Source organism: Alteromonas sp. S167 (assembly GCF_036864375.1).
Taxonomy (GTDB): Bacteria; Pseudomonadota; Gammaproteobacteria; order Enterobacterales; family Alteromonadaceae; genus Alteromonas.
In genome coordinates this window covers 1-57671 of sequence record NZ_JAZETR010000012.1, presented here as the reverse complement: position 1 = coordinate 57671, position 57671 = coordinate 1, and the positions used below count along the sequence as shown (strand labels likewise).

Annotated in this window: 52 protein-coding genes and 2 pseudogenes (1 of these 54 running past the window's edge); 27 read left to right on the top strand and 27 right to left on the bottom strand. The window is 41.7% G+C overall.

The annotated features are described in order from the left end of the window. The 4 genes from V7R35_RS16345 to V7R35_RS16330 form a co-directional block, all read left to right on the top strand. Positions 1-1437 carry the 3' portion of an SDR family NAD(P)-dependent oxidoreductase gene (locus V7R35_RS16345; RefSeq protein ID WP_334015969.1) on the top strand. 681 nt of this gene lie to the left of the window's left edge, so 1437 of the gene's 2118 nt are visible here — the last part of the coding sequence; its start codon lies off the left edge, out of view; its stop codon occupies positions 1435-1437. Positions 1438-1536: 99 nt separating this feature from the next. Further along, on the top strand, positions 1537-1848 hold the full coding sequence (locus tag V7R35_RS16340) for a hypothetical protein (RefSeq protein ID WP_012516843.1): 312 nt from the start codon (positions 1537-1539) through the stop codon (positions 1846-1848). 9 nt (positions 1849-1857) lie between these two features. After that, a complete protein-coding gene (locus tag V7R35_RS16335) occupies positions 1858-2292 on the top strand; it encodes a hypothetical protein (RefSeq protein WP_231513152.1) in 435 nt (144 codons plus the stop codon). Positions 2293-2351: 59 nt separating this feature from the next. Next, positions 2352-2612, top strand: a complete 261-nt coding sequence (locus V7R35_RS16330; protein WP_231513151.1) for a hypothetical protein — start codon at positions 2352-2354, stop codon at positions 2610-2612. A gap of 496 nt (positions 2613-3108) precedes the next feature. Here the strand turns inward: V7R35_RS16330 and V7R35_RS16325 are convergent, their stop codons facing one another. From V7R35_RS16325 to V7R35_RS16285, 9 genes are all read right to left on the bottom strand, one after another. Further along, complete coding sequence (locus V7R35_RS16325) at positions 3109-3807, bottom strand: heparan-alpha-glucosaminide N-acetyltransferase (protein ID WP_014996994.1); 699 nt, start codon at positions 3805-3807, stop codon at positions 3109-3111. Between the two features lie 14 nt (positions 3808-3821). After that, entirely contained in the window at positions 3822-4304 is a 483-nt protein-coding gene (locus tag V7R35_RS16320; protein WP_012516840.1) for a YybH family protein, read from the bottom strand. A gap of 34 nt (positions 4305-4338) precedes the next feature. After that, entirely contained in the window at positions 4339-4800 is a 462-nt protein-coding gene (locus V7R35_RS16315) for a YybH family protein (RefSeq protein ID WP_232376031.1), read from the bottom strand. Positions 4801-4829: 29 nt separating this feature from the next. Continuing rightward, complete coding sequence (locus V7R35_RS16310; protein ID WP_049587497.1) at positions 4830-5744, bottom strand: copper resistance D family protein; 915 nt, start codon at positions 5742-5744, stop codon at positions 4830-4832. 8 nt (positions 5745-5752) lie between these two features. Then, on the bottom strand, positions 5753-6145 hold the full coding sequence (locus V7R35_RS16305; RefSeq protein ID WP_012516837.1) for a copper resistance CopC family protein: 393 nt from the start codon (positions 6143-6145) through the stop codon (positions 5753-5755). A 257-nt stretch (positions 6146-6402) separates the two neighbouring features. Then, entirely contained in the window at positions 6403-9540 is a 3138-nt protein-coding gene (locus V7R35_RS16300) for an efflux RND transporter permease subunit (RefSeq protein WP_334015968.1), read from the bottom strand. Beyond that, a complete protein-coding gene (locus tag V7R35_RS16295) occupies positions 9537-11555 on the bottom strand; it encodes an efflux RND transporter periplasmic adaptor subunit (protein ID WP_334015966.1) in 2019 nt (672 codons plus the stop codon). The genes V7R35_RS16300 and V7R35_RS16295 overlap by 4 nt, the downstream gene beginning before the upstream one ends. Continuing rightward, a complete protein-coding gene (locus V7R35_RS16290) occupies positions 11552-12916 on the bottom strand; it encodes a TolC family protein (RefSeq protein WP_014996986.1) in 1365 nt (454 codons plus the stop codon). The genes V7R35_RS16295 and V7R35_RS16290 overlap by 4 nt, the downstream gene beginning before the upstream one ends. Next, a complete protein-coding gene (locus tag V7R35_RS16285) occupies positions 12916-13425 on the bottom strand; it encodes a DUF411 domain-containing protein (RefSeq protein ID WP_049587499.1) in 510 nt (169 codons plus the stop codon). The genes V7R35_RS16290 and V7R35_RS16285 overlap by 1 nt, the downstream gene beginning before the upstream one ends. 747 nt (positions 13426-14172) lie before the next feature. On the opposite strand from V7R35_RS16285, the gene V7R35_RS16280 reads away from it, so the two are divergent. The 3 genes from V7R35_RS16280 to V7R35_RS16270 all read left to right on the top strand — a co-directional run bounded on the left by V7R35_RS16280 (position 14173) and on the right by V7R35_RS16270 (position 18323). After that, positions 14173-14856, top strand: a complete 684-nt coding sequence (locus V7R35_RS16280; protein ID WP_020742690.1) for a heavy metal response regulator transcription factor — start codon at positions 14173-14175, stop codon at positions 14854-14856. Then, a complete protein-coding gene (locus V7R35_RS16275; protein WP_334015965.1) occupies positions 14840-16246 on the top strand; it encodes a heavy metal sensor histidine kinase in 1407 nt (468 codons plus the stop codon). The genes V7R35_RS16280 and V7R35_RS16275 overlap by 17 nt, the downstream gene beginning before the upstream one ends. A gap of 1438 nt (positions 16247-17684) precedes the next feature. Next, positions 17685-18323: a hypothetical protein gene (locus tag V7R35_RS16270; protein WP_061487040.1), complete on the top strand. Its 639-nt coding sequence runs from the start codon at positions 17685-17687 to the stop codon at positions 18321-18323. Between the two features lie 58 nt (positions 18324-18381). Here V7R35_RS16270 and V7R35_RS16265 read toward each other — a convergent pair whose 3' ends face one another. Beyond that, entirely contained in the window at positions 18382-19335 is a 954-nt protein-coding gene (locus V7R35_RS16265) for a DNA replication terminus site-binding protein (protein ID WP_156087389.1), read from the bottom strand. A gap of 509 nt (positions 19336-19844) precedes the next feature. Between V7R35_RS16265 and V7R35_RS16260 the strand changes: the two genes are divergently transcribed. Next, the gene (locus tag V7R35_RS16260; RefSeq protein ID WP_061487042.1) at positions 19845-20312 is read left to right on the top strand and encodes a hypothetical protein; all 468 of its coding nucleotides are present in this window, start codon (positions 19845-19847) and stop codon (positions 20310-20312) included. Positions 20313-20482: 170 nt separating this feature from the next. Here V7R35_RS16260 and V7R35_RS16255 read toward each other — a convergent pair whose 3' ends face one another. Beyond that, a complete protein-coding gene (locus V7R35_RS16255) occupies positions 20483-21163 on the bottom strand; it encodes a PEP-CTERM sorting domain-containing protein (protein ID WP_061487043.1) in 681 nt (226 codons plus the stop codon). Positions 21164-21494: 331 nt separating this feature from the next. On the opposite strand from V7R35_RS16255, the gene V7R35_RS16250 reads away from it, so the two are divergent. The 3 genes from V7R35_RS16250 to V7R35_RS16240 all read left to right on the top strand — a co-directional run bounded on the left by V7R35_RS16250 (position 21495) and on the right by V7R35_RS16240 (position 24174). Then, complete coding sequence (locus tag V7R35_RS16250) at positions 21495-21845, top strand: hypothetical protein (protein WP_156079156.1); 351 nt, start codon at positions 21495-21497, stop codon at positions 21843-21845. A gap of 109 nt (positions 21846-21954) precedes the next feature. Beyond that, positions 21955-22614 carry a hypothetical protein gene (locus V7R35_RS16245; protein WP_061487045.1) on the top strand — a complete coding sequence of 220 codons (660 nt, stop codon included), beginning with the start codon at positions 21955-21957 and terminating at the stop codon, positions 22612-22614. Positions 22615-23457: 843 nt separating this feature from the next. Further along, on the top strand, positions 23458-24174 hold the full coding sequence (locus V7R35_RS16240) for a hypothetical protein (RefSeq protein ID WP_156087388.1): 717 nt from the start codon (positions 23458-23460) through the stop codon (positions 24172-24174). Between the two features lie 337 nt (positions 24175-24511). On the opposite strand, the gene V7R35_RS16235 is transcribed toward V7R35_RS16240, so the two are convergent. After that, positions 24512-25639, bottom strand: coding sequence for a ParB/RepB/Spo0J family partition protein (locus V7R35_RS16235; protein WP_061487048.1), 1128 nt, complete (start codon positions 25637-25639; stop codon positions 24512-24514). Further along, the gene (locus tag V7R35_RS16230; RefSeq protein WP_156079154.1) at positions 25639-26562 is read right to left on the bottom strand and encodes a ParA family protein; all 924 of its coding nucleotides are present in this window, start codon (positions 26560-26562) and stop codon (positions 25639-25641) included. The genes V7R35_RS16235 and V7R35_RS16230 overlap by 1 nt, the downstream gene beginning before the upstream one ends. 535 nt (positions 26563-27097) lie before the next feature. On the opposite strand from V7R35_RS16230, the gene V7R35_RS16225 reads away from it, so the two are divergent. Next, on the top strand, positions 27098-28564 hold the full coding sequence (locus V7R35_RS16225) for a helix-turn-helix domain-containing protein (RefSeq protein WP_156087450.1): 1467 nt from the start codon (positions 27098-27100) through the stop codon (positions 28562-28564). Between the two features lie 385 nt (positions 28565-28949). Beyond that, positions 28950-29831 (top strand): hypothetical protein, encoded by an 882-nt coding sequence (locus V7R35_RS16220; RefSeq protein WP_145912157.1) that lies wholly within the window; start codon positions 28950-28952, stop codon positions 29829-29831. Between the two features lie 370 nt (positions 29832-30201). Here V7R35_RS16220 and V7R35_RS16215 read toward each other — a convergent pair. Beyond that, positions 30202-30503 (bottom strand): annotated as a pseudogene (locus V7R35_RS16215) (integrase core domain-containing protein); the annotation flags it as partial. A 56-nt stretch (positions 30504-30559) separates the two neighbouring features. Between V7R35_RS16215 and V7R35_RS16210 the strand changes: the two are divergent. Beyond that, positions 30560-31717, top strand: a pseudogene (locus V7R35_RS16210) (IS3 family transposase). A 9-nt stretch (positions 31718-31726) separates the two neighbouring features. After that, on the top strand, positions 31727-32116 hold the full coding sequence (locus V7R35_RS16205; protein ID WP_061487056.1) for a hypothetical protein: 390 nt from the start codon (positions 31727-31729) through the stop codon (positions 32114-32116). Positions 32117-32215: 99 nt separating this feature from the next. On the opposite strand, the gene V7R35_RS16200 is transcribed toward V7R35_RS16205, so the two are convergent. The 3 genes from V7R35_RS16200 to V7R35_RS16190 all read right to left on the bottom strand — a co-directional run bounded on the left by V7R35_RS16200 (position 32216) and on the right by V7R35_RS16190 (position 33146). After that, complete coding sequence (locus V7R35_RS16200) at positions 32216-32455, bottom strand: hypothetical protein (RefSeq protein ID WP_039227502.1); 240 nt, start codon at positions 32453-32455, stop codon at positions 32216-32218. Further along, the gene (locus V7R35_RS16195; RefSeq protein WP_081106152.1) at positions 32442-32744 is read right to left on the bottom strand and encodes a hypothetical protein; all 303 of its coding nucleotides are present in this window, start codon (positions 32742-32744) and stop codon (positions 32442-32444) included. The genes V7R35_RS16200 and V7R35_RS16195 overlap by 14 nt, the downstream gene beginning before the upstream one ends. A 129-nt stretch (positions 32745-32873) precedes the next feature. Beyond that, positions 32874-33146: a hypothetical protein gene (locus tag V7R35_RS16190; protein ID WP_231506616.1), complete on the bottom strand. Its 273-nt coding sequence runs from the start codon at positions 33144-33146 to the stop codon at positions 32874-32876. Positions 33147-33969: 823 nt separating this feature from the next. Between V7R35_RS16190 and V7R35_RS16185 the strand changes: the two genes are divergently transcribed. Then, entirely contained in the window at positions 33970-34101 is a 132-nt protein-coding gene (locus V7R35_RS16185; protein ID WP_262385800.1) for a hypothetical protein, read from the top strand. Between the two features lie 39 nt (positions 34102-34140). On the opposite strand, the gene V7R35_RS16180 is transcribed toward V7R35_RS16185, so the two are convergent. From V7R35_RS16180 to V7R35_RS16170, 3 genes are all read right to left on the bottom strand, one after another. After that, the gene (locus V7R35_RS16180; RefSeq protein WP_156079193.1) at positions 34141-35424 is read right to left on the bottom strand and encodes a type II toxin-antitoxin system HipA family toxin; all 1284 of its coding nucleotides are present in this window, start codon (positions 35422-35424) and stop codon (positions 34141-34143) included. Between the two features lie 2 nt (positions 35425-35426). Continuing rightward, positions 35427-35801: a helix-turn-helix domain-containing protein gene (locus V7R35_RS16175; RefSeq protein WP_081106153.1), complete on the bottom strand. Its 375-nt coding sequence runs from the start codon at positions 35799-35801 to the stop codon at positions 35427-35429. 253 nt (positions 35802-36054) lie between these two features. Further along, positions 36055-36291 (bottom strand): hypothetical protein, encoded by a 237-nt coding sequence (locus tag V7R35_RS16170; RefSeq protein WP_156079192.1) that lies wholly within the window; start codon positions 36289-36291, stop codon positions 36055-36057. A gap of 2238 nt (positions 36292-38529) precedes the next feature. Between V7R35_RS16170 and V7R35_RS16165 the strand changes: the two genes are divergently transcribed. Then, positions 38530-38658, top strand: a complete 129-nt coding sequence (locus V7R35_RS16165) for a hypothetical protein (protein WP_263615099.1) — start codon at positions 38530-38532, stop codon at positions 38656-38658. Here V7R35_RS16165 and V7R35_RS16160 read toward each other — a convergent pair. After that, positions 38601-39363, bottom strand: a protein-coding gene (locus V7R35_RS16160) for an IS5 family transposase (RefSeq protein WP_156079191.1) whose coding sequence is annotated in 2 segments (ribosomal slippage) — positions 38601-38723 and positions 38725-39363 — 762 coding nt in all. Because the reading frame shifts where the segments join, the coding sequence is not laid out codon by codon here. The two genes, V7R35_RS16165 and V7R35_RS16160, sit on opposite strands and share 58 nt — an antisense overlap. Positions 39364-39877: 514 nt before the next feature. On the opposite strand from V7R35_RS16160, the gene V7R35_RS16155 reads away from it, so the two are divergent. After that, positions 39878-40621, top strand: a complete 744-nt coding sequence (locus V7R35_RS16155) for a DNA replication terminus site-binding protein (RefSeq protein ID WP_156079190.1) — start codon at positions 39878-39880, stop codon at positions 40619-40621. Between the two features lie 392 nt (positions 40622-41013). On the opposite strand, the gene V7R35_RS16150 is transcribed toward V7R35_RS16155, so the two are convergent. Next, entirely contained in the window at positions 41014-42054 is a 1041-nt protein-coding gene (locus V7R35_RS16150; protein ID WP_061487076.1) for an IS630 family transposase, read from the bottom strand. Positions 42055-42855: 801 nt separating this feature from the next. On the opposite strand from V7R35_RS16150, the gene V7R35_RS16145 reads away from it, so the two are divergent. Further along, complete coding sequence (locus V7R35_RS16145) at positions 42856-43770, top strand: hypothetical protein (RefSeq protein WP_156079189.1); 915 nt, start codon at positions 42856-42858, stop codon at positions 43768-43770. A 260-nt stretch (positions 43771-44030) separates the two neighbouring features. Here V7R35_RS16145 and V7R35_RS16140 read toward each other — a convergent pair whose 3' ends face one another. After that, positions 44031-44432 carry a hypothetical protein gene (locus V7R35_RS16140; RefSeq protein WP_061487078.1) on the bottom strand — a complete coding sequence of 134 codons (402 nt, stop codon included), beginning with the start codon at positions 44430-44432 and terminating at the stop codon, positions 44031-44033. Between the two features lie 828 nt (positions 44433-45260). On the opposite strand from V7R35_RS16140, the gene V7R35_RS16135 reads away from it, so the two are divergent. After that, positions 45261-45683 (top strand): hypothetical protein, encoded by a 423-nt coding sequence (locus V7R35_RS16135; RefSeq protein ID WP_061487080.1) that lies wholly within the window; start codon positions 45261-45263, stop codon positions 45681-45683. Between the two features lie 184 nt (positions 45684-45867). Here the strand turns inward: V7R35_RS16135 and V7R35_RS16130 are convergent, their stop codons facing one another. After that, a complete protein-coding gene (locus tag V7R35_RS16130) occupies positions 45868-46761 on the bottom strand; it encodes a LysR family transcriptional regulator (protein WP_014976573.1) in 894 nt (297 codons plus the stop codon). A gap of 159 nt (positions 46762-46920) precedes the next feature. Between V7R35_RS16130 and V7R35_RS16125 the strand changes: the two genes are divergently transcribed. The 4 genes from V7R35_RS16125 (at position 46921) to V7R35_RS16110 (ending at position 50530) form a co-directional block, all read left to right on the top strand. Continuing rightward, positions 46921-47679, top strand: a complete 759-nt coding sequence (locus V7R35_RS16125) for an SDR family oxidoreductase (RefSeq protein ID WP_014976572.1) — start codon at positions 46921-46923, stop codon at positions 47677-47679. Positions 47680-47753: 74 nt separating this feature from the next. After that, complete coding sequence (locus tag V7R35_RS16120) at positions 47754-48761, top strand: zinc-dependent alcohol dehydrogenase family protein (protein ID WP_014976571.1); 1008 nt, start codon at positions 47754-47756, stop codon at positions 48759-48761. Positions 48762-48783: 22 nt separating this feature from the next. Beyond that, complete coding sequence (locus tag V7R35_RS16115) at positions 48784-49791, top strand: zinc-dependent alcohol dehydrogenase family protein (protein WP_014976570.1); 1008 nt, start codon at positions 48784-48786, stop codon at positions 49789-49791. 283 nt (positions 49792-50074) lie between these two features. Continuing rightward, entirely contained in the window at positions 50075-50530 is a 456-nt protein-coding gene (locus tag V7R35_RS16110) for a PaaI family thioesterase (RefSeq protein WP_014976569.1), read from the top strand. Between the two features lie 398 nt (positions 50531-50928). On the opposite strand, the gene V7R35_RS16105 is transcribed toward V7R35_RS16110, so the two are convergent. Next, a complete protein-coding gene (locus V7R35_RS16105) occupies positions 50929-52095 on the bottom strand; it encodes a hypothetical protein (protein ID WP_202285656.1) in 1167 nt (388 codons plus the stop codon). 216 nt (positions 52096-52311) lie between these two features. Between V7R35_RS16105 and V7R35_RS16100 the strand changes: the two genes are divergently transcribed. Further along, positions 52312-52470: a hypothetical protein gene (locus tag V7R35_RS16100; RefSeq protein ID WP_156079180.1), complete on the top strand. Its 159-nt coding sequence runs from the start codon at positions 52312-52314 to the stop codon at positions 52468-52470. A 1078-nt stretch (positions 52471-53548) separates the two neighbouring features. On the opposite strand, the gene V7R35_RS16095 is transcribed toward V7R35_RS16100, so the two are convergent. Next, positions 53549-54406: a hypothetical protein gene (locus V7R35_RS16095; protein ID WP_061487032.1), complete on the bottom strand. Its 858-nt coding sequence runs from the start codon at positions 54404-54406 to the stop codon at positions 53549-53551. Between the two features lie 221 nt (positions 54407-54627). On the opposite strand from V7R35_RS16095, the gene V7R35_RS16090 reads away from it, so the two are divergent. Then, positions 54628-55602: a tyrosine-type recombinase/integrase gene (locus V7R35_RS16090; RefSeq protein ID WP_061487031.1), complete on the top strand. Its 975-nt coding sequence runs from the start codon at positions 54628-54630 to the stop codon at positions 55600-55602. A 442-nt stretch (positions 55603-56044) separates the two neighbouring features. After that, a complete protein-coding gene (locus V7R35_RS16085; RefSeq protein WP_334015956.1) occupies positions 56045-57007 on the top strand; it encodes a hypothetical protein in 963 nt (320 codons plus the stop codon). A gap of 286 nt (positions 57008-57293) precedes the next feature. Here the strand turns inward: V7R35_RS16085 and V7R35_RS16080 are convergent. Continuing rightward, on the bottom strand, positions 57294-57671 hold a 378-nt coding region (locus V7R35_RS16080; RefSeq protein ID WP_334015954.1), incomplete at its 5' end, for a hypothetical protein.

Genomic DNA, 57671 nt, shown 5'->3' with positions numbered 1-57671 from the left:
AGCGATGTCACGCCAAACACTTTTGGAAGTCGTAGTTGGAATTTACTAGAGAGTATTGTTGAAGTTTCACCTGCAAAACAGACAAAAACTGATTCAATTGACACGCGTGCTACTGAAACAAGCCTGGTAGAACTGGCAAGTCTTGTTGGCGGCGCATTCTGGTCACCGGGTAGTGCAGAATATGAAGAAAACAGGAAAGTATTCAATCAAGGTGTTTCGCGTTTTCCGTTAGTAATTATTCAACCTAAGACAAAGACCGATATTATACACATTGTCAAATGTGCAAAGCAGTTGCGCTTATCCATTACAATTAAGGGTCAAGGGCATGGTGTAAGTGGCATGTCGGTCCTTAACAATGCAATTGTAATTGATATGTCGATGTTTAAAACAACTGTACTGAATGTTGATAAGAGCTCAGTAAACGTCGGCGCAGGCGTCAAAAATAGTGAATTGGACCATTTTCTAGCGCAACACAACAAAGTAGTTCCTTTGGGTACCTGTCCCGATGTTGGTGTTGTCGGCGCAACATTGGGAGGGGGGATCGGTTTTTTGTCCAGAAAGCTTGGTTTGAGTTGCGACAATGTGCTCGCGTTTGGATTGATAACTGCTGACGGTAAAGTAAGACAAGTGACCGAATCCCAACATGCGGAGTTATTTTGGGCATTAAAAGGGTGTGGCCATGGTCAATTTGGCGTTGTGACCGATATCACGTTTAAATTACACGATGCCCCCAAAAATATTGATGGCCGAATACTCGAGTGGCCGTTATGTCACGCACGATCTATTCTTAGGCAATATAGCGAAACAGTGCTCAGTGATAACAGATCGGTTTTTCTATATGCATATCTCTCGCGATCTACACACGATAAAGCACGAATTTCGATAATGGGGTTTAGTGAGGACTCGGTGCACGGTTTGGATTCTGTAGCCAAATGGCAAGACGGTGCCGAATTGTTAAGTAGGCGTTCGCAATACGTTGAATGCCAATCCAATGACTACGATAGTGATCTGAGTTTGTATTGGCGAAATGGCATAATTGAAGGCGAGCTATCAGAAGAATTCATTGAAACACTTTTATCGTGTTACCGAGCTTGTCCGGGAAATTCAGGTGGATTTATGCTAGACCCGCTTTGTGGCGCTATTCAGGATGTAAACGCTGACGATTCGGCATTTATTCACCGCAACGCTTCTTTCGTCTGTAGTATCACAGGGATCACTCAAGCTGAATGTGACGATACTGAAGTTATCGATTGGGTGAATAAATCTTTCGATTTGCTATTACCGTTTTTTAATGGTCATTCTTACCAAAATTATGACATGGGGAATGGGTCGCCACTTGCTCTTTACTACGGCCAACACACAGCTCGTTTGAAATTATTAAAACAACAATACGATCCTACTGGTCTGTTTATGAGCTCTCTTCTGCGCCCTGACTAAAAAACTTTTAGTCATTGCTGTGACGATTTCGATATTGTGAACGTATGTTCTACCCATATTGAATTGGCATTGTGGTTACTTGTAACAAGGAAATAGTTTATGAAAAGATGGATATGTTTGTTTCTTGTGATGTCATCATCGCTCGCACATCCAAATGATCGTGAGCATGGCGATTTTTACAGAGGATTAACTGGTCTTAAAGCACAAATTGATGAAATTAATCGTGACTTGATTTTGCTGGAAAATGCCACCCTTTCGAGTTCAGAAGTCAACAGGCGACTGGCTCGGATTGAGCAACAAATTGATGACGCAAATAAGAAAATTTCAGAGGCTTCTGACGCAGAGTTACGTGAGTTGAGTGCTCAAGAGTTAGAGCAGGTAAAGCGGTCTTTGCAGGTTCTCAACATGTAAGACATTCGAATGCAATTGCAACCCCATTTAAATCAACTGCATAAATCGACTAAATCTGAAACACTACTCGCTTCTTGGATGAACCATGTTCAAAGTTCGCGAACGAAGGCAGTTAAAGATGAAGCTGAAAGCGACTTAGTTGCCTTGAGAGAAGCAACGGATCGTGAACTGATAGAACTACAAATGAACACGCAGCGGCAAATTAATTCACTGACTGAGAGGCACGAAAACGATATTGTTCGCCTCACTCAAGACCATAAGGAAGAAGTAAGGCGTCTTGAGCAATTAAATTTAGACAAGGTTCAATATGCAGAGACAGCATTTGAAAATCTAATGGGAGAAACAGAAACACAAAATGGGCTGATATTTAAAAACCTCGCGGTCTCCATATATCTTCGCCGGTTCTTAGTGGAAGATGGTTACGATGGTTTTTTAACGACTTAACGCTTACTTCAATTGATGAAACAGCAACGGTTCGGTGTGATCCAAGCATATTAAGAGAAGTGATTTCAATTCAAGAGCACGCAATTTTACGGTTTGAAAAAGTCAAAAACAAGCTAGAAGATGCTAAAATGCTGTATTACGAAGCATTACTAGATCTTGCATTTTATGAGGCTGAAATGTCGCGGTTTGGTATATTGAATGTCGATGCGACGCAACGGATCAATGAAAACCTTGTTGCTTTTGAGCAGAATTTACTCTTTTGGTTAAACGAAGCGAATACAAAACACCAGAGCGGTTACCGCGTTTCATTTTTCGCGTAATCTGCATGGTAGACAGCTTGGTTTTTATCAGGGGATGTTTGAGACTTCATGAAATTTTTGAATAACAACCCGCTAAAGCCGAAATGTTATCACAAGTGTCTGCATTGCTGGTAGAAAACGATATGGCTACTGTAAGACAAATAACTGACGTAATAGAGTCAAGAGAATGCAACTCTTTGTGGTCAAAATACACCAACTTCAAAGAAGAACGACCAAAACTGTTTGAGTATTAACGGTAGTCTGGGTTTGTTGGCACTAAAAGCACAATCTTCTCCGAATTAATCTTGCGTTGCTGTAAACACATTAGCGTTGATATCGAGAGTGTATCGACACACGCATTTGCGCGCAAGCGCATATGCGTTTATCAAGCATTACTCTGCTGCCTTGACTCTACCTTCCCTCATAATGTGCATATCTCATCGTAATTTTATGTCTGCGGCAGCATAGCGGATATTAATTACTGAAGGTGATTTATGGCAAAGTAAAAGGTGCATAGTTACACCGATGAGCTAAACCAATAGATAGTACCAAACAGCGCAAAAAAGATAGGTTGATGCAATATGTAAACCGCTAAACTATGCCGTCCGAGAAGAGTCAAGTTATTCGGGATATTCCATTTTGCAAACGGATCAAATCCGCTTTTCAAAACGTGCCCTATCGCAATACCAAACAATACAACACCTATCCATGGAAAAATCGCAACGTAATCGTTTGGAGAATGAGGTAGTGACAAACTGATCAGATTAAATGGCCATTTACTGGATACTAGGCCAATGTTAAACAACGTGACCGCAACAAAACCCAACAACAGCGACAATATGGGTTTTCTAATCAACGGAACACACAAAACACTCGCTACAGCAATAAAATGCAATACGCCAAAGAATATCCAGTTTGCATTAAAAAAATAATACGTAAAAAGCGATATTACCGCGGCCCAGAACGCTATGGAAAACAGCCGCAGTAAAAACATTTTTAGACTAAATTTTCGATAATTCCCGAGCACGAGCGACGCGCCTACACTCACGAAGAAGAGCGTCAATATTACATACCGAAACTCCCTCCACCCTTTTCCATTGGGGACATTCCAATCAACCCAACCAAAGAAACGAAGGTCGTAAGCAAAATGGAACACAACCATCAACACAATGGCTAACGTTCGTATTGCATCCAATGTGATATTGCGATTTTGCACGGAATTCAACGTTGTTAACGGTGCTTATGTGGCTTATTATCACGGGTAGATGAATGCGAATGAATGACCTTCCATCCTTCATCAGTTCGGCGAAACAAATAGGTTTGAAATCCTTTTTTATCAAAAACTGCGCCGGTTTTGCGTACTTCTCCTGAAACATTTACTGTCGTAACTGCCCAAGCGAAGTCTCCTTCAACGTTTGTTTCGATATCTAGAATATCAATGGTCAATCGTTTCAATACCTCTTTTTCCGGCTCTACATGATTTTTGACCAAATCCTCTAACCCTTTATTCTGACCGCCTGACTCAATGTAACGCGCACCTACCTGGCCAAGATAATGTTGATAGAACGGCATACCGTTACCAGACTCCCACCCCTTTTCAATATCTTGGATCATTTCTAGTATCTCGGTTTCGTCGTTCGTTTGCTCAGACGCATAAATGTATGGTGATGTGGCTAAAAAAATAACAACGCAGCTTGCATAGAAAAGTTTCATCGTTTTGACCTTTTTATTTTAATTTGGTGGGGAGTTAGTGAGACCAATGAATATGACTGATTTTCCACTGTCCATTGATCAGCGTTAAAAAGAGCGTTTCATTGCCTGTCCTATCAATATCTCGACCTTTATAGTTTCCAGAAGTGTGACTTCTTGAAATGGAGACAGCTGTATTACCATGCACACGAACATGATGCTCAATCGTCTTCGTGGTTACGGCAGATGAAAATTGCATGTCTGCTTGCAAATGATGTGCACGATATTCGTCGGCACTGCGCTCAATTCTGCCACCTTCCAAAATAAGGACATTATCGGCAAGTAAGCTCATGACTGTCTCTGCATTAGCGTCGGAGAGTGCTTTGTGGAATTGTTTTGCTATTATTCCTGCGTCGGAGTCTAGCCCTGAGAACATAGGACTATTGCTGGTGTCGTTATGCGATTTATCATGAGCATTAACACTGTTAGTTAATAGCAAAGGAACGAGTATGATTGACAACAAGTAGATTTTTTTCATTTTGTGTTTCTTCAATAATTGGGGCCTACGGCGGTACTTAACACCACCGTCACCATTAAAATAGATATCCCTATACAAAGTTCGATTTGGATTGATTTTTGAAGCGTTCGAGGACTGGTTATGCCGGTTAAAAGCTGAGGAGCCAATCGCAGTTTGTGTAACAACGCGATCAGAAAGATGGCACCAACAAACAACAGCTTAACAAGCAATACAAAGCCGTAGTTTGTGTCAAGCAAACTGCTAACAGAACGCACAAGTTGCCAAGCCAGTAGTAAACCAGCAATAATTAACCCCCCAATGGGGTATACAGCCGATTTCCCAAATTTTGTCATGACGAGGTGCAAATTGGGGTTAGAAAGCGCTACGCACGTCCTTGAAAGAGGCCAGAGTGAACCCACCCACGCGAGCGCAATAACGGCATGAGCAGCCAGGATAAACTTGAAACTAGGTTGTAACTGTTGAGTATGCCCAGTTAATGTAAATGTATACCCAAATCCTGCCAACGCAATAACAATGAAAATTCCAAGAGAGCGATTTGAAATAAAAGCATTTTTTCTAATTGAATGACCTAAGTAGGTTAAATATAGTAGCGCACTTGCGAACAGCACTAGTCGACTTTTTGCAACATCTCCGAGCGTTGAATGCGCGACCATCTCTCGCATAACGGGGTCAAACATACCAGCGTATCCAGATTGAGCGAGCTGCCCAACCTGAAACAAAAAGTCAAAAGCACTAAAAATGATGCCAATGACCGCAAACAAACGCATGTGCCTTGTTACCGTTGTTTGTAAGCTTGCGGGTAGAGTAAATTTGGTGTCAGTATCAGTATTGGTAATGCACAAAATCCAACCACCACCAAGCAGCGCTGATACGCCGAGATAAACACCAAACTTTGAAATCAACAACCCCAACTGCCAAATGTCCATAGCGTCCTCTAATGGTTGCCGTGCGTGCTGTCGTGCTTTTTATCGTTATGTTTCATCATTGAAGCATGCACCATAAAACTAAAAGCCCCTTCCATTTTGTGACCGTCCTGACCTAGCAACATCCAATTGACAGTGTATGTATCTACTGGTAATCCGGGTAATTCGTAACTAAAGGCACTAGCGAGTTCCGTACTTGGCTTAAACTCAAACGGAATGGTTTCCCCACTTTTTGATTGCAACGTTACTCTAGCCAACCTTACAGGCTTGGTAAAAACCAATGATAGTTCAGGTGGAGATGACATCAACATCGCATTATCCTTAGGTGTAGATGTCTTAAGTGTTGTGTGAGCAAAAGTAGAAAAACTTAAGGCTACCATGAGCATTGAAAAGATTAGTTTCATTTGAAGTCTCCTTAGACTTGATGGGTTATAGATGACACAAATGCTTCAATATTGATGGCATTTGGGTCAATGGTATTGTCGATCAGCAAGCCTGTGACGTCTTTCATCATCGCGCTGGGCCCAGGTAAAAAAATGTTCACCCTGAATGTAGTAGATATCAAACCAGACCATGTAAAGGCCGCTTAACGACCAAAACAACACCTGCCCGCCGACTAGCAGCATAAGCCAACGATGTAGACGGCGAACAGGTCCTTTCATTACGCAACGACAGCCAAGTATTTAAGCTGTTGTTTGCGCCATATTAAATAAATGGCAGGCAGTATGAGTAGTGTCAGAATAATCGCACTAACCATTCCTCCCACCATCGGCGCGGCAATCCGACTCATGACTTCGGACCCCGTACCAGAGCCATATAAAACCGGCAGCAATCCAAAGATGATAGTGGCCGTTGTCATCATGACGGGACGAACACGCAATCCTGCACCGTGCAGTACTGCCTCGGTCAACATCTCGGCGCTCGGTAAGGTACCCCCTTCTTTGCATCTATCCATCAGTGCCTGATATTCATGATTGAGATATACAAGCATAATGACTCCGATTTCTACAGCGACACCGGCCAGAGCAATGAAACCTACGCCCACGGCCACGGAGAAATTAAAGCCTTCGATGTACATAAGCCATATGCTACCAACCATCGACAATGGCAACGTTCCCATAATAATGGCTACTTCAATGAAGTTTCGGAAGTTGAGGTACAATAGAATAACGATGATAGCGAGCGTCAAAGGCACAACGTATGTGAGCTTCTCCTTTGCCCTTAACATATACTCGTATTGGCCAGACCAATTAATTGAATAGCCGGCGGGTAAAACGAGTTGTTCAGCAACAACTTGCTGCGCGTTAGCCACATACGTGCCTATGTCTACACCATCGATGTCAACATACACCCATCCATTGAGCCGCGCGTTTTCACTCTTGATACCCGGTGGTCCGTCTTCGATGTAGACGTCAGCAACATCAGCTAAGGCTATACGTTTTCCTTGTGGTGTCACTACAGGTAACAAAGAAAGCGACTCTGGAGAGCTTCGGTATGACTGCGGATAACGAATATTTACTGGATAGCGCTCCAGCCCTTCTACACTCTGTGTTACGTTAACACCGCCAATTGCACTAGAGACAATTTGCTGAACATCAGCGATATTGAGCCCATATCGGGCGGCTTTTTCGCGATCAATGTCGACTTTCAAGTAGCGACCGCCAGCGACGCGTTCAGAATACACTGAAGCCGTGCCATCGACGTCAGTTAATATTGACTCAATTTGTTGGCCGATTTTTTGAATTTCCATTAGATCGGGACCACCAATTTTAATCCCAACAGGGGTTTTAATTCCTGTGGCAAGCATGTCAATTCGGGTTTTTATTGGCATCACCCATGCGTTGGTTAAGCCCGGTAAATTGACCACTGCATCAAACTCTTTAATAAGGTCCTGCGTGGTCATCCCTTCTCGCCATTGTTCTTTGGGTTTCAATTGAATGAATGTCTCAATCATGGTCAGTGGCGCGGGGTCCGTCGCCGTATCCGCCCGCCCTACTTTGCCAAATACCGTTTCTACTTCTGGTACGGTTTTTATTAATTTGTTGGTCTGTTGAAGAAGCTCTCGTGCCTTCCCGATTGATATGCCGGCATAGGTGGTCGGCATATACATCAAATCGCCTTCGTCAAGCGGGGGAATAAATTCACTACCAATTTTATCAATTGGCCAAACCCCGATAGCCAAGACAATCAATGCTGCGACCATCGTTGACTTTGGAAAGCGCAAAACTGTCTTGAGCGTCGGTATGTATAAAAACGTTAAAAACTTGTTGACTGGGTTTTTGTGTTCAGGCAACACCTTTCCACGTACAAAATACCCCATTAAGACTGGGACCAGTGTAATCGCAAGTGCCGCTGATGCAGCCATTGCATATGTTTTCGTATAAGCAAGAGGGGAAAACATCCTCCCTTCCTGGGCCTCAAGCGTAAAAACAGGTACAAAACTAACCGTAATGATCAACAAACTGAAAAATAACGCAGGTCCAACTTCGACCGCAGAATCGATAACAACCTGCCAGCGATTTTCCTTGGTAAGAGGCGTCTTTTCCATGTGTTTGTGCATATTTTCAATCATAACGATCGCACCATCACTCATGGCGCCAATGGCAATAGCAATGCCGCCCAACGACATGATATTGGCATTGATACCTTGCATATACATAACGATTAGCGCGGTAATGATCCCAACAGGAATACTGATGATAGCGACGAGTGACGACCGAACATGAAAAAGAAAGGCGACACATACCAAAGCGACTACGATAAACTCTTCTAATAGTTTTGAAGCTAGGTTATCAACGGCCCTTTCAATTAATGCGGAACGGTCATAAACAGTGACCACCTCAACGCCATCAGGTAGTCCTTTTTTTAAGTCCTCTAGTTTTGCTTTGACGCCATCTATCGTTTTTTGAGCATTCTCGCCAAAACGCATCACGACAATACCGCCGACTGTTTCCCCTTCGCCGTTTAGCTCTGCTATACCGCGGCGCATTTGTGGACCGATATCTACAGTGGCAATATCCCTTATTAAAAGCGGTGTGCCATTGTCATTGACGCCAAGAGGAATAGTTTCGATATCCTTCTTATCAGAAATATACCCCGTAGCACGAACCATGTACTCAGCTTCTGCAAGCTCCACTACAGAGGCCCCAACTTCTTGATTCCCTCGCTTTATTGCCATCTGAATATGAGAAAGCGGTATACCGTAAGCGCGGAGTTTTTCAGGATCTACTTTCACTTGATACTGTTTCACCATACCCCCTAGCGCCGAGACTTCGGACACGCCAGGCACAGTTTGGAGCTCAAATTTCAAGAACCAGTCTTGCAAACTGCGTAATTGAGAAATATCGTGTTGGCCGGTTCTGTCGACCAATGCATACAGATAAACCCAACCAACGCCTGTGGCATCTGGACCTAATTGCGGCCTGGCGTTTTCAGGTAGATTGGGGGCAACTTGCGATAAATATTCAAGCACCCTGCTTCTTGCCCAATATAAGTCGGTATCATCATCAAAAATGATATAAACGTAGGAGTCACCGAAAAACGAATAACCTCGAACCGTTTGTGCACCCGGTACGGAAAGCATGGCGGTCGTTAGCGGGTACGTTACCTGATCTTCTACAACTTGTGGCGCTTGACCAGGATAACTCGTTTTGATTATCACTTGGACATCGGATAAATCTGGGATCGCATCTACTGGCGTATTTTTCATTGTAACTAAACCGCCACCGACTATGATGATGGTTGCGAGTAAAACAAAGAAGCGGTTTGAGACCGACCAACGTATGACTGCTTCTATCATTCGTGCGCTCCTTCATGTTGGCTGTTATCCATCGTTCCTTTATCAGATGCTTGTATATGTACTGTGGTAATAACGTACGCACCGTCTTGGGTTTTGGTAATTTCGATGTGCAGTCGCATACCAGCGGTAATGTCAGATAAATCAACCTCATTAGCGACGTTAAAATCCATTGTCATTGCAGGCCAATCCCACGCCTCAATAGGGTCATGTTCAAGGCTTAACTGGTTGCTAGCACTCATCACTGCATTGACCGTTGCTTGAGTCCACACAGCGTCGACAGCGGTACTTGTTTCACTACTTGCCTCTTCAACAACATGAATGGTAGAAACAAGATATTCGCCACTTGAGGATTTTGAAATTTCAATATGCGCAAGCGTTCCAGAGGCCAAATCAGACAAGGTAATGTTATCTGCCACGTTAAAATCCATCGTCATCGCGGGCCAATCCCACTCTTTTATAGCGGGATGATCGACATTTATCATTCGATGCCCATCCATTACAGAATTAATCTTGACTTCAGTCCAAACGCTTTCAGACATAGTCGCCTGTGTACTTTGTGCTGAATCGATAATGTGCACGGTTGTCACCACATATTGACCATCAGTTTGCTTACTGATCTCGATATGTGCCGATGAACCACCTTTGACCGTTGCTAAATTGATATGCTCCGCTACCACAAAATCCATGGTCATCGACGGCCAATCCCATTCTGGAATTGGACCATGTTTTGCAGTTATCATGTTGTGAGAAGGCATCACGTCTGTGATCATCACCTCTGTGAAGACCGATGTTGGACTTTCTTCAGGGGGTTCCATTCGCTTAAAGTCAGAGCTAATACTGCTCTCTGAATCAAGCATAAATTGAGCGGAGGTGACAATGCTGTCACCATCGATCAGTCCTTCAAGTACTTCTGTAAACTCGTCAACCACTCGCCCAATTTTGATTGCAACTGATTTAAATTTTCCATCTCCCAATGCCAATACAACGCGATTTTGATTGCCTGTTCGAATAACCGCTTCGGTTGGCACGATCAAGTTGGTCGAATCCATATCAGAGTGGATAGTCACTTGAGCGAACATGTTCGGCTTTAACGTATAATCTTGATTAGCAAAGCGAAGACGCACACGCAGTGTGCGGGTACTCTGTTCAAGGGTTGGGTAGACGTAGTCTACAACGCCTTGCCACGTCTTTCCGGGGAGGAAATCTAATGTCATAGTAACAGGCAGCCCTTCCACTATTTGGGCGGTTTGTCGCTCAAATACCTCTGCATCAACCCAAACCTCATCCAATGCACCAATCGACATGACTGTAACGCCAGGTTTTATAAAAAAACCTTCTCGAATGTTTAAATTATCTACGAATCCGGTTTGGGGTGCGGAAAAGGTAACGGTTTGCTGAACATTTTTTGTTTTTGTTAACGTCTCCACGACGTCTTCAGGCACTTGCAATGCATTTAAGCGAGAACGAGCAGCTACGATCAGATCTTTGTTGTTTCTGCGCATAGCAAGCAGCAATTCTTCTTGTGCATTCACTAACTCAGGCGAGTATAGAGAGTAAAGTGGTTCCCCTTTTTTAACATATTCTCCTGATGCTTTTACATGCAGTGTTTCTATCCAGCCTTCAACGCGAGGATGCACATGGATTAATGTTTCTTCGTTGTATTGAACGTACCCGACAGTTCTAATAGGGACATGCAGCGCGCGGCGCTGCACTTTCGCAGTTCGAACACCAAGATTGTTCTCCACATTTGGCGCTATAGTAATTGTTCCTGGGCCCGCATCACCACTTGAACTTTCTTCGTAGACAGGAATGAGATCCATGCCCATCGGAGACTTTCCTGGTTCGTCTCTGCGGTAATTTGGGTCCATCGGCGCAACCCAATACAACGGTTGCTTCTCTTCGTTTTGCTCATTATTCGCGGTGGATGATGAAGATGGTATCAGAAACGTGAATGCCAACGCAGTCATAATACCGCCTGCTACCCCGCCTATGACGAGTGCTTTAATTGTGCTCATTGTTGTTCTCCGATTTGAGACAAAGGAATACCTGCGTTGGTATCAAAGTAATAGTTGAGTTGAATTTTTGTTTTGACCAAATCCACACTGATATCCAGTGCGTCAATTCTGGCATTAAGATCCGCAATACGAGCACGCACTACCTCAGCAAAGTCTCCTTCGTCGTTGGTATAAGCATTGAGCGATGCCTCAGCTTGCTCTTGCATTTGCTCTAACAATTCGAGTTCGTACAGCGCTTGTCGCTCCATTAATCGCTCATTTTCCGCATATAAAGACTGGATGTATGACATCATTTCTCTGAGGACTAAGCGCTTGTCGGTTTTAATGGCTTCAGATAGGCTTACGGCAGCCGAAACCTCTTGGTCTTGGCGGTTTTCTGTAAAAAGAGGTACATCGAAACTTACACCCATCGATAAAAAATCTGCTCGACTTGTACCGTCGGGCGTGTCGTCTCTGTAGGCGTAACTAGCGTTAACCCCCCATTGTGGCTTGTATTTTTCTTTGGCAAGGTCAATACCGGTTTGGCTGGCGCGAATTCTTTGCTCTATCGAGAGGATCAAAGGGTGTTGATTGAGAACCATTGCAAGCGATTGTTGATCTCTGCGTTCAAGTATTGTTCTCATATTCTGCCCCATGTTTTTGATCTCAGGTAGGGCATGCGGCAACGTTAATCGAGAAAAGGCATCAAATCCCGATTGACTTGGATAATTTTGATCTCTAACTAGCCACTCTAGAAGCTTCCCTGTGGCTCTTTCTTCTAATGCTCGTAGTTTAGTAAGTCGGTCTTCCAACCTTGTTAATTCCAACTTTGCACGAACGATATCTTGCTGATTTACGCGTCCAAAGGCAGTTGAATAATTTGCCTTTGCGATATCGCTGAGCTGTTCAAATAACGCTTTATCTTCATCAATTAGCTTTACACTTTGCTGCGCCCGATATATTTCTAACCATAAGTTTGATACTTGAACGCGTGCTTTGGCCACTCGGTCGGCTCTCATCAGGGGATGCTCTGCTGCTTGCTCCCGCAATTGACGAGACCTTATGGCTAACGAATCACCACGAGGAAACATCTGTGACACACCTACTTTTAGCTGAGTCATGGGCTCTTGATCAAACGCAAAACCATCAGTGGGTACATTTGCTAAACCGATGTTGACAACGGGGTCTGGTAGGCTCGAGGCGACGACACTACTGGACAATGTGGCACGTTCACGATGTGCACTGCTAACGAGCCATGGATCATTTTCTACCGCTATTTCTACTGCACGTTTGAGCGTTAATTTTTCATTCGCGATAGCGGGAGAGACCATCGAGAACGAGAACGCTCCCCAAATAGAAACAAAAAGACAAAACCGGTTCATTAGAATTGCTCCTCATAGGTGTTGACTTCAGCAAAGGTCGTAACTGAACCATCTACATTGAGTTGCAATACAAGGTAAGGTTGGAATCGTTCGTCAACTTCCATGCCCGGCGATCCAATTGGCATGGCTGGAACGCTCAACCCTAAAACCCCTTCAGGAGGGTTTTCTAAAAATTGTTGGATGTATTTTGCGGGTATGTGCCCCTCAAATACAAACCCGTCCTGAGAAAGAGCAGTATGGCAGGAGCGATACTGGGGTTCGATGCCATGTTTATCTTTAACTCTGGACATTAGCGCGACATTTGTCACATCTGTTTCAAAACCATGTTCTTCAATATGTCGTACCCATTTTTGACAACATCTACATGTTCTACTTTTGTAGACATCCAATGTAATTTTCGGGGCCTGTGTTGCAGACTTTGCATCATTATTTGCTTGCAGGACATCACTGCACGCCGTTAAAAAGAGGACTACAGAAACCAGAGCCCAAAACGGTATATTTTTTTTCATAAACAACTCTCACATATATTGAATTTCGCACGCTTCACGATGGAAACATCACGTGCAGTAACTGTTAGTCTTTACATCGACTAACCTGATTACACGAGAGAGTATTTTGGGGGGCGTAAATGTATAGCGATAAAGACTTTATGCAGCCTTGCTTGTCTGGTTAGGACTGGGGTGTTCAACAGTTTTGATGTTTCGAGATTCGCCCCAGCCAACATGCCGAGCTGAAAGGCAGCCATGGGACAACAGCAATCTTGATTGCAACAATTCTCTGATACATCATGTGTTGAGTGGTCCATGTGATGACCGATTCTGTTATCTATTTCATGCACCATATCGCTTGCACATGGCACAGCTACACTCGCGAAAGACCCGCTTACTTGCACGCTCAACAAAGCGATAACAACGAGGTATTTGACGAATGAAAGTTTCACTTAAACCTGACTCCTTTAATGAAACGCGTTTTCACGGATTAGCTACGGCAATGAGAATATCAAATGGCCCTGACAGACAGATTACCTTGACATTACAATTTTGTAATCATGAGCGATATTGATAGCGAAAGTGTATTTTTAGTTGAATATTTGCGACTTCGAGCTACGATGTGGTGCGCTCATTAGTATATTGAATACTCTGTTGGTTGCTGGCATACGTTTTATTATTAGTATACTAACAGCATTTTACGATTGCGGTGTATTCAACAGGCTTACTCCATTGAATTAAAGCTATGCAGCAGGTTAATCACATACCATGAAAATACTTGTAGTCGAAGACGAAGTAAAAACGGGCGATTACATCAAACAAGGGCTAATTGAATCCGGCTTTGTTGTAGAATTAGTAAGGACTGGCCTGGATGGTCACCACAAATCGATGATTGGTGATTATGAATTAATCGTACTCGATGTAATGCTGCCCGACATAGAAGGTTGGAAAATCCTGTCTTCATTGAGAGAGACTGGTAAATTTACACCCGTTCTTTTTTTAACCGCTCGCGATCACGTTAATGACAGAGTCAAAGGACTTGAGTTAGGCGCAGACGATTATTTGGTTAAACCGTTTGCTTTCGCGGAACTCCTCGCAAGAGTGCGCACCTTGATCAGGAGAGGGACTTCTGTCCCTAACAACACGTTACACATTGCAGATTTGGAGCTTGATATCCCTTCTCGCGTTGCGAAGCGCGGTGGCAAAGTAATCAATCTGACGACTAAAGAGTTTACATTGCTTGAACTAATGGTCAGACGTCAAGGTGAAGTATTGCCTCGTTCTTTGATCGCCTCTCAGGTATGGGACATGAATTTTGACAGTGACACGAATGTCATTGATGTCGCTATCCGAAGATTGCGTGCAAAAATTGATGATGACTTTCCTGTAAAGCTAATTCAAACTGTCAGGGGGATGGGCTATAAAATGAGTGTAGATGATAGTAACGAATAAACTAAAACGGCCAAACTCTCTTGCGTTTAGAGTCACTATACTTGTTGGCATTACCGTATTTGTGTGCCTTACAATAATCAGCTTAATCGTTCAACAATCAATTGCAACGCATTTTGCTGAACAGGATGCTGATGAATTAAATGAGGTATTCCATGCTGTAAAACGAAAGCTTAGCGAAGCATACACTGAAAAGGTGGCACCTTCGAGTATCCTCGTTGAAGCAGTGTCTGGTCATCATGGAGTCTATTACCTTGTGCAAAATGAAGATGGAGAATCCGTATTTTCGAGTAAAGGCGTTAACTTGCACAAATACCCCGGTCAATTGTTTGACAACGATCTCATAACGCCTGATATGTTGACACTTTTTTTTGATGGATCCCATATGTTGCGAGCAACTGAAGCTCTCGTGACCGTCAGCACTGGTCAGAATAAGTCTACATACCGTGTTGTGGTAGCCTCCAACATGGAATTTCACATGAATTACATGGAAGACTTTGAAAAGACGTTATGGGGCATTATTTTCGTGTCTGGTTTGATCACGATAATAGTGGCACGTTTTGCTGTGTATCGAGGCCACTCGCCGCTACGAAAACTGAGTAGAAAAATAGGTTCTATTACTGCTGACAAGCTCGATATCCGACTAAATCCTTTAGAGGTACCGGTCGAGCTCGCAGGATTAGTGGGGTCGTTTAATGCTATGATTGAACGACTCGAAGCTGGCTTTGAGCAACTTTCATATTTTTCTGCGGACATTGCGCATGAATTGAGAACACCGGTCACAAACCTGACAACTCAAACGCAGGTTATTCTGAATCAACCGCGCACTGAAAGTGAATATGTTGATATTTTATATTCTAATTTGGAAGAATACGAACGTATGACCAAGATGGTCAGTGACATGTTACTTCTAGCCAAAACGGAACATGGACTCGTCAAGCCACAGTTAGAGCGACTAAATTGCCGAGCAGAGCTTCAAGAATTAGTTGAGTATTTTGAACTACTGGCAGAAGAAAGACAAATTCAAATTCGCATCCGAGGGGCCGATGCCACAATTGATTGCGATAGGTCCATGTTTCGACAAGCTATGAGTAATCTATTATCAAACGCAATTCGATATTCCTTCGAAAACGCGATTGTTAAGGTAGCAGTATCTACCAACGATGAACATACAAAAATTACCGTTTCAAATCCAGGCCCGAAAATCTCTGATGACCATCTTCAGAGACTTTTTGATCGCTTTTTTAGAGCAGACCCTTCACGAAAAAATCATGGTCAAGGCGTTGGTTTAGGATTGACTATCGCTCGTTCATTGCTTCACATGAACGGAGCTAAACTAACGGTTAGCTCAGATGACAACTTAACCGTATTTGTTGTTTCATTCCACAAATAATCAATCAAACTTCGTCCTGGAATCTAAACAGGTGGTCACTTTCTGAAGCTGATGTATCGGCCACTTCCCCTCATTTGTCATGTTTGCACTTTCCAACACCTGCTTCATAAAACTGGACATTTCATCATTAATCTTAATACAGTTGCTGGTATAGGCTTAACTTGTGTGTATCAACGATTGATCTAACAGTTCGGAATAAGTTGATTAATACCTTCGGAAAAAACCAAGCCTAGAGCCTCACTACCAAATTGGGAAACTCATTTTTCAGTTCCTCAATTATTGGATAAAGAATGATAACCTGCTCACAGTGAAAAACACCTGGAGCCAGATGGAAAACGCACATCTGTCGTGTTGTTTCAGCTGCTATAATAGTCGTCATCATTGACTCATTGTGGCCAATCACACTTAGGACTATTTCATTCGCATCGTTTGAAATTTTCCCACACGCTCGGACGGTGACGCCACAAATATCAGTGCCATTGTGTATGTTTATAAAAAGCCAAAATGCTATTTTTCGAAAAACGGATTGCGCAGGAGTCTACCAAGATCTATCCTGGAAAAAGCAGCTAACAACTATGTCACTAAACTGCTATCAAAACGAACCCAAGTTGATACTGTTGGAGTGTCAAGAGTTTGCCCAATAAAATGTTGTTCAGAAAAATCAAACCGATTAGCAGGGTGTTTACTATCGCAGCTAGGTGACCCGATATTAGTGCTGTCACTGAAGCTTTTTACCAATCGGCTACGTCAATTAACCATTATCTTGTAGGCTGCGTCTAAATTGTTATACATCCATTCTAGAGCAGCCTTTCCATGGTGGTCACAGAGACCGAACTCCAAGAGAACATCTATCTGACGTAGATTTTCCATCAATTTCTTAGCTTGAGAAACAAGAAAATTTGTAAGCCCAAGTGCAAGCACAACACTAAGTACAACCGCAGCGTTGTTAAGTTTTGCAAGCCCATCTAACAACTCTACCTGGCAGATAAACTTAAAGTCAGAACTAATATCTACATAGTACCCCTCGGTACTATACCAAAGGGCTTTTGATAGCAAGAGGATGGTGGTCTACGACAACACAGCAATTCTATACAGAAGACTATCAAATCCGCCCCCATTTGCCTCACTGTAATGCTTTTGAAGAATTCAGCTGGGGTTTCCCTTATGAGCCCACCGTCGTTGTCATCGGTAACAAGAAATACCCTGTCTATAAAAAAATACCTTCCTTTCCTGAAAAGCGAGCGCCACAGAAGTACTGCGTGGATGAACGTGTGAGTCGTAGTACCTGCAGACGTGACAGATGTAATAAATGGGAGTCACCGAAACCTAATGGTTATTTGGTGAGTAGCCGTTCCTTGGCCAATTCGTTGTTTGCCGATTTACGTAATTGAACGCTTGGTACAGGTCTAAAACATATTAGAGGGAGAGTCCTTCTGTGATGCAAGATAAACGAGAGAGCGGCGTTATACCTAATGGCGTTACTTTTGGCACTGAAGTGCTTGTTATGCCAAGCCTGATAGGTAGCGTATTCACCCACGCTGGTGGTACCGACACAGTAAGTTATAAGCCGAACAAGTACAGCTGGGTAAAAAAGGGGGATGTCATTGCAGAAGTGTATATTAGCCGTCCAAAGACAAAGTTTGGATTGATTAATGATATCTTCTTTAACGATATCATCTCGAAAGTACCCATTAAGAGTCCTGCAAGTGGTTTGGCGCTTCATAGCGAATACAGTGATAACTTTACAGTAGAATTGAAAGATGATGTGCCTCCCATCGCTAATTTTTCATTGCTCCTTCCTAGTGATGAAGTGCGTGAAGTATCTGGTGCTTCACTTTTTAGGGCGGCGGTGAACTTGATCAAAGAGAACAGTGACCTCTTGTATAAAGAATCGAGACGCTGGACGATGAAGGGGAAAACGCCTCAGGAGTTAGAAAGCTTATTAGCACAGCAATTGGCTGCAAATTGTCGGCGATACCCGGCTACACCGTATTATGACGATTATTTAGATGAGGCCAGGACGGAATTTCCCGAACTGAGGCAGCACCTTAAACACCTCGTCAACAAAGCGGAGTGAGAAGTACAAACACAGCAGTAAGACAACAACATTCGCCCATCGCGTTACCCTAACAAGGTTAGATTTTCGCTAAATGAGCTTCACGTTTATTGTCTGCCTCGCTAATCGGCCTCGTATAGAGGTTGATGGCTTCATTCAAGCACTCCCACGCATGCCCTTGCCTATTTGCTTTACGTTTTTGCGGCACATGGGCGCTTAATGGACGAATAGTGGGCACATCCTCGTAATTACACAAAATAACGGGCTGTGCGGCGTTGATAGTATTTACCACCGGCTTACCCTGTGCTGCCCCGTAATACAGCGACAAATTCACCGACGCATTGCGAGTTTTGCGTATATAAAAGCGGTTGGTGTGCTGTGTGCCCATGATACGCGCTTTTATCTCGTTTAGTTGTGTATCATTGAGACCAGACTTGCTGTTATACAGATACAACACAGCGCGCTCAGGCGTTAGCCTTTGGTCAGCATTCTTGTAAGCCCAATAGAAATTCACACTTTTAAGCGCGGTATCCGTATCAGGGCGACAGTTAATGACATCGATATGCCGATACAGCTGATAGGAGATAATTTCGGCGCCACGGTGTTGATGTAAGAACTCGTGCTTCTGCAAATGATTGCGCCCGTGTGAGCCATCAGGCTTTCTATCCTGCACGCAATGCTTGATAGCGGTTTTGGTACTGTTAATGGCAGCGATAGTATCAATGACGTCGTCATGGTTCTCAAGCAAAAGGATGCCAGGGTACTTGCCCGCCACCCGGCCTGAAATATCATGAGAAGGACGATGGAAGCACTTTAAGGCATTAAGACAACGCATCTGCGCCTGAACATTGAACATATCGCGGTGGCCAAGCATTAGCTCACCGGCAGAGAACGCTTTAAAGTCCTCTTTAGTGATGTCATCAATATTGGCAAAATAAGCAGTAGGTGCTAACCGCATGGCACTATAAAGCGACTCATACAACTCATCCAAAGTCGTGAGCAAACCGTTAAAGCGCGCAAAATCATTCACCATCACCACATCCTCTTATCAATTAACATTACCTCTATTGTATTAGATTTACAGACCACCTTCACATAAAAACACCATTAAAACCCATCCGCGGACACCACAAAGTGGCATCTACCCTGCAACCCCGCCCTAACAAACCAGCCGAAGGCGCGCGCGAGTTGAGCAAGAGGGGCACCTCGGTGGTGGATGAGGGACGCCTTCTTTGGAATACCTGTTTGAAGGTGGTCTGTAATTAATGATTGGTATCGTTGTTTTCGGTGTTGTGCGTTTGTGTTGGTGAGCAGGCATAGCCCCAGAATTTGTTGAGATAGTAGATGTTTCTACGTGAAATTTCCGGAAGTCAGGAGTATTAATTCAGTGATTTTTTTCTAATTTATCGATTTCATAGTCGCCGGTGGTATCGTACCTTCAGCCTTATGAAATTATCTTCATCAACGATTTACACATATTGAAAATATCAAAAAATTTAAAAATAATATCACCGCTGTAACATTAAAATTGTGGTATTGGTTATGGATTACAACGAACAAAATGCGCTAGAAATCGCTAAAAATCGAGCATTTAAACTATCTTCTCTGTTATTCGCATCACTGTTCGGTGCACTTACTTTTTTACTTTATCAAATTGGGCTAGAGACCTTTTCTTCCTCAAGCGCCAAACAGTTGCGTGATGAATATGGGGATTCAAGCATCACTTATACGGGTCTCTACATCGGACACTTGTGCTACTTTTTTGCTAACCGTTTCTACAACCATCTGCTTAAAGATGTTAAAGGCTTTAAGGTTTGCCCATATGATGAATTTGTAAAATTAAAATGGATTATCGGTACCACTATTTTCATTATTGTTCGGACGTTAGTGGTCTCATTCACCGACATGGACCTCTTAGCTCGCGCAGCCATTATTGTGGCCACTTTGGTATTATTGATCTATTGGTTGAAAAACTGGGATTATCACGTCGAAAAACCTGGAACCGAATAGACGCTTTAGATTGATGTTCGCTTTTTTGCTTTTCGTATAGTGACTTGATAACTATTGAAGGCGTGCTGCATTAATTGAACCCAGATAGGCGCTCGTACGTGAAATCTGATGACGTTTGCTGGGCGTTGCCCTCATTGGTAAACAGAGAAACGCCCTAGTGAATATATTTATTAGCGGCGGCGCCGTAATAACAACAGCATTACACCCATTGCCAGGATTATACCCGTTTGTGGCTCAGGAACAGATACATCGGATTGTGATGGCGTAACGGTTCTTGAGACTAGACTGCTTTCAAAATCAACAGCCAGTTGCGAGCTTTCATTCAGATAAAATACAACGCGACTCGCTTGTTGGCTAGTACTGTCTTCTAATGAAAATGAATAATAATCCCTTTCTATTGTAAATAAATCGACACTAGGATTTGTCAATGTGTAAGCACTAGAACCGCTTAAATAATTCGTGGTCGTTATCTCCGGCATTCTAACAATCAGACCTTCCAGTAGTGAATGCACTCGAGAAATATTAAATGCTGTAAAGTCAAAATAATTATCTCCCCTTGAAGGTCCTGAACGAGACCATAAGGTATCATCTCCACCTCCGAACTGCCCTACTCTATTTTCACCATCGAGCCAATATGAGTAATACATGAGTGTATCATCATAGGTAAATGAGACTTCAATCGGATTGGTGTTCAGATCATCGAGTTCAGAGGCAATCTGTAACTCATCGAGATAACTTACACCGTAGTATTCATAGCCAGTATAGTTGAGTGAATACTCATATTTTATAATGTCGGCGAATGCTGCCTTACTGATTGATAGCAATAGTATGGTGGTAAGAATATGCTTCATGCTGTTTTCCTTTTCCAGAGCAGTGAAACATTAGCAAAATATGTGCCTTGCCTTATGTATTGTGAGCTACAACGAATTGGACTTAATTGATATGAAACGAATGTAAAATAAATAGACAGTATTCATGGTCGACAGCTATTTTTCTGCACATAGAGAAATCAGTGTTTCAATCTTCCATTGTGAACTTACGAAGAGAATGAGTACTGTTAACATCCTCTTTTACGATCACGCGCTAGAGTTTCCCTGAGATTTACCAATGTACAATATTTATTCCGTACGATATGGTACTAAAACTGTTTATTATTTATACGCACAAATGAAGGCTAATCTCATGGAAGACAAGATAAAGTCAGCTAGGCAGACTGCTATTCTTCTCATATTGTTGCTTGTCTTTACGTTCAATCTAAACAGCACCTTTAAAGCAAATATAGAAAAGTACAATGTACTATGGAGTTTTTGGATTTTCGAGGCGTTAAAGGAAGATTCCAAGGTCATACCAAAAGTTGAGCCGGACGATAGTATTTATTCCTACCAAGACGTAAAAAAAAACCTCAGCAATCTTCAGCAAAACCCGACAGCATCTGAAATCCTACAAACAGTTGGATGGACTGTTGATACGCTGAAGAAAGACAGTCTGTTAGAGGTCACATTAGACTGGAGTTACATCGATTTCAGGTTGTAAACCCCTCAGATTTCGTCAAAGGTAACTCAGGTAATAACCACACTTCGCAATTCTTTTTTTTTCTGATCCCGAAATTGACAGAGTTGTTTTTATTGAATCAAAAAGTGAAGTGTTAGTAAGCTATGACACAATACCGATTGACGAAAAAGAGTTTTCTGCGTTTTTCGTTGAATTGCGTCGCACGATCAGTGATTTTCAAATCATTTCTCCCCGAGACAACTGGAAACGAGCAGAGTTTGTAGAAGGAAAAGCCAATAGTTTTCACGTCAATTATGGCTTAGACATTCAAGATTTAAGGCTAATTACTTTAGATACGGTCCGCCAGCTTTTTAAAGGCGAAGTCTCTTTACCGGTTTTCAACGTCTCCATGGAAATAGAAAAAGCGTACCTGTATATATTAGCCCTGGTCGCTATTCTTTTAACGTACTTAAACATTCAATTACGATTAATAAATGCCTCTATCCAGCGAGCGGATTTTGAACGCTTTTCGTTGACCAGTTGGAAAGTCTTTTCCCCAAATAATAGCCTCGCCAGTAAAGCCAGCCGTATGATCGAGGCGGCATGTGCTATTGTGGGCTATGTATCTGCAACATTAACTCCATTAGTCGTACTTTTTTTCTTATGGCACTTCAACAACATTGTCGGAGAATATGAGTTTCATTACATTCCAGCCACATTGTCTGTTCTATTCTTGGTGCTCATCACGTTCCTGGCCCTTACTAATGTATTGCAGTTAGTTCGAAAGCCGTTCGCCAAGGGAGAACCATGACAATTATTGTCTATTTCTCACTAATAGAAGAAGGAAACGCGCCTAAGACAAAGTTAACCACACTTTTATTTAATAGGGCCGGTTGGAGGCGGCAAATCATCTAAAGTTAAACTCTGTGATGAAATTAACCATGCTATAAAACTTCTTTAATTAACAGTCTAAAAAACACTTTGTATCAATCACATAGAACAGATTCTCTATTTTTTATTAGTGATAATTAGCGTAGTAAAGTGATTATCTCTGAAACGTAAAAATTCCTACTTCATTGTTTTTAAATGCATTTTTAGCACTTCATTGAATCCATCGATTCGCACTAAAAAAAGCAATTTGATTTCAATCTTACTTGCATTGGTCTACGCTTTTAATGACCACCTTATGATTTTTTTCGCACATATTGCGCCTGAAGATAAGGGGTTATCATGAAACTTAATTCAACTCACAAATTAACCGTGGTCGGTAAAGTTTCTGCCAAAGAAGCTGGTAAAGTAGCCCTGATAATGGTCTATACGAAACTTTTTTTGGCTATAGTGTTCGGAGTTTGCCTAATAATAACCACTCTAAATATTACCAGAAGCAGTTCATCTCTTAGTTGGTTGTCACCCTCCCCCCCTGAACAAACAAAACCGTTGTGCACCTTTGATACAACACTTTACGAACTGAGTGATAACTAATATTCCTTTTTTCAACCGGAGTTCGAGCGGTACTCGCTTTTGAACTATTGAGCATCAGTCCACCTGCTGCTCTTCAACCTTACTCATTTATCGTTAATGTACCAATTATCAAAACGTGTTTTTCATACTTAATACATTAACGATATTGTTTTCAAGCGGTGAATAAAAAGTAGTGATAAAAGCCTATACAAATGATGAAACGCTGATTGTCCGAGACGAATATTCGCTCAAGTGTCATAAACCGTTACCAGTGCCTGCAGATAACATCGACATTGATGATTTTTTCAATCGATGGGACACATTAACTGCCACGGCGTTCGAGGGACTGCCTAGCTTTATTCGAGATTCATTTGAAGTAAGAGCACTTTCTAAGCTTATTACAAATCAGCAGTTTAAAAATAGTGCGAAAAGTGCTGTCCAATTCCATAACAGCGTAAGAGAAGGCCTCCTTTCGATGATGGAGTCTGGTTTCATCAATATTATGCCCACTACTGCAAAGCAAGAGTTCTTTGCTTTTATGCAGTATGCCATTTCTCCCTATTCTCACCTTTATACCGAATGCGATGCGATCCTGATTAAAAACGGTAACCTCATGGACATGTTACTTATAGGTCATCATCAGTTTGATGTTCTTATTTTCGATAGGGGCTTAGTCGACTCTCACGCAATTAGCTTTGCGCTTAAATTAGGTCTGCCTGTGGTAGTGACAACTGAGGAATTAACGTTTTCTGATAAAAAAAGACGAATTCGACTTACGCAAGATCACAATGCGAATGCCTCGTTAGACAAAGCTTTACCCTTTAAGGTCAACATAGATATTATTTCCCATCCGAGGCAATTGAAAATTATAGAGAAGCTTTTGGTCAGCACAAAGTTTGTGAGCGTATAGCAAGCAATATTGTTGTAATCATTAGAACTTATTATAGATAGAAGAACATAGACGCGAGAAAGGTGTTGGATAGATTTAGCGCTAATACTCGCGTATCTAGACGCCTGAATAAATCCCCTTGTAATCCACTTTTCAACCATCATTTGCTGCCATTGTTTTAATTGAATACCAAAGTTAGGTAAAAATGGAGATAAAAAGTGTCGGATCGAATCTGGGGCTCATATAAAATCTTTAATTTCTCCCCCAATTTAATTTTAAATTAAAAAATGCTGCAAGCCTCGTAAATATTAGCCTGCAGCGCCAGAAAATTACTAAATTTCACTTGAACCGAAATGCGTCATTTTGACAGTGATACAAGTAAAGACTTTAATACCTTTTCTAATGCCGCAGCATCGTCAAAGTTAACATTTTCCCAATCAATACCTATATCGAGCTTTGTAACATCCTCTGTTAATAACCGACGAATTGCTGAAGTTTGAGTAACTTTCACTTTTGGCATTGTAATGTACTGCTTCGCCCTACCAGGTTTTTTGGATATGTTAGAAGGTATATATTTTTTAAATTTTCCGACATCTGCCAATCTATTTAGGTATCGCTCGACATCGTTATATTTTTCCGCTTTCTTAATCTCTTCATATAGCGCTATAAGACTTGTTACAACTTTGTTTTCAAGTAGTTTATAAACAATTTCAAAATGCTCATAAAGCTTATCGTATCGATAATAGGAAGGACGACTAATGCCTAAATATGACGTTACCAAAGAAGTTCGTTCGGTCTGCATCTTTGCTCCTTCTAAACTTTCAAGTTCGCGAACTGCTTTTGCATAACTGTTTAGCGCGTCAGGTGGAGTCAGATCAGAGCGGGAGAAATTCTCAATGTGACGGAGCACATTAAGGTTTCGTGGTTTTTCAGCATAGATTTTGACTTTAACCTTTATCAAACCACCATAAAGAAAACGAATTGCATAGAAACGTCTATGACCAGCTACAATAGGATAGTCAGTCATATTTTTTCTCCACACAGAAATTGGATGAACTAGTTCACTGTGCTTTAAGGTCTCAGCTAAATTTTTTATTTCTTCTATTTCTAAACTGACGGCGTCATAACGAGGGTTATCTTTTGATAATCGGTTCTCAAGCACCCCCTTTTCACAGACAACACAATTGCTCAAAGCTGCGATGGACTCATCATCTGATTTTTGTGCAAACGTAACAGGTAAGTATCGGGAATTATCTGACTGCGGTTGTATATAATCCACCAGCACTCTATCTAATTCAGAGGACGTCTTGAAGATAGGATCGTCATGTACTTCGCTTTCCTTGGATTTGTCCCTTGCTTTGAGGTCATCCAACATCTGTTGAGATTTTTTAGATACGCCTTCACCTGACTCAAATTGGCTTATTAAATCTTCTTGAGAATTAACTTTTCCGACTGTTCTACGTCTTGCCTTTTTAGGACTGTTCATTATTCATTCCCCCATAAACTGCCTTCAATCAGTTCATAAAGCTTCTGCATTTCTTTTTGCGCGTGGTGATTATGTACATAATTAAAATGTGACTCATCAACAGATGGACGTTCCATAACGCGATAGCAATTACGTTGCTGAAGCCAAAAGCGCGTCATATATTTTCCAGTAGGACCATTTTTGTCATAAAGTTTAGCAAGTGCCACTTCATCTTTCTGAGTAAGACGTGATTTGCTTGGAACTTTATTTGGAACAACACCGACAATCTTCAGTGGTGCTCTTTGTCGGTCTTCATTAATTCGGTCTACGCGATTAAGCAACATAGGTACACCATCTATAGAGTCGTATTCAGGCTCAGTTGGAATTATCACATGAGTAGCAGCACCCAACATACCAGCACTAACAGGTGACTTACTTGGCGGGTTATCAACAATAACAATGTCGTAATCTTCGGCCAATTCTGGAATTGAAAACCAATCGTGCATATGTGTCGAAATTTTTGAAACCAGTCTGTCCGCTTGCGGTGTCAGAGCTAGCACACGATCAACATTACCTTCGGATGGTAACACTTTGATGTTCTCAAAAGCTGTCGGGTATTCATATACTGGTGAGTCAAACAAAATATCAGTAGAAGTATTTCGACCACTCCATTCTGGATCATCAATCTCTTCTAATTCTGGGTGTAGGGGAGCAGCGTATTCATCATCACCTGGAATAGCATCCATTTTTAAGAATGCTTTAGACGAATCTTGCTGTGAATCATAATCCAGTACCAAAACACGACGCTTTATCCCATTTCCATCTGGGCCGCCGGTTGCTAACAGATACGCTATTGTTGATGCAAGAAACGTTTTTCCAACGCCTCCTTTTCTATGGTAACTAGAAAGCACGCGCAGCCCATTGTACATTTCGTCTGTATTCATCGTCTTTACCTTGTATCAGCACATAACTTTAGTCTGACATCCTAATCTTTTAATGTCTCGGATCGAATCTTTAAAAATCTATTTAAAAAGGATGTTTAGGTTATTTCGTTCAATAATTAATACCTAACTGAAAGCCTTTAATGGTCGGGGGTTGAGAGGTGTTTATACCTATCAGGTTCACATGAACCCAATATAAAAGATTTTAAGTAAAAAAACGTATTCGATAGATAAATAGAGGATAAAAAGTTTGTAATTATTCTTGACGCATCATCACAGAAAATCAGTATTTTAATGACAAAAAATCTACTAAATTCAGTATTTAATTTGTTAATTGAAAACTTCTTGAAAGCTTTTACTGGCAAGCTCTTGCGAGATAAAAATTCATATCAGGTTCACCTGAACCTATTGAAGATTTTACTTCCTTTGAACATACATTTGAATACAACCTTAAAAATGGACTTGATTAAGATAGTTGGGTAATCTCAGGATCGAATCAACGAAATAACTGCAATCTATAATAACGGGGAAAATTATTGTGCGAGAGCTTTTTGACTTGTCAGAAAAATATGGATTTAAAGCGCCTCTGGTTGACGCCCCTGAATCTCTCGATTTAAAACTTTACCTCCGCTTATGTGGTGCATTATCTATTTCACCAATCACAATAGCAGTGATTTCTGACATCTTTATTGCAATACAAGATATCGAAGAACGCATTGCAAGTTTCCAATATATCGCTGAACGTATAAATCGAAAAGTATCAAATATTCGACATCATCTGGTAATCCTTGAAAAAGCAAACCTTATAAAAAGTGAGTTCATTACGACTGATCCAATACGACGTCGTAGAGGAAAAATTTTTACATTAGTGATACCTAAAGGGCAGACCGTAGCAGCGGCAGACTATTCATCAGTACCGGACGGAGATAGTTATCAGTTGGTGTCATCTAATACCGTTGAAACTATAGATATTGACCGATATGACGATAAAACGCGTTTCCTTGAGCTACAAATTGTTAGATATCTAGTCAAAGCCATGCGAACTAATCGTAAAGATAAGGCAGGTACGATCAACGTTAAACTAAAAGTAGATGGAAGAGTAAAACCAATTTCCATTACCTCACGCGCAGAAGAGGGGAGGCTTATCTATCTCCCTGATATGAGCTACTACGCAGGCGCTATTACCTGGCTTATAAATCATATTTCTGAACGAGTTGAACAGGCCGATACCATTGGAGAAACATTTACACTACCACTGGAGCCTCTTATATCAATGGCGAAGGATATTTCGCTTTCAGATGCATCAGCTGGTGGTTATATGAATAATGCTATTCAATCTTTGCAGCGAATATCAGCAACCACGTTTGATATGCGCGATTTATATGGACAAGACCACAGTACAATTAAAGACATTGAGATGTACTACAAGCTTTTCAGGCTTGAGGCCCTTGTTACCTATGAAGATGAAAAAAAGATAGAAAAGAAAGCTGCAGTTGTTCAGTTTCCGCGATCGACAGTAAAAAATATTATAGCAGCCGTGAGAGCTGAAAAATCTCTTAACGAAATGTTGTTAATAGACAGTGATATTTTCGCAACAAAAAATGAGATTGAAATTCTGTTTGGTCTATGGGCGAGGGAACATCTCATTACCGGACGTCAGGCACAGCAGATGTATACATGGAACGAGCTTCGTGAGTCAGTAGCTCCTTCGACTAGTCTTAGTGAATTTAAGCGCAAGTTTTCAAACATGGTACTCACGAATGCAGATCCCGAATATAAAGCTAAAATACACAACGTTGTCAAAAATAAAATTGTTAGAATCATTGAGACGTGCCACTTGTCTGAGCCAAGAAAAGGTGAATTGGTAGTCGAATACGGTCGGGCCACAGTTCAAGGTTACCTGATCAATATTGGTTATTCACCAGAACATGGCTCGTCAGTTATAGCTTTTAGACGAGATATGTCCGCGTTACATATTTTGAGCCACTTCAAAAGTCAGGGCTAGCTTATAATTTAATGATAAAAACTTTCCGGATCGAATCTATAGTAATGAAAATCAATAGATTAGGATTCGGATCGAATCTATAAAAGATCCAAAATAGATCACGATCCAACTTGATCTCTAAAACCATTCGTATAAAGATTACATCTGTTAAAGACATTCTCTTACTTATATTGAATCTTTAACTTGCTCACTGAAGAGCAACATAAATTATTTGGGAAGATAAGAAGCGCTGAAAAGACAAAACCCGTGAAGTGTTGGCGCACTGCACGGGTCTTAGGATGTAACTTTTTGGAACTAGTTACACATCCAATTCTAGCGGATTGATCGATCACGTCAACTGTTAGGGCGTTTTTTATCAACAATAACTCGATTTGTTGGTAAAAACATGAGAACAAACACAGAATTTGTGTTCATGAGCACGGGACTTTTTGAACACCTCAACGAAACAGAATCATATGTTTTCTCTTTTGTTACTTATTTTGCTTGTGATAAACAAAAGGGACAAGTATTTAAACGTAGCACAGCAAGTCTTTGTAACAATCTTGGATACTCCGCGAACACAATAAGGTCAACAATAGATAAGCTTGTCGAGAAGAACTTTTTAGCACGTGCTGAAAAACCTGACGACAAAAATAAGGCTCTTCGTTATAACTACTTTGACGACATATCACATTATTTAGTACTTGGTACTCATAAGTATGCTCAGGAATTCTCATCTGAATTGTCAGAAATCTTAAATTTTCTAAGAAAAAGTAGTAAACATAAAAAGCCAAATTTGAAAAATGTATTTTTCAAAGTTTATGTTAACGCGCTGCAAGCCTCTAAAAAAGGGGAAAAGTGGAAGCGCAATCAATCTCGGCACCTTCATAAAACGCTAGTTTTGCATGGGTACCTTCACAATAAGATCAAATTCAGAGACAAATTTGATAAATCGACCTTGTCACTAAGCGTACCTTACTTATCAGCAATGATGCAGTGGTCAAGGAATACCGTAAGGCGGGTAGTGAATACACTTGTCGAACTCGGGCTAGTAACACTCAAGCTTGAGGGCAAACGAATCGCTTTTTTACAAGTTAGATTAGCTGAGCGGGTCAGGGAAGGGTACAAGCAGCTAAAATCTCGACTTTTTGACGTGAGACAAAAAACTGTTGGCGTTACTCTCAATTCAATAAATAAGCCAATGGGACTAAATAGGCCGGGTAAGCATGCTACGCCAGCGGAACACGCGTCCTACCTTGCAGCAATGAAAAAAGCACAAAACCACTGACAAAAAAACAACTGTTTGGAATCCAGACACTGTTCTGGAGTTTTCTCGTGCCTAAAATTCAGATTAGTCTGCAATTTATACAATTCAACAAAGCGAACGCTCAAGTTTTTAACCATACACGATAAAATAATAAAAATAAGAGACAAGCGAAAGCTATGGAGCCCGCGCTAAACACAAGTGGTGCCATCCATACGCAGATGGATAAAACTAGCTCCATCCACAATCGAAATTCTCCATAGATATGCTTAAAATTCCAACCACGTTCGGAACGTGCCAAAAGTAACCACATTAGAATAAGATAGAAAAAGAAAGAAGAGGATAGGGGGGATTAACCCACTCACAAATTTTTTTAATCGAACTATGATTATAGTTAGATTATATCAACATGAAATTCATGTGTTTTTTCTTCGTCATAATTCAGTCGCCAGAACAAACCATTTCTCTTACCTGATTAAGATTTTCAAACAAGTAAGCATCAAGAAACTATCTGCGGAATAAACCACTAAAGCGCTCTACGAAACCATTTTACTGCGGTTTACCTAGCTGTATATATACCAGTTCAATATTATTGGATTCACACCAATCCGTCAGCGTCGCCGAAATTAGCTCTGGTCCATTATCCATTGGTAACCCTCACTCAGACTTAAGCTGTTCTAACACGCGTACGTGACGTTCTCGAATAGATTCACACAATCAGTTAAAAGATAATAATCTCAACTGGAGTGTATATGAAATCGCGAAAAAGCTACTCAAAAGAATTCAAACTGGATGCCGTAAGTCTGGTTACAGAACAAAATTACAAGATCGCTGAGGCAGCTCGTAGCCTTGGCATTAGCGCCAATATGCTAGGCCGCTGGCTTAAAGAGCAGGAGTCGGAAGGTGCTCATGCATTTCGTGGCAACGGTAAGTTGACGCCGAAACAGGAAGAAATTCGGCGGTTGCGAGAAGAAAATAAGCGCCTAAAAATGGAGAAAGAGATCCTAAAAAAGGCGACGATCTTCTTTGCCAAAGAAACCAAGTGAAATACGGTTTCGTAACCCAACATAAGAAGATCTGGCCGATTAGTCTGATGTGTCAGGTTCTGGGGGTCAGTCGCCATAACTATTACAGTGCCGTGCGACGAAATGAACAACTTGAACCCGAACCACAACATGATGAGCTAATTGAGTGGGTTGAAATAATAGCAGATTCCAGTGACTTTACCTATGGCGTAAGGCGAATGAAACGTGCACTGAATTCGCTCGGTTACCCGGTTGTAAAACAGCGTACGAGAGCCTTGATGACGGAAGCCGGCGTGAGCGTAATACGGCGTAGAAAATACAAAGTAACGACTAACAGTGACCATCAACAACCTGTCTTCAATAACGTGCTGTCACGTGACTTTGATGCGCAAAAACTAGATCAGGCATATGTCTCTGACATTACTTATATCTAGACGCAGGAAGGCTGGCTGTATCTGGCCGTTGTCATTGATCTGTTCTCACGCAAAGTCGTGGGCTGGAGTGATGAATGCTCAGCTTGTGTGTAATGCGTTAACAATGGCTGTATGGCAACGTAAACCCAAGGCAGGTCTGATACATCATTCAGATCGTGGTTCACAATACACCAGACGCCAATTTAGAAGACTTCTGACGCGGTACAAGGTAACAGGCAGCGTGAGCAGGAAAGGTGATTGTTGGGACAATGCCGTTGTGGAGAGCTTCTTCGGTACAGTAAAACAAGAGCGAGTGCAATGGCGTCACTACCAAAGCCGCCATGCTGCTCAGCAGGATATCCTGCAATACATTACTATGTTTTATAACAGTCAAAGAATGCACTCATATCTGGATTGCAAAAGTCTAAACCAATATGAGGCTGATATGGCTAATTTAGGAAAAGCGGCTTAACTGAGTTGTGTGAATTTGGTTGACCACGTCACTCTTACAAGTGTGAATAATGGTGTGATTTCGCTGCATTTTAATATAGCTAATAATGGAATTGGGCTGGCCTTTATCAGTTCATTGACGGTTCTCCATAACGGGAAGAAAGTAGATAAGGATACCGATGTCCCTCAACTAGTAGCGCGACGCTCTAAAGTGAACATTGTTCATAGTTCGACGCACTGGCTTGCTAAAGGAGCATCTTTGGTTGTAAACGAAAAGCTTACTCTATTTTCTCTGGATGTAGGGCAGGGAAGAGAATATCTCAAACAGGATATTGAGGCGACATTTGATGAATATGATTTAGTGATTGAATATTCAAACGCCTATAAAGAACGCTTTGTTTTTGATACTAGAGAAGATTAAAACAGCAGTGAAACGGGTTAAATAAGCTTTAGAAGGCTCGAAGGAGATGGCCATACTATATCCATTTTGTTCGAGGCCTTACTTCTTAATGTTACTAGCTTACTCTGACCAATACTTTTTCTTGAGGTGTAACTTAAGAAGAAAAAATATTAATTGGCGACAGGCAAAACCGGCTACTACAAATAAGGCAACGCCTATCATCGCCTTGCCTTTAAATAACAGGCCAAACAACGCTGCTCCCAAGACCCCAATAAAAATTATGTTAGCTAGCATGCCTAGAGGGTGGGCATTGCTAGCATGGCCTACGATTAACTCAAGTTCCTGCTTATTGGGTTTCATCTTGCTTTTCATACTCCCAGATTCTTTCTAAAATAACTGCTCTTAGAGCATCCGCAGCGCCAGGTGAACTCAGTACGTAGATTCTTTTAGTAGTACAGATGGTCGATACCGTTCGCAGGGTGCTTTTGTCCACGCCGTCGTGCGTGTACTGTTTATCTTGGCCAAAGGCAAAAGGTGGTACTCCAGAAAGCTCTTCAATTATCCGCTCTGGCTCTTTATCTCGACGCTTTTGTGCTTCTTTCAACATTTGCTCATTGAGCGCTCTCAGCCTATCAAGTCCTTTTTTCAAAACAACTCCTACGTTTTCCACTTTCTAATGCTGTTACTGCATAATAGACATTTCTAACTACTCTGCCAGTGATGTCTTATCGACTTTATAAAAGTGGGCATGCTGCAAAACAAAATCTCGGCTATGACTTTACGCCTCAAAAAGCGTCTCAAATGATGCTACGCCGTTCTTACGTAAAAACCTAGCCAAGTTGTCGAGTCGCCATGTTCTAGGTTCGTCTGAGCGCCCATGGCGCATTACATAAGCTATTTCTGTATTGGCATTGATGGCCACGACAAAAAACTTCTGAGGTTCGGTTGGGCTTTCTTGAGCTATAACCTTTGTGATGGATTGAGTTTCCAGCTGTCTAACAAACTCACCTTCTTTTATTCTATTGAGTTTCCAGCTGTCTAACAAACTCACCTTCTTTTATTCTATAGAACGCGTTGGGTATAACTTACATCTTGGGATATTGTTATCGACATTATGGTGTATTGTTGATTCTTGTAAAGCCCATCCACCCACTAAGCCGGTTACTTTTACACTTATGAACTCAACGTGATTTCATCAGCTTTAACACTACATGTGCTGTTTTACTTAAATTTTGAACACCATATGTCGTGTTTTTATAAAAACGCTTTTTTAAGAATAAATTTATTTTTATGTCCTAGAAATAACTATAAGTGCTTGCATTCCGGGCATTTTACGCTTGTATAACGCTAATAAGTTAGTTGTTACTAACATAAATTTCATGCCAGTTTGAGTGCTCAAAATACCACCAGGTATTGGGTTGCATTAAGACAAAAACCTCACTATCTTGTTTTTGACGCTGGAAATTCGTACAGGGTGTAAGCGCTGTGGCTTTCTAGGGTTGGGAACCGAAAGGCCAGCGGCAACTGGCCTCTCTGAATCGGGACTCATTGTTTAGTAAATGGACCCATGAAGATTATCAATCGGCATTGGACATCTTCATGCTCAAAGTATCGTAAATGGCTATAAAAAATCAAGAGAGTTAACAAGTAAATTTGTACTTCAACATTACATATTTATAGAACCTTTTGCAGGCCCTGGCGGCTTTAATAAGGATTTCAATGAGTTCCTAATTACTTTAAGTTAGGAGCTAAATAATGGCTTTATTAAGATTTAAGGACACGCCATGTCCTCATAAATATGGCAACATCTGTACACATTCTGAGTTTGAACCTTTGGTGTGTGACAAACCCACCGTTACTGGAGGGTTCGAGCTATGAGTGGTAATTACATTGAAGGTAACTACGTGTTTTGTCGCTTTAGACGCAAGAAAAACAGTACAGAGATGTTAGATGCTCATGATTATGGGTATAAAGCGTGGCGTATCCCTATAAAGCGTAAGAGCTAGTAGGATACTGCATTAGTGGGGGCCGGATAGCCCCCATTTTTATATTCTCACTTTGGACAACACGCCTTCAGCTATCAGATCCCCAGTCTTTTTGTCGAAGTCTTCAGAAGCATCAGCAAAGGTTTTACTCAAAGCAACATCAACATCCGCGTTAAGTGCTTCAATGTAACCCATAGCCAACTCATCATTTAAGAACGTCTTAGCTGCATGTGACTTCCAATGTCTCATTTGAATGTCTGCCCAGATGTAATGATTATTTTTAGACATTACCTTCATGGCCATCCGCAGTTCCTTGCGTCTGAATTGATTTCTGAATGGATGCGCTGAAATCACGTCGTAAAGCGGGGTGAGCCAATGGCCAGTATGGTCAAGGTAAACACTGAAGTTCTTTGCGTGGCCATCAATACCCATTAACAGCCAAAATACATATTGCGCAAGAAAGAACTGATACATGTCATTTTCGCTATCAGTACTAAAGCGAAGCAGATTGGCTATCTCACTCGCACCCGGACCTCCATTTGCTTCATACTTTGACTGGCCAGCCCTACCAAGCGCTTGGCACATGTCTTCTTGAGTAAGTCGGTATATTAGGCCGTCCTCACCTTGCTGCCTATCAAACCGTTCAACCACCAGCGCTTTTTGGTCACCGAAAGTGCGTATATCCGCTTGTGCAACGTTGAATCCCAAGTAACGCATAAATCTCAGGCAGAACCATTCATTATCTACACTGTTTGTTAGCTTTAGCCCGTTTTCTAAATCATGGATTGGCAGTTTGAATATATGGGTTGTTGGAGTGGTACCTAGAGGGCGATGCCATTTTCCTTCATGAAGTGTCAGCGCGGTTTTCTCTTGTGCACCTGCAAGGGATATTCTGAATACGTCATCATCATCCATACCTAGTGTTTTACGTCTTACTGTATTCCTAAGGTGCGCTTCGATATCGGCATGACTCATTGCCTCAAGCTTCAATTCGTCGATCCCATCGACGGGTTCCGCTGTTAAAGAAAGAGAGCCAACGCAATCACGGCCAATCTCACTCAACAAATCCATTGTGTCTGTAGAGTAGGCGCCAACACGGTCAACAATTAACTTACGAATCTCAATGTCGTCCGGCAGTAGGTTGTCGAAGTAAAAGCGCACCAGGTCACCGGTGTGTCTCTTTTTGGTAAGCGGCATCGATAAACTAATTGGGTGTGCGTATTCTGCGGATAGCCACTCATCGTCGTAAGTAAATGCATGCGTGGCACCAGAGCGCTCGAATGTACCTACGTGCCGGCCATTGATGGCCACTGAGAGATTGTTAGTTTTTCTCCTCTTAGCCATAACTATTCCTTAGCTTTATTCTTACTAACAACCACCGGCGTTCTCGTTGGCTTACTGACAAACTTACCTGATTTCACTCTTCTTAATGGGCTTTTAACGTCTTTTGGGGCGTTCTGGGGAATACGCTGTCCACCAGCTACTGCTGCTGTCCCATCTGTTTTATGAGTGTTTTGGTTTGTCATATCGATATCGATATTGAGAACGTTTAGAACCATCAGCACAGTACCAAATGACACGCTGGTGGGGTCATTCTCTAATCTCGATACAAAGCGCTGGTCTTTACCAATTTTAGTGGCCAAGTCTGTTTGAGACCACCCTAGCGCCTTGCGTGTAGATGCTATGTAGTGACCTACGTCTTTTGGGGTCTTAATTCTCATTGTTAACTCAATATATTCCATAAGAAGTATATTTATAAATATACCTTATATTGCATATTTTTCAATATTCTCTAAAAGGAATATTATTTTTTATTCTATATAAAGAATATTTGAGAACGCGGCAAGAAAGAAAGGGCGTTACCTCCACACCGTTATTCGGCGGTTCTGGAGGTAAACAAAGCGAAACGTTGTGATACAACTGAGAGGCAGGGGGGACTAAAGCACCTGTTATCGGAGGTGCTTAATGCCGGGTTTAGGAATTTGATGCTGCTATTAGTTCATTTCTAATCGCGATAAGCAGCTCTTCAGCCTGAATGTTGTGACCTGCGATAATACCCACCAGCGTTAACAAATCATTATTGGGTTCGCTACTGCGTACCGAATCGATTACTGCTCTAGCGGCCGCTAGTGGGATTGATGAAATATTTCGAAAAGACCAAAGCGATAAAGAGAACAGAATTTTGCTTAGTTTCCAAAATGATCGAGGCAAGTCAATACTTCGTCCTGCTGGAGATTACAAAGAGTCATTGAGTTTTAGGCTGTATATTGTTGGCCAAGGTAATCATGAGCTTAAACTTCCTTTGGACGGGAAATCTGGTAGGCCAACACTTAAAGGTGGTAAGCCTCACAACATAGCGGAAACTTACAATGTGAAGACTGGTCTTGAAGCTATTTTTATAGATGGGGAAATGTTAGTGACCTATCAATATCCGGCGGGTTCAAAAGTTTTAAGTGCGGCACTGGCGGAGCGAATAAATAGAGGGCTCTCCAAATTTCAGAAGCAGATGCTGAGATGATTGACGAAGCGGTATTTTACAATTTCACCTTAACATCTTATACAATCAGAAATCACTTTGAAAACACAAAAAGTTATCTTCTTTATACCTTTAATTGCCTTCGTTGCAATGGATAGAAATTGACATGGCCGCTGGCCAGCCAATTTCTGAACCAAGTACCCAATAATGTTTTTGCAGTTCTTATTTTATATCTCTCAGTCATTTTATGCATCCAAAAAGACCGTGAAAAATTTTCCTTAAGAACGATGAGTAAATGGATAAAGGTATAGTCGCCGACTTCTTTTAAAAAGGCTTAGGTACAAAGGCTTTTTCAGTGGTAAATATAGACAGGTCTTTGCCTCAGTTATTGTGAATAAAATTATCATTTTGCAAAGTTTAGATTCTATAGCGCGGTCGTACAAAAATTAAGCATAACTACATTTTTGGACTTTTTTAAGAGCGTTCTCTGTACCGTTCTCTGTACCCCAAAAAAAAGCGTTCCTTTTTATTTTATTTTTAAGAAGTAACGTGGGGGGTACGATCAAAAAGTATGTCTGAATGGAACAAGAAGTAACGCTCTAGACATTGTTTTAATCAGGAAGTTGCTTTCCTTATTCATCTCGGTACGAGCAAAATGTTGAAAGAGTAATATTTATTCAAAAAATGCGAAAATTTAAGTGTTTTCTGATGTATATAAGACTACGTATTATATAACGGAATTGAGTGTGAGATGTTAATCTAAAAATATCATTTTCTAACCTTTCCGTATTGCTCTCCACAGCCTTTTTTACGATATTTTTTTCAAAAAACGACGTAAAAATATTGATTTTGGCACTGTTCTCCTTGGTACAAATTTATAATTTTTTTAAGGCCGTTTAGTGATACATCGCCGATAAAACTTACGTAACAATTTGGCTTATATTTGATGCGGGAATTCGTTTCCTAGGTGCTCCGCCCGTTAAGTTAACCTGCTTTTTTGTAATTCACTGTACACTACAATGAGCTGCTTAAAGCCGAAGCACTTTCCTGTTTTATCATTAAACCTTTGACGTTTTCATTTAGTCCTCGCTCCCATGATGAGTAAAAATTCGCGAAGTAAACGCCCGTTTTGTAATTTTCTGCCACTATTTCATGATCGGAAAACTCACTACCATTATCCACTATGAATGTGTGAACATGGCTGGGGCTTTTCTATAATATGCGCTTTTCATTGGTTCTTTTATTATCAAAAACAGCTTACTTGTCCGTTCGACAAGACTGACTAATATGCTTGCTCCTTGCTTACCTAAAAGCGTACCGACTTAGCAATCGCCGAACAGTTTCTTCTTGTTCACTGTAGCGGGGCGACGCTTGATGTTAATGCGATTAGGGATAATCAGACGCTTCGTGTAGCTGCCTTAAGGGTACTTAAGAATACCGCGAGCCAGTTTTATTTTGGCCTCCATTTTTCATTCACGACAGACTTAGCGAAGGCAATGGTGAGTGCTGATATACAATATTATGCAGCATCTATTCTAAGCTTGGTCGCTTTGTAGTACGCAAACATCCGGCAGGTATTGCGTACTATAGATTTTTTTCGTCAAACCTATCGGCGAATCGTATTGTGACTATATTTCAAACGACTTCTAATTCCTCAGCAACTTAAATCCTCTCTTAAGTAGACATCTTTATTAAATCGTTGTCCCTCGTTTAAGTGCTTATATTTCTTAGTAACAACTCCTGTTTTTCGCCACTACAAAGTTCAACCAACAGGCAGTCGCTCTCTTCTACCTGTTCAATTAAGTGTTGTGTACTTATTACCTTGATTCGAGATTAATAGCCACTCGAAACTTGTGTTTAGTAAAACAATTGTTAGGCTCTTATGTGTGTTTTAAGCCAATAATCAATATGAGACACTGCGCAAAATAGCGTATTTTGCCTCGATGGTGAGAATAGAGTAGGGCAGTCCGGCGATGGCAACGACACATTTGAGCCTCGATACGGACTCTCTAGGGGCTGTTGATCTTTGCTGTACATATTTCACTCAGCAGTACATCGGTAGCCACATCATTGAAAATGCCAGTGACACCATACTGGCATAATTCCTCGCCAATTTTTCATACCTAGTTGATATTGAACGATAATGTTTAATTCGTGCGAATGCATTTTTCAACTAAGTGCCTATATTTATAAAGGCACCAATCGACACTGTTTTTGTCTATATCTTGGCCATAATTGCGTTTCGGTATGACAGAAGTGCCTCCCTTGGCTTCAATATATTCCCGCAAAGAATCACTATCGTACCCTTTGTCGCTGACGAAAATATTTATTTCTTGCAAATGGTCAACCAAACTTTGAGCACGAGTAATGTCGTTTCTTTGGCCTTCCGATAGCTCAAAATATATAGGAAGTCCGCCACTATCCACAGCCAAATGGATTTTCGTAGAATTACCACCTCGGCTCTTACCTATGCATTCATTATCTGATGTCGCAGCACCTGTACTATGCTGATGGGCTTTAACAATTGAACCGTCCGCAAAGACCCACTCATAATCAGCAAGTTTTGCTAACTCATTGAATAACATATTTAATAGACCTTTCTTTGACCACAAATTGAAGCGTCGATAAATGGCACTCCAGCCACCAAACTCTGTGGGTAAATCTCGCCAAGGGATACCAGTTCTCAGGCGGTAAAGTATTCCTTCAAAGGTCATTCTGTGTTCTGGTTTATTGTAAATGCGGCCAGTGCTCTTCATTACTTGAAGTAGCTTTTGCCACCGCTTATCAGTTAGCATTAGTCTTGGCATGGTATTGAGTTGTTAATTTATTTTTGGCGAAACGAATTATAGCGCTTTACCATGCCGGTCAAAAACTAATCACGAAAGATCAACAGGCCTTAGGGGTGATAATTATTTTGATTTAACGGCGTTTAATATCTCTCCAGCGCTTATACATTGACAACCCCTAATGTCGATTTATTTACAATAGAGAGGGATTATTACTTATTTTTATTTGAAGACAGTACTAGCCAACAAACAAGTTGCGTTATTTTTTACCTCAATGAAAGTTCGCAACTGACTGTTAATTTTGAAAGCCCCATAGTCTCTAGAACCGTCACGCCAGAACAATCCAATGTTTCAGTTCCAGAGCCCCAAAAGGGTATTATTCTGGCTGTGGGTGTAATGCTGTTACTATTACGGCGCCGGCACCAATAAGTACATTCATCAGGGCGTTTATCTGTATACCAAAGAGGATTTTAGAGCCTTCCCTGCCGGTGAATTGATGTTAGGTCACCGCGATATGTTCAACGTCTAAGCGCAACTGCGTTGCCTTAATGCCTTAAAGTGCTTCCATCGTCCTTCTCATAATATTTCAGGCCGGGTGGCGGGCAAGTACCCTGGCATTTTGTTGCTTGAGAACCATAACGACGTCATTAATACCATTATCGCCGTTAACAGTACGAAGACGGCTATCAAACACCGCGTGCAGGATAGAAAGCCGGATGGTTCACACGGACGCAATCATTTGCAGAAGCACGAGTTCTTACATCAACACCGTTACGCCGAAATTATCTCCTATCAGCTGTATCGTCATATCGATGTCATTAACTGTCGCCCTGATACGGACACCGCGCTTAAAAGCGTGAACTTTTATTGGGCTTACAAGAACGCTGACCAACGTTTTTTGCCTGATAGAGCCAAACACTACCTTTACAACTGTAACTCTAGCCTCAACCTTAAGCAGCTTAAGGCGCTCTCAACGCGCATCGATGAGACGCAACATAGTCACCGGTTTTATGTCCGTAAAACTCGCAATGCATCGGTGAATTTGTCGCTGTATTACGAGGCAGCACGGGGTAAGCCGCTGGTAAATACCATCAATGCCGCACAGCCCGTTATTTTGTGTAATTACGAGGATGTCCCCACAATTTGTCCGTTAAGCGAGCATGTGCCGCAAAAACGCAAAGCAAATAGACAAGGGCATGCGTGGGAGTGTTTGAGTGAGACTATAAACCTCTACATGAGATCTATAACAGAAGAAGATAAACAACGGGAGAATAGCTAGTCAAATCCTCACTACTAACCCAAGCATACAAGCTCAACGACTTAGTTGACCGCTTCAATTTTAAATTTTTCTATTCTTCTATACTGCTATCAAGCTAGCATTTTTTATGAAGAGATAGCTTTTTGCTTTGCCCTTACGTGACGGCCCCAGTTTTCGGTAGGATATGTGAGCAGAAACTTTCACGCAGGCGACAACAAACAATTATATGAAGGTAATAATGTAAAGAGTTTCCATACAGCCTTAACTTCAGTACTTATAACTATCTATTATTTTTTTTCGAAGGTTTGCTATGGCCAGAGACCCATGAAAAACCTATGTATATAATTAACAATGCCACAGCTGTACCTGCAAGAACAAATAATTGTATTACGTCCATACCTAAATAACTGATCCTAAGTCTGCTTCATCTTTGCGATCCCATGCTGGTTGCCTGGAAATGGCGATGCAGCTTCCATAAAGCGCCGTACTCGTTGTAGCAATTCCCACATTTCAGTGCACCTGTGATTGCGGGTTACAGTTTCATGCAACGCATGCCACAACTTTTCAATTTTATTGACCCAAGGGCTGTAGACTGGCTGGAACAGCAAGGTAAATTTGGGATTCTGCTTCAGCCATGCCTGCGTCTTTTTGCTTTTACGAATAATGTAATTGTCCACAATCAGTGTGATGGTTTTTGCTTTCCGGTACGTTTTTCTTAAATGCTCCATTAGCCGGATAAATATCTCAGAGCATTTTGAGTGTCGCCCCACGTAAAGCACTTTGCCTGTGCCGGCATTTAACGCGCCGGCCAGATAGTATTTTTCATTTTGTCCTGGCGTTGGAACTAACCGCTGCTTTCCTCTGAACCCCCAATCCGCACCTATTTTGGGATTCAGATGAATATCCACCTCATCCTCGTAAAACACCGGATGTTCGGCACAACACTTCTCAAGCGCGGCTTTAATCGCTGCCAGTTTCTCTTCCTTGTGTGGATCTCTTATCCGCAAAGTAGGGGCTGCTCTACGCCAAACAATACCGAGTTCTGGCATCCACCGCCGTAAAGTCGAGCTGTGTACACGGATCCCAGTATTCTCCTGAATGACCTTCGCCAGTAATTCCGAACTCCATCGGCTACGCTGATAACCGAGATCTTGTGGTGTCCATGGAATCAGCAAGAAGAGTAACTGCACTATGATGTCACCCGGCAAATAAGCCGGTTTGCCATGCTCAGCATCTTTTAAACCGTCTATTCCTGATTCTTCATACCACTTGCACCAGCGACTGACCGATGAACGTGCTGCACTCAGCAATAACGCAACGTGCTTACGGGACTGGCCCTTGTGAACCAAAAGCACAGCATTTGCCCGACGACTAAAGCGTTTATCCTTACTGCGTTGAACGATTTTTTCTAAACGGCGTCGCTCAGCCCGGTCAATCAATGCTATTCTGTTCATGCTCAGTGTGGTTCTCGGTAATTTCTTTTTGGCGATTGATCTGATCGCAGAAATCACACTGACTTCCCTCTATGGGGTGATCTACACTTAGGAACAGCTATTTAGCCTCTTTTACTAACTCTCATTTTTCTTATTCCAACTGCTTTAAAAAACTTCGTTGCAATAGTAATTGCACTACCTTTTTGAAAGACGAAGCGTTGAAGCTGTTTTGTATATTGAAAATGGTCAAAAGCTACTAGAACGATTCTGTGTGAGAAAACTGACCTGACGTTAAACAGAACTTTCCGATATAGCCTGTTGCTCTTTTCTTAAGGTTTAATACTGGAAGTCAGCTGCTGGAGAAGACTAGGTTACCAGAAGAGTTAACATTTCACTCCCCCTAGGGCTAATGATTTTGGGTTGCTAGTATATAAAGCGAAAGAAGTAAGCTCTGACTTTTGTTTCAATTGTGCGCTTATGCTCCTTGCAGCTCTCAACAGCCATGTTGAAATTAATACTCCCCCTAATTTCAAAGTCGATTCTAATAGTTTTTTATTATCTGGCGCCTTAAGACAATTACAGGGTCTACGGAAAATGGGAAACATAGAGGGGGCGAATGCGAACACATAATAGAAACAGTAGTATGTAGGTAAAAGTAAGTGTCTATGCAAGTAAACTATTACTGTGGCGCTATAAAGAATATAAAGCAGGAGTTTGATTTGTAGGCTATTACAACTACACATGTCTGTATATACTTAAACTTTTTTATTAGGCTAAGTGCACACTAAGTTTGCTTGCTAATTGTAAATTTAAATAGGGTTTATGATGACTAGAACCGACTGGATTTTTAGTGATGAGGGCTATAGCTTACATCAAGAGTTTCCTAGTGGAGACAGTGTCTCTAATCCAAGTGACAATACAAACCCAGCAGAGCTAGTAGTCGACTTCCCTGTTTCATTCAATGTAACCCAAGGACATACCGGTGATGACGCCTTTTCTCAATTGTCTGTTGATATTCCGGCAGACATAATGGATAGGATGGCCATCGCTTGGTGCAAAAAAAGAAGACTGCACGGAACGCTCGGAGGTTCAGTTGGCCGTGAGTTTGGGTCCGTAGATTGTGATTACGACGAGCAAGCTTCCGAAAGCCTTGAAGAAGATGCTGAGTTGCAAGAACTGGTAAAAGACAGCGAAGAACAGCCTGAAATACAAGCAAAACTCGAGTTTGATAATATTTTTGAAGTTGTTGCAAGGACCAAAGAGGAAGCTAAGCGGCTAAAAGAAGAGTCTGATGATTTGATTCAAAATAGGAACATCAAAGAATCAAGAACAGAGCGCTCGATGTTACCTAAGAGACACAAGCGAGTGGCTTCAGGCATTATCGACCATATCAAATCAAATCAAAATGCTAATGACGAACCACTACTACTTTCGGCAATTGAAAAAGCGCTATTAGCCGACCACATAATCTCTTCAGACGAGCATTTTTTAGACTCAATCTGGCAGTTTGAAGATAAATTAGCGACTGGGGTATATGCACCGGGATTAGACGTCAATGGTCGATGGGTACTCGTTGGGAAAGATAGCCGCAATGACACACTGGTTGCTGCACTCGAGCCTCTTAGCGTTAAAGTTGTTGAGCGATTAATCCAACAAAAAAAGCTGACTTCAGAATTATCTCCGCGATGGATTACACCAAAATTACAATTAACGATGTATCATTGGGAATTAACTTAAAGGTTAGTTCCACTTATCTATCAAACAATTGCAGGCGGAAAGGGGCAAGAAACGGTTATTACTTTTACTTTAAAGCGAAAGTAAACTCACGAGAATCACCTATAAACTTTGAGAAATTTTTTTCGCATTTTAAACTATGGTAGCGATAAAAGTAGATGGCTATATTTATTCTTTATGGGTCGACAACGCTCTACTCTCAAAGCAAGCAGGTTACCTACTAACAGACAAAGCGTCTACAATATCCGAGCGTTGTTTAGGCATTAAAGACCGGCGCTAAGACTATCTATTCGGTTGAAAACCTGGCGCAGCGCAGTAGTTTTACAGGAGGCGCCCAAGATAATATCGAGTGGCGTTCGTCCACTGAAGTATTCGTTATTATTAACCATTCGCATAAATCCGTTTGTGTTTTGTCGATTGGAGAATATTGCCAGTAAGGTTTGATGAATATTAAAAATATAGCTAGCACACTCTAATTGCCTAGCATTAAGCGCTATATCTTCCCAACCTTGTTTAAAAGCTAGATATGTGTTCACTGATATACCGAGAATAGTGGCCTTTTCAGAGTCAGTACATCCCCAGCTGTCAAGAATCGTACTAGCTATATTGAGCGCTTCGTAAGTATTGGCTTCTAATTGTTTTAAAATGTTAGCTTTACTGTTCATACTGAATACCTAATGAATTTTTGTTCGATCAATTCGGTGTTTTAATGCGATTTTTAACAGGCCGCTCTCATCGCATTACATTAAAAGCATAACCGGACAATTACTAATAGTGAAGTTTGTTATATTTTTTTTTATATTTAAATTCATTTAAGTGATAAAGATTTTCAAATTAAGGTTTTTAGTCGTTTTGAACAATCGCAAGAACGACAACACTTTCGAAGCATAGTTGAAATATAACAACTTTGTGGTCGTTGTTATATTTCAATAATTTCTTTTTAAATCAGAGTGTTGAAACTAAACAATTGTTGTCATTAGTAGTAGATTCATTACACTCAAGCAATCACCTCATGCAATATGATTTAAGACTTGAATGGATACAAAACTTTTCGAAATTGCACGCCCCTTTGTCTATAAACGTTCGCTAGCCAAATTATTAAGTAGCCGCCAGTATTTTCTTGTTTGGGCATGGAAGTAATATGCAAAAAATTCTTTCAACACCAAAAACAGTAAAGCGCTTCAATCAATGGAAAAAGGACATCGCAAATATTGATAACTACCGAGCGTTCTTGACTGTTCGACAAGTTAATAAAGTAGGAAGAAGGCATTGGCTCTTTTGTAAGCGGCAAAGACGCGAGGTTCACCTATTAAGCGATGCAGAACTATACACTTATCATAAACTGCTCTGGAGACCAGGCACAATTCGAGTGATGGAGCAATTTGAAGCTACCTCGAGCTTCCATAGTCACAAACTCAATTCGTTAAAAAGGATTTATAACCGATTGTTTTATAGATAGTCCAAGTCATAAACTTAATTTCGGATTGACAAAAATGAATAGAACAGCTTCAAAAAATTTAGAAGAAGCAATTAAACTACTAAAAGAGTTTCACGATATTTTTATGGATAACGGCAAACCTCGTAGTAAACTCTTAAAAACCTCAAAAATTGAGATTTACGCAAGATGTAATACAGTTAGAGGACAGAATCATTTTTGCTTAAGTACGATCGCTATTGACCCGATGATCCAAAATCAACAAGTTTTTACTACTCTTTTGTTATTCATAGAATACGAGTTAACCTATGACTCAATGTCAGTGGAGTCGGTACTATCGCCGCGATTGGCTGATTTTTTAAAGAGAAAAGGATTCAAAGTTACGCTAGGTGACAAATCGTCATCTGATTTTAAGGTTCACTGCAAAAACTTAACGAAAAATTTCAATCAAACTAAGGTGGTTAACAAAAAAGAACCTTAGCTATCATAACTTCCGTTTCACGCATGATAACAAGCATTATCATGCGTGAATGTTGACCTTCATCGCTGAGTTACGTAACCCATAACCGACTCGTTGGACTGGAGTTTCCACCATAACTCGACAAGCATTTAAATATTATGCGCTGAAGTACAGATTATTGACTACCTACTTCTGCTTTGTGCCATTAGCGGACACTCAATCTTGACACCAAGTGATCAAAAACCAATCGAATACGTTGTGGTACTGGACCACGTTGAGGGCGATAAATATATAAATCCCAAGGCACCGGCTCGACCTCTTCTAACACTCTTATAAGTTTCTCTTGGCGTAATAAGTCTTGGACCAAAAAGTCAGGAATTTGAGCAAAACCTAGTCCATTTTGTATAGCCATTAATTCAGCTTCGGTGTCGGCACTTCGAAAACGTGTTATGGATGGCGTCCACTGTCTTTCCATGGAAAAAACCCATGGCCAAAGCTTTCCCGTATTGCGATCTACTAACCCTGTAGCGGGCAAGTGGTTTAGTTCTTCAATAGACGCAGGCCTTCCTACTCTATTTATTAACTCAGGCGAAGCCACGACATACATATTAATTTTGGTGAGCTGGCGGGCAATAAATCGACTATCTCTCATGAAGCCGATACGAATCCCAATATCTATTTTTTCGTCAACTACATCCACGCGCTCGTCACTGAGTGTCAGGTCTATATCCAGTTGAGGATGTATTGTTGAAAGTTCCAGTAATACTGGCATTAAGCATTTATGACCAAAACCAACAGGCGCTGCGATACGAACCCGCCCTTGTAATTCATTACCCGAATTAGGGGTGCTTGTTTGAAACAATTCATCTACAGCACGCAGGCGTTCTTTTGCTATCACAGCAAATTTTTCTCCAACTAGGGTCACTTGTATGTGTCGAGTATTTCGATGAAATAAAAGCTCCCCTTGCAATCGCTCTAACTCCTTCACTGCTCGTGTGACTGCCTGAGGAGAAATTCCCAGACGGTTAGCCGCTTCTTTAAAGCTGCGAGACTCAGCAGCAGTACAAAATATCCGGAGCATTTCCAATCTGTTAAGCATCACAGTCACATTCAGGTTTGAAATGAATACATAAATATTATTCCAAATTATGGAATTGTGAAATTAAAACGTTTCCATTTATTGATTTTTGACGGTAAGGGATAATTTGCTCGTTATTTAGACAGAGTCATTTATTCAACTGATTTGAGGATATTAACTATGAGCAGTGTTTTAGCAAACAACATCAACGGTAAGGTCGTTGTTATCACTGGTGGTAGCAGCGGTTTAGGCGAGACCACGGCAAGACATTTAGCCAGCCTTGGCGCATCTGTTGTTTTGGGTGCCCGACGCATCGACAAGCTTGAAGCTATTGCTGCTGACATACGCACAGCGGGTGGAAAAGTTGCGGTTCAAGCGACAGATGTGACTAGCCAGGACGAAGTGAAGGCCCTTGTAAATCTTGCACAAGAGCGCTTCGGTAAAATTGATGTGGTTATCAATAATGCAGGGTTAATGGCGATTGCACCGTTAGCTGAGACTCGAGTTGACGAATGGGATCGCATGATTGACATCAACGTTAAAGGTCTGCTGTATGGAGTAGCCGCAGCGCTTCCGATCTTTCAGGCTCAGGGAACAGGCCACTTTATCAATATTTCGTCCGTAGCGGGTATCAAAGTATTCAGTCCCGGCGGCACGGTTTATAGCGGAACCAAATTCGCTGTTCGCGCTATTGCCGAAGGCTTGCGCCATGAAGTTGGAGGTAACATTCGTTCAACAATCATTTCACCAGGTGCAGTCGAATCTGAATTAAAACATGGAAGTTCAGATACTCAGGGGGCAGCCTTTGTAAAAGATTTTTATCAGCAAAATGAAATTCCATCTGAATCTGTTGCTCGTGCTATCGCATACGCAATTGAGCAGCCTGCGGATGTGGATATCAACGAGATTGTTCTGCGCCCAACTGTTCAAGAGTTTTAATTCGTTTAATAAAAAACCTATTAACCAGCGGGTGATTTAACCACCCGCTGAATATTCAGTTTGTGAGGTTATTGATGACAGCGTTAAAAAGACAAATGCGTGCTTTGGCATTAGATAGCTATGAAGAGGGTACAGTATTCCGGGATGCCCTGATTAACTTACCCTCTCCATCAGCAGGTCAGGTGCAAGTAAAAATATTTGCAAGTGGAGTCAATCCTATTGATTACAAGATCCGCCAAGGTATCGCTCCTTATGCCATGCCGGAATTACCCGCAGTACTTGGCACCGATTTAGCTGGAGAAATTGTTGCTATCGGCGACGGCGTCGCCGACTTTGCAGTAGGCGATGCCGTTTATGGTCTGACTGGCGGAGTGCGAGGATTGCAAGGAACATTGGCTGAATATGCCAACGTAGATGCTGAGTTACTTGCTCTCAAACCGAAAAATTTGTCCATGCGTGAAGCTGCGGCTTTACCTCTGGTTGCACTTACCGCTTGGGAAGGTTTGGTTGACAAGGCGAATGTTAAAGCGGGCCAGAAAGTTCTTATCCAAGGTGGAGCTGGCGGAGTTGGACATGTAGCTGTGCAAATTGCTAAGGCCTTAGGAGCCGACGTTTATGCCACTGCATCGACTGGAAAACAACAACGGCTCAAGGCGCTTGGTGCCACGCCAATTGATTATCACACTGCAAGCCCTGCTGAGTACGTGGACGCATACACCCAAGGCAAAGGATTCGATATCATTTACGACACTGTCGGTGGCTCTGTACTCGATGCCTCATTAGGTATCATTGCACATTATGGACATATTTTAAGCTGTGCTGCATTCGGCTCACATAACCTGGCACCGTCGTCATTGCGCTCTGCAACATTATCAGCGATTTTTGTATTACACCCACAGCTCAGCGGAGAGGGGCGCAAACATCATGGTGACATTCTGCGGCAAATTACGGCTCTCGTTGAAGCTGGACAAATTAAGCCACTACTCGATCCGTTACGCTTCTCCCTTGACACGGCAATGGATGCACATAATGCTGTAGAGTTGGGGTCCATGGGTAAAGTCGTTATTGATGTAATTGCTTAAAAAGATATTGTGGAGGATGCATATGAGCCCAAGAAAACTAATTCGAACTGTTCGTTTCCATGAATTAGGTGGCCCCGAGGTATTAACTATTGACTCGCTGGCGAGTCCAAGTTTGCAGGCCACTGATGTACGTATTGCGGTCAAAGCTGTTGGGCTCAATCGTGCTGATGCCATGTTTAGGCGAGGCAGCTATATAGAAAAGGCTGACTTCCCTTCGCGAATCGGCTATGAAGCATCCGGGATAGTCATTGAAGTCGGGGAAGAGGTAAATCATTTACGCCTTGGGGACGAGGTTTGTATTGTCCCTCAGATGGGGCTTTCTCAGAACGGCTGCTACGCAGAAGAGGTTGTCGTACCAAATGAATATGTGGCACTCAAACCAGCAGGGCTAACCTTTGCCGAAGGCGCAGCTGCTTGGATGCAGTACCTGACACCTTATGGCGCTTTGGTCGAAATTGCTAACGTGCAAAAAGGCGATGCAGTACTGATAACCGCCGCATCGAGCAGTGTTGGATTGGCTGCGATTCAAATTGTGAATTCTCTGGGGGGTACCGCTATCGCTACAACTCTAACAGGAGCTAAAAAGGCTGCTGTGCTCAAGGCTGGCGCGGCCCATGTGATTGCAACCCAAGAAGAACCGCTACTGGATAGCTTGAGAAGCATCTTGGGAGCAAACAATTTAAAAATCGCATTTGATGCTGTCGGTGGGCCGCAGATAGCTGAAATTGCTGAAGCAATAAGCCCTGAAGGAACAATAATAGTGCACGGAGCATTAAGTCCCGAAGTAACTCCTCTTCCCTTAAAAATAGCACTTCGTAAAAGTCTGACAGTTAGGGGGTATGTGTTTACTGAAGTTATAAAAGACATCGAGCGTTTTCGCAGAGCAAAGCAATTTATCCTCTCGGGTTTATCCGAGGGAACACTCAAGCCTGTCATTGATCGAAGCTTTAAATTTGAAGAGATAGTAGCAGCGCATCACTATCTGGAGTCAAATCAGCAGATTGGTAAAATAGTGGTCGAACTTGATTAGCAGTTCGTGGCTTCCACTTGTCTCTCAACTCAGTCAGTGGCTGATTTTGGTCGGGAATTTGCGTGTTCAGTGGCGAGTAGCATGGCGGAATTTATTGGAAGGCTATATAACCCAAGCAATGAGATTTGGACGATCAAACGGGGCGATAAAATTCTAGCTTCTGTATGAAAGTCAGGGCTTTGCATTGGTGGAAGAGAAACTAGGCTTACAATGGGGTATAGAAGTCTTGGAGCAACGCTTCACCAGGTGCCTATAAACGTGAATAAATATTTGAGGAGTCTCAATGACAGCTACAAAAGAAGAAGTTATCGCTTTCATGAAATCGGAGTTTCCACAAAGCAAATGCGTTGTGGAAGCAGTGAGCAACGGTGGAGCGACTGTATCGCATCATGTGGGTCAGGATGAATTACGTCCTGGCGGAACGGTTTCGGGGCCTGTCTTAATGAGTGTGGCTGATGTGGCACTTTATGTGGCGATACTTGGTAAAATTGGCATCGTGCCATTGGCAGTAACAACTAGCCTTAACATCAACTTCTTACGTAAGCCATCGGCAAATGAGCGAATCATTGCGGAATGTTCTCTGATAAAAGTCGGCCGTACTCTCGTGGTTGGGGAGGTTTCTCTGTACTCTGAGGGGGTGAGTGATTTGGTAGCACATGCTGTGGGTACATACTCTATACCGCCCTATACATCGGAACGAAGTGAAAATATTAAAACAATTAACTCTCTGAAAGCTTGACTTCGTTTAAAAGAAAAAAGGCAGTTATTTGAGGGGAAGATTAAGTGGTTATCAATTGTAATCTTATATAAACGCCTACTTCAGGCCTGAAGCGGAGGCATTGGAGCAATTCGAGGCTAACAAATAGAGTCAGTCGGACAGCTAACGCTGTCGCTGCTTTGGGCGTAGAACGTTCGCCCCATGTCTACAACGGACAAGCGCGTTAGTAACCGTCAAGGTCCGCTTCACGCTCATAGCTGCCTGTCAGATGGAGTCAAAACCGACTCATCGAAACTGTGAGATCAGATATGAGCTACTACAAATTATGGTGCTACAAATTATGTTACCCTGTCAGCGCCCCTTAATCGCTTCATATCTAATTAGGCGCTTACAAGGAAAATGCAGCTGATTAGGTAGCATTATTCAGGGCAACTCATGGCTGCAAACCTCTGACCTTGGGTTAGGGTATTACGTCTTGCTCTAGAGGCGGGGCGTTGCGGATCCATCAAGTTTAAAGGGTACGCCCGGCTCTTTGCCTGTTTGTCAGTTTGTGTATAAACATCGTACCAGCATTGGCAGTGCGCCATGGATTTACTATTTGCTAGACACGTAGAGAAAAAGACGCTTTCGGTAAGCTTTTCATCGAGAGCTTCGGTCATCCCAAACAAAAATGGCAATGTGATTTTCGCGTCACAGGCTTGCGCTTTGGCCCAGTTGGTACCATTCCCTTCAACGACTTTTAATAAAATTTGTGAAATTTCAAAGTTTTTGAATAGTTTGTCGTGTTGTACCTTAAGTACTGCTTGCGCGTTATCTAATGCGTCACCGCTAATGGACTTGCATGAGCTTATCAGGTAGTTACTTGCCTGAATGACCTGATAAACTTCCTGAGGCGTGTATTTTCTGCGTTTACCTTTGGATATGTCCTCAATAAGTTGTCTGGGTACACTGTTAATTAATTGAGAAAGCGTGCGCCAATCTTCAATTTGAAGTGCTGTGGCCGCTTGTGGGCAAGCTTTCTTACTAGGATCCTGTTTACAAGCTAAGGCGAGCCCCCTCAAAAGTGCATACTTAGGGCCTCCAGGGCACGTGTTTTCATTTTTACACATGTCCTTGCAACTTCCCCCTAATATTGTTGTGGTATAGCAAGCCCTGTCATTTTGAGACATCGCCTGTATTAGTAGTGCATTTAACTGTCGCCCTTGCTCCTCGATGCCCTCCTCTAAGGCAGACTTGGGTTTTAACTTGTAGTTTCTCCAATATTGTTCAGCTGATGTGGGCATACCAACACAAAATAAATTGGTGTGATCGTTGATGACTCCGGCCTGTTCAAACGGGATGGAGATTGAGATTTCATCTTCGTTGAGTATTTTCCTGATTTCAGTCGGATGTTCAGAAAAATGCTTCAGTTGTTCTGGGGTGGCGACTTCCGCAGTTCTCACCGCAATACATTTACAGTAGCCATCCAGGTTATCCCTTCCCCCTTTGCATTTTGAGTAGAGTGCGAGGGTATCCTCATTTACACCTGCTGCGCAAAAAAGGGGAAATGTGAGCGTTACCACAAAAAATAAAAAGAGTCTGTTCATCTGATGTCCTTTTCAAGATTTACTCAGGTGACAGGGTAACTTATTGTGGATTTTTTGTACAATTAGTGAGTTTTAACGCCCGCTGTTGTGTTGGCTCTGTAAATCTCTCCTAATTAGTTACATTCATAATTAGAGGTTTCGGCTTAAACAATCGCTCATCCACATCAAATAATAATACGTTATCCAGTATACATTTGGTTACCGTAAGTTCCTGCAATGATTGGTCAACGCTTTTTTGCCCCTATAAACGCACTTGATTACGTTGAAGGCATTGTTACGCACTACAACGAAGATAGTGGCTTTGTAACATTAATTACTGATGAGGGTGATTGTTTCAAAGGCTATGAATATCAATTAGAGCCCATAATCGATTAGAGTTTTATCAACGTTATGCAATGACAATATGCTTTTTATTTTATTTACGTTCCAATGTATTCAACCCTTACAGCTCGCATTGTCAGTTTCGAGTTGCCTATAAAACATACGCTTTAACAATGACTTATGAAAGATTTTGCTTATATTTTTCTTGACTGATTTAATAGCGTTGATAGTATTTATTAGAACTCAATTGTACTAAAGGGACTTAATACTTAATGTTTTATCAATCAATGTACATCTTAGCAATAACATCCGTAATTGCTTTCGTGGCTTGGTATAACTTTGTTGGCTGGAAACGTAAATTCCCTCTTAATTTGCAGGAATATTTAGCCAAGAACCCTACAGCGAAGACAAAAAATGGGATAGCTTGCGCTTTTTGTGGTTCAAAATCCCTTCGAAATTTAGGTGCACATAATGCAACAGATAGCCGCCGTCGTGTTAGTTGCAACAGCTGCTCCTCTCCGCTTTATCACGCTAAGCAATAATCTGTGTTGGTTCTTTGCTACCTATAAGCACATTCCTCAATAAAACTGCTACACAGAATTATCAAATAAGGAGAAATAATGGGACTTTTCACAAGTGGGTCCAAAGCTTCACCTAAACTTTATTGGGAACCACTTAAAAACGAAGGTACTTCGGGTGTCCTTAGGCACACATATCGAACTAAGGTACCTGGAGGGTGGTTGCTTAGCGCTAGTGATGCTGATGGTATGGGATTGACTTTTCTGCCCGATCCTAACCATGAGTGGGATGGGAATTCGCTGGAATAAATTATCGGAAACAAACGTTGATACTTACCCGTAAGCTGCTCGCAATGCTCACCCGCTTAATGACGTTGTCACCTCATCACACATTGATAAGGCCATGTGTAAGGAGTGAAGGCTCAACAAATCATGGTTTGTTTTCTATGCCCTGGTATTCGCTGGGGCGATTCCCCGCCTTGTAACACTCTTTGTTACTGGTGCACAACTTCCATTCTCCATAATAATAAAAGGTTCGGTCTAATCGAAACGTATCGCCTTTTCTTTAGCTTCGTTAAACCTGGCTTACAATACCGGCCATTTTCCAAGGTGTCTTAGTCACTACTTTCATCAGTCGAGAAGTTCGCAGCAGTTGTGAAAATACTGCAATCTACTAACGCTTCTGCGCGTGGGTCCCCTTTTCGCTTTCTACATGCCTTTGCCCTATCCCAGCCTTCATTGAAAGCATTCTCGATGAGTAACTTGACTCTATTTCTGTCATTTGGGTTTAATCTAAGCATGAATTCTTCCAAAAACAGGTTTTTGGAGGCAGGTAATGCATTGGAAATCTGTTCTTTTACCGCTCTAACTTCACTGTCGGCACTGACGTTGTAATGCTTTGAGAATAGGAGTTCAAATACCTCATCATAGTTACTGGCATGCAATTCAGCTTTTGCCATATCAATGTTTGCTTTGGTTTGGGGGCTCACATCTATGGTGTCAGTGCGTTTGATACCGCGGTGCTTATAAGCCCGATAGCGATTTTGAAATTGCTTAATTGAGGCCTGGGGTAACCACGCTCGCATAGCCGAATATAGGGCTTTTGGGGCCAGTGTTTGCCATTCTTTTATTGTTACACTGTCAGCATTTACTAGGGCTTCTTTGTCTTTCAGATACGTTGATTCGGGGATGGAAGATAAAAATTTTAATAGGTGATTAGCTAGATAGTCAGACCACAACTCTTGCTCTTTTTGTGCTTTGAACAAGGTGAAAGATTGTTCAAATTCACCTAGCTTTTGAGGCTTAATATGTTTTCTCAACGCGATGAAGCCCATGCTTTTTCCTAACGCTAAAACATCACGCTCGAGCTTGTCTATATTTACGTTGGTAACCTTATCCTTTTCCTGTAAGGTTGATAAGAACGTGTTTAATTGCGCATGTAGAAATTGTTGCCAAAGGCTTTGGTCAGACATTGTTCACCCCTTCTTCTTCTTGTCTCTCATATTACCTTAAAAACAAAAAAGAATGAAAGCGTTACTAGTAACGCTATTTGTATTGCGTATCGTTGTACTAAGAATAAGATATAAATAAAGCGTTACTAGTAACGCAAAAGAGATTTCTTGATCTGCCCTCTCCCCTGCTCTATTATTCAATATAAGTCGAATTATCTTAAATTATAAAAAAGCACCTATTTATGAGCGCAATGTTAATTCATGTAGAAAATGTACCGATGGCGATCGCTGAATCAGATCGAGATCGCGTAATTGGAAACTTACGTGAGTTAAAGGACGATGTATGGGAATTGAAGTCAGAAAATACGAAACGCGCTTATCAGTATGACTTTAATCAGTACCTAGGGTTTTGCAAAGATAATGCATTACCGGCGATGGCCAGTGATGTCAATGTGACTAAAACAACATGTCGTGCCTATCTGGACTACTTGATGTCGACCAAACTGAAGCATCATTCAATACGTCGAAAAATTGCGTCAGTGCGCTATTTCATTGGTGTAAGCGAATTGCCGGACCCGTGGAAACAGTCAAAACTCTTTGCCGAATACACCAACCATAAGATAAATCAAAAGCCCAGTCGTCAGTCTCAAGCCGCGCCTATGCGCCTTGAAATTATTGACGCCATCAATGCAAAACTCGATACGGATCCGCTGATTGGGTTACGTGACGCCGTCATCTTTAATACGGCGATAGACACGATATTCCGAGCATCCAATTTGTTAGCTATTGAGATCCATCACATCGATTTTGCTAAACAACGGATCTTTGCGCCTCGCTCCAAGACCGATAAATCAGGTAAAGGCCAGTACGGCTATATCTCAACAACCACTATCAATCTTATCGACAAATGGCTCACAAGAACGGGCATTGCGGATGGCCCCTTATTGAGAAAATTATCACCCAAGCAAACGGTACAAGATAACGCGATGCAATACCATGCACTCTTGGCCAGATATAAGAATTTAGCGGCAACACTCAATTTAGAATTCAAACCAAGCTGCCATAGTACCCGGGTCGGTGGAGTGGTAACCATGTTTGAACGAGGTATCTCATTAGATCAAATTCAAAAGGCCGGCGGGTGGACAAGTTCAGCTATGCCGATGCATTACGGTGAAGAGTTTGATGTCACAAAGACTGGGATGGCCAATGTACGATAAGACAACAGACTGATTGAAAAATGCTGTCCTAACAACTCACTGGTGACACAAACGGCTGCGCTTTCAAGCGCGGTTATTGCGCTGTTTCAAAATCGTGCTAATTTGGTTATTAATGCATGATAGCGCTAGTAAAATTCCCCTTAAGGAAAAATAGAAAAAAATCTGTTTTATCACGAAAAAACCAGTGCTGACAGAGGTTTATATTTTATATTCGTTATTCTTACAAAACACTCGTTCAATCGGTGTTCACGTCATTAAGCAAGGGTATACAAAGATGTTTGTAACGTACTGACGGGTATAAAAAAATCATTTACGAAGGTAAAACTAGTGTTTTCTTTACAACAGTGAAAAACACAAACCTATTAGTAATTTACGGGCTGTGTTCATATTTCGCTTTCAGTTATTTATACAATCGTCATTAACTAACTCTGTGAGACCGACAATGAATGCTAAACCGAATCAGGCGCTAGGCAATGACGATGAAGTTGCACTTCATGGGGTGACCCTCGAACATGTTTTCGTCGAAATTGATTCACTGAAATCAGAATTCGCTGACATTGAAGCCACGCTTTACGAACAACTGCAGCTTGATGGCCAGTTAAAACCGATTGATGCGCCTTCTTTGCATAGGGCTACGGTGTGTGTTGAGACGGCGTCACACCACTTAAATAGCTATGCCGTTACCTCCGATGTAAAAGTGGCAGTGGTGGCCATGCTGTTGCTAGACATTGAGCTTCAATATCGCCATTTCTCATCGATATGTCCTCGCTTATTGGGGAAAAAAGCCTCAGACATTGGCTATCGCGATATCTTTGTTAAATTCTTTGACCTCATTGCACGAGAATTGGCGCGCTATGACAAGCAATCAGGTCGGGGCTCAGATCCTTCCCTCTCTGAACTCAGTGTTCTGGAGAAACATATACAAGAAGAAGTCGTAAAAGCCATTGCCCCAGTGAACAGCATAATTCAGTTAATTCTAAATGATTACGCGCTTTTATCGTCAATCTCCGGCGTTACGAAGCGGGCGCATAATAAAGACAGGCAACGCTACTTCAAAGTAGCTAAAAAAACCCGTGACGGTTACATCAGTCGTTTTAAAGCGAGCATCGCTGCTGCGTGGGAACAAGTGTCTGCGTTAAGTGAAGAGCTTATCGAACTCAAAGCAGCAAAGAAGACTCAGATCATGGCGCTCAACAAAGAGCTTAAAAAAACGCGCGAGAAAGCTCTTCAATTTCGAAGTGTGCCTAACCCGATGAGTGAGCTTTTAGGGATAGACATTGAAGTGAATAAAGACGAAGAAATCGCGTCATTGTCAAAAAAAGTAGACAGCTTAGAGGCCGTCAATACAGAGCTCCAACGGGAAAATGTCCGATTAAATAAATTGTTGTCTACTTCAGGGTTGTGAACATGGCTAATAAAATCTGTACTACAATTCATGGCATCAGTCTTGAGGAGCAAGGAGATCGATAGCGTTAATTTCATCGTTATTTTTTGTGAGCGGTTGCGTTCATTTTTTATCTAACGCGATTATACTGGGCGAGCTGAGTTGGTAGGCAGCAAAAGACAAACACCAGACGTTCGAGGAGTAACGATTTGGCCAAATTTACTGAGCCACGACACAACGATCTATATCAGGAGCATAGTATCTTGCTTGAATATAGATACCTACTGCCAAATGCAAGCAATAACCGTTATCTGGACAAAAACTCTATCAGTTTTGCTTGATATTCATCGATGCCATCAGGTGAGTGATTAATTAGAAACTCAAACACTTCAAACTCTGTTTTAAGCTTATTGTGTGAATATTGCTTCAGTAGAGATTTTCCCCGTTTTTTCGGTGAGTTTCCTCTAACGTTTAATCCTTCATCATAAATTTTGTCATGACGAGCATCCCAATAAAGCCCAAGTTCATGCTCTAAATCTTGGTAGGGCAAAAAGACAACATTTTTCAAATTCGCAAGGTTACCGACATTCAGTTGATCGCCGTCTAACGCACATAGGACATTCTCAGGGCCAGAAAAGAACTCCTGCGCCTCATTTCTATTTCGTATATCAACTGTATTCTGAGC

Excerpts from the sequence above, each read along its gene's own strand:
- V7R35_RS16130 (WP_014976573.1), bottom strand. The coding sequence starts at position 46,761 with ATGCTTAACAGATTGGAAATGCTCCGGATATTTTGTACTGCTGCTGAG.
- V7R35_RS16230 (WP_156079154.1), bottom strand. The coding sequence starts at position 26,562 with ATGAATACAGACGAAATGTACAATGGGCTGCGCGTGCTTTCTAGTTAC.
- V7R35_RS16220 (WP_145912157.1), top strand. The coding sequence starts at position 28,950 with ATGAGAACAAACACAGAATTTGTGTTCATGAGCACGGGACTTTTTGAA.
- V7R35_RS16310 (WP_049587497.1), bottom strand. The coding sequence starts at position 5,744 with ATGGACATTTGGCAGTTGGGGTTGTTGATTTCAAAGTTTGGTGTTTAT.
- V7R35_RS16290 (WP_014996986.1), bottom strand. The coding sequence starts at position 12,916 with ATGAACCGGTTTTGTCTTTTTGTTTCTATTTGGGGAGCGTTCTCGTTC.
- V7R35_RS16185 (WP_262385800.1), top strand. The coding sequence starts at position 33,970 with ATGAGTGGTAATTACATTGAAGGTAACTACGTGTTTTGTCGCTTTAGA.
- V7R35_RS16335 (WP_231513152.1), top strand. The coding sequence starts at position 1,858 with ATGCAATTGCAACCCCATTTAAATCAACTGCATAAATCGACTAAATCT.
- V7R35_RS16105 (WP_202285656.1), bottom strand. The coding sequence starts at position 52,095 with ATGAACAGACTCTTTTTATTTTTTGTGGTAACGCTCACATTTCCCCTT.
- V7R35_RS16280 (WP_020742690.1), top strand. The coding sequence starts at position 14,173 with ATGAAAATACTTGTAGTCGAAGACGAAGTAAAAACGGGCGATTACATC.
- V7R35_RS16085 (WP_334015956.1), top strand. The coding sequence starts at position 56,045 with ATGAATGCTAAACCGAATCAGGCGCTAGGCAATGACGATGAAGTTGCA.
- V7R35_RS16145 (WP_156079189.1), top strand. The coding sequence starts at position 42,856 with ATGATGACTAGAACCGACTGGATTTTTAGTGATGAGGGCTATAGCTTA.
- V7R35_RS16125 (WP_014976572.1), top strand. The coding sequence starts at position 46,921 with ATGAGCAGTGTTTTAGCAAACAACATCAACGGTAAGGTCGTTGTTATC.
- V7R35_RS16140 (WP_061487078.1), bottom strand. The coding sequence starts at position 44,432 with ATGAACAGTAAAGCTAACATTTTAAAACAATTAGAAGCCAATACTTAC.
- V7R35_RS16275 (WP_334015965.1), top strand. The coding sequence starts at position 14,840 with ATGATAGTAACGAATAAACTAAAACGGCCAAACTCTCTTGCGTTTAGA.
- V7R35_RS16320 (WP_012516840.1), bottom strand. The coding sequence starts at position 4,304 with ATGAAACTTTTCTATGCAAGCTGCGTTGTTATTTTTTTAGCCACATCA.
- V7R35_RS16165 (WP_263615099.1), top strand. The coding sequence starts at position 38,530 with ATGGCAACGACACATTTGAGCCTCGATACGGACTCTCTAGGGGCTGTT.
- V7R35_RS16285 (WP_049587499.1), bottom strand. The coding sequence starts at position 13,425 with ATGAAAAAAAATATACCGTTTTGGGCTCTGGTTTCTGTAGTCCTCTTT.
- V7R35_RS16095 (WP_061487032.1), bottom strand. The coding sequence starts at position 54,406 with ATGTCTGACCAAAGCCTTTGGCAACAATTTCTACATGCGCAATTAAAC.
- V7R35_RS16340 (WP_012516843.1), top strand. The coding sequence starts at position 1,537 with ATGAAAAGATGGATATGTTTGTTTCTTGTGATGTCATCATCGCTCGCA.
- V7R35_RS16135 (WP_061487080.1), top strand. The coding sequence starts at position 45,261 with ATGAATAGAACAGCTTCAAAAAATTTAGAAGAAGCAATTAAACTACTA.
- V7R35_RS16110 (WP_014976569.1), top strand. The coding sequence starts at position 50,075 with ATGACAGCTACAAAAGAAGAAGTTATCGCTTTCATGAAATCGGAGTTT.
- V7R35_RS16295 (WP_334015966.1), bottom strand. The coding sequence starts at position 11,555 with ATGAGCACAATTAAAGCACTCGTCATAGGCGGGGTAGCAGGCGGTATT.
- V7R35_RS16235 (WP_061487048.1), bottom strand. The coding sequence starts at position 25,639 with ATGAACAGTCCTAAAAAGGCAAGACGTAGAACAGTCGGAAAAGTTAAT.
- V7R35_RS16250 (WP_156079156.1), top strand. The coding sequence starts at position 21,495 with ATGGAAGACAAGATAAAGTCAGCTAGGCAGACTGCTATTCTTCTCATA.
- V7R35_RS16200 (WP_039227502.1), bottom strand. The coding sequence starts at position 32,455 with ATGAAACCCAATAAGCAGGAACTTGAGTTAATCGTAGGCCATGCTAGC.
- V7R35_RS16270 (WP_061487040.1), top strand. The coding sequence starts at position 17,685 with ATGCAAGATAAACGAGAGAGCGGCGTTATACCTAATGGCGTTACTTTT.
- V7R35_RS16255 (WP_061487043.1), bottom strand. The coding sequence starts at position 21,163 with ATGAAGCATATTCTTACCACCATACTATTGCTATCAATCAGTAAGGCA.
- V7R35_RS16175 (WP_081106153.1), bottom strand. The coding sequence starts at position 35,801 with ATGAGAATTAAGACCCCAAAAGACGTAGGTCACTACATAGCATCTACA.
- V7R35_RS16115 (WP_014976570.1), top strand. The coding sequence starts at position 48,784 with ATGAGCCCAAGAAAACTAATTCGAACTGTTCGTTTCCATGAATTAGGT.
- V7R35_RS16305 (WP_012516837.1), bottom strand. The coding sequence starts at position 6,145 with ATGAAACTAATCTTTTCAATGCTCATGGTAGCCTTAAGTTTTTCTACT.
- V7R35_RS16090 (WP_061487031.1), top strand. The coding sequence starts at position 54,628 with ATGAGCGCAATGTTAATTCATGTAGAAAATGTACCGATGGCGATCGCT.
- V7R35_RS16100 (WP_156079180.1), top strand. The coding sequence starts at position 52,312 with ATGATTGGTCAACGCTTTTTTGCCCCTATAAACGCACTTGATTACGTT.
- V7R35_RS16265 (WP_156087389.1), bottom strand. The coding sequence starts at position 19,335 with ATGGTGAATGATTTTGCGCGCTTTAACGGTTTGCTCACGACTTTGGAT.
- V7R35_RS16300 (WP_334015968.1), bottom strand. The coding sequence starts at position 9,540 with ATGATAGAAGCAGTCATACGTTGGTCGGTCTCAAACCGCTTCTTTGTT.
- V7R35_RS16120 (WP_014976571.1), top strand. The coding sequence starts at position 47,754 with ATGACAGCGTTAAAAAGACAAATGCGTGCTTTGGCATTAGATAGCTAT.
- V7R35_RS16150 (WP_061487076.1), bottom strand. The coding sequence starts at position 42,054 with ATGAACAGAATAGCATTGATTGACCGGGCTGAGCGACGCCGTTTAGAA.
- V7R35_RS16260 (WP_061487042.1), top strand. The coding sequence starts at position 19,845 with ATGGATTACAACGAACAAAATGCGCTAGAAATCGCTAAAAATCGAGCA.
- V7R35_RS16180 (WP_156079193.1), bottom strand. The coding sequence starts at position 35,424 with ATGGCTAAGAGGAGAAAAACTAACAATCTCTCAGTGGCCATCAATGGC.